We start from the raw sequence: 49,879 nt of genomic DNA, 5'->3' as shown, positions 1-49,879 counted from the left end.
GGGCCGGCTGCTGCTCGCCCGGGAGTACCGCGCGGCACAGCAGGCGGGCGCCGACCCGGTGCTCGCCGTGATGCGGGCGACCGGACACGGCCGCCGCCGCTGCCTCGGCCTGATCGCCCGAGCCAGGGACGCGGGCCTGCTGACCCCGAGGCACGCCCGCCGATAGGCGGTCCGCCCGCGTCCGCTACGACCCCGCCGGGCGCTCCCCGGTCGCGAAGAACCGCGACAGATCGCGCTCGGCGGCCCGGCACCCGGCGTCCCGCTCCGGCGGCACCCCCAGTTCCCAGTCGAGCCCGTAGCGCTGGAACAGCTCGGCACGCAGCGCCGGGACGGGCATGGGCACGCCCGGGACCAGGGCCGCGTACACCGCGCCCATCAGCTGGGCCCGCAGCATCGGATAGTCGGCCGTCACATCCGCGGAGCCGTACCGGGCGACGGTGTCGCCGAGCAGCTCCGACAGCCGCCGCTGCTCCGGGCACGCCACGAAGCCCTCGGCCTGGAGCAGCCCCGCCATGTGCTGGCGCATCAGCACCGGCCGGTCGCGGGCCAGCCCCAGGATCGCGTCGACGGCACGGGCCAGCCGCTCCCGGCCGTCCTCGCTGCGCGGCTCCCGCTCCAGCGCCTCCTCCAGCGTGCGGTGCATCAGCCGGTGCACGGCGGACTGCACGAGCTGCCGCTTGCCCGGGAAGTAGTACGACACCAGACCGCGGGCGGAACCGGCGCGGTCCGCGATGTCGCCGAGCGTCGTGGCCTCGAAGCCCCGCTCGTCCACCAGTTCCACGGCGGCCTGGAGCAGCCGCTCCCGGGAACGCCTTCGCAACTCTTCATTGACCGAGGCGCTGCGCGGGGACATGCTGGACTCCTGCGTTGACTGGCTGCCAGCCAACTATACTCAACGCAGCCGGAACCCACGGGTCCGGTTTCGAGCCGCCGGCTGCCGGGGTGACGCGGGGGATCACCCCGGCGGACGGTGCGCTCCCGTCGGACGCCGGGGAACCGGTCGGGGAACGGTCAGACCGGTTCCGAGGCGAGGCCCGGGACCGGGTCGAGAGCCGGCGGCAGCGCGTCGGGGATCGGCACCGAGCGCCGCGCAGGCGACCGGGAACAGCCGGGGGTCCGGCTTCTGCACCCCGTGCTCGTACGCCAGCGCATACGCGTCCACGAACGGGTCGGGGCCGTGCGCGCGAAAGACCGGACGCGGGTCCCAGCCGATGTCGCTGACCACCGCCACGCCGATCCCGCGCTCGCGCAGGGCGCGCAGCACCTGCCGGGCGTCCGGGCAGCGGCACCAGCCGGGACATGCCCGTGTACGCCGCCCGGCAGTCACGTAACGGACTCTATCCGGGCTGCTCGCAAGGGAGTTGAGCCTGCTCGGGGTCGGGCGGGCCGGGGTCAGCCCAGCGCCCGCAGCCCCGGCACCAGGGTCAGCAGGACCGGGAGCGCCGGGACCAGCGCGGCGACGGCCGTGAGTCGCAGCCGGTGCAGGGCGGGGAGTCGGCCGGGTGGGGTGAGCAGCCGGTCCACCCGCTGTGGCACATGCGCCCCGGGGGTCGGGCTGGGTCCGAACACGCCGCGTTCCTCGTTGAGTTCGACCAGGGCGAGCGCGGTCGTCAGCCGGCCGAAGCGCCGGGAGGCCGTGTCGTCGGCGGCCAGCTCCACCAGCCGGTGCATCTCGTCCCGGAACGCGGCGAACACCGGCACCTGGGGGAACCCGTCCGCGAGCGCGGCCGAGCAGTGCAGCAGCCAGTCGTGCCGCGCCCGCGCGTGCCCCTTCTCATGGGCCAGCAGCGCGTCCAGCTGACGCTCCTTCAGACGGCCCAACGCGGCGGTGGTGACGACCAGTCGGGGCGTCGCACCGGCCAGCCACCAGGCGTCGGGGCGCCTGTCCTCCAGCACCACCAGCCGCCCCGCTCCCGGCTCCTCACCGGGCAACAGCGGTGCGCGCAGGAGGAGTCCGGCCCGCTGCGCCCGCCGTCGCGCCCCGGATCGTACGACCTCCCGCACCAGCATGGCCGCGCTCCACAGCCCGGCGCAGGCCAGCAGTACGGCGGTGGTGGCCGCCCAGGGGCTCGCGGTGCCGAGGGCGTACGCGTCCACGACCGCGCGCGGCGCCCGCGCGAACACCTGCCCGCGCACCGGCGCCCAGGCCGCGGCGGCGCTCAGCGTCATCGACAGCGCGCAGCACAGCAGCACGGCCGCCACGACGCACTGCCACGCCCACAGCGCGACGACCGGTTCACGGTCCGGCCAGTCGGCGCGGGCCAGCAGCCGCGGACCGAGGACGGCGGTGAGAACGCCGAGCAGTAAAAGGGCCACCGGGACCATCATGGGCAGCACCCTATGAGCGCGGGGCCGCCCGGCGGTACGGTCCGTCACCCCGAAGTGACGCAGACAACGCGGCCCGGCCGCCCGTCCCGTCGTACCGCTGCGGCTATATCCGGTTGGCCGCCTGCTTGACGGTCCTGATCACCGGCGCCGACTCCAGATGGGTGATGGCCGGGAGCGCGGCGATGCGCGTGGTCAGGTACCGGTACAGCTCCCGTTGGTTCGCGCAGACCACGCTCGCGTACAAGTTGGTCGGGCCGGTCGTGGCCGCGGCGAACGCGATCTCCGGGTGTCCGGCCAGCGCCCGACCTGCCTCCTCCAGATGGGCGGGGGCGACCGAGAGCCAGAGCAAGGTCCGGGCGTTCCAGCCGAACACCCGCCAGTCGACGTCGAGGTCCAGATAGAGCACGCCGCGCTCGCGCAGCTCCGTCATCCGGCGCCGGACCGTCGTCGGTGACCAGCCGGTCGCCGCGGCCAGCCGCTCGAACCCGGCCCGGCCGTCGGTGGCGAGCAGGGCGAGGAGCTTGCGGTCACCGTCGTCCAGCCGTACCGGTCCCGGTCGGTGCGGCACCGGCGGCGGGCGCAGTCGCTCGACCGCCGCCGCGTCCAGCCACCCGAGTTTTCCGACCAGGTTGTCCGGGCCGCCGTAGAAGGCGTGCAGCACGGAGTGCGCGGTCACGCCCTCCACGCGCGGGGTGCGGGGGAGTTTGGCCAGCAGCAGTGCCTCGCTGTCCGCCTCGCTCTCGGTCCGGACCACGCAAGTGATCTCGGTGCCACCGGAGTTGAGGCTCACCCAGGAGGTGTCGGGGCGTCCGGCCAGCGCCTCGGCGACCGGCAGCGACGCGGCGGGCGCACAGCGCACCCGCAGGAACCACAGGACGGCGCCCAGCGCGGTGGGGTCGAACCCGCCGAGCACCCGTACCGCTCCGGCCGACCGTAATCGGGCGTAGCGGCGGGCGACGGTGCGATCCGAGACGCCGAGCACCTCGGCGATCGCGCTGAACGGCGCACGGCCGTCGATCTGCAGGGCGTGCACGAGCCGACGGTCCAGCTCGTCGTAGTCGGATTCCACCGGTTCAAGGCTAGCCGGTGTCGGACATCGGCGTGATCGGTCCGGTTCCTGGTCCGGGCTCCTCGACCGGCGCAGCGTTGCCCCTGTCCCGCTCGCCACTGACGGGACCGACACAGACGAAGGAGAGCCCGTGGACACCGATGTGCTCATCGTCGGCGCCGGACCGACCGGCATGACACTGGCCAACGAGCTGCTGCTGGCCGGGGTTTCGACCGTGCTGGTCGACCGGCTCGCGCGGCGCAGCGAGCTGTCCAGGGCGGGCGGCGTGCAGTCCCGCACCCTGGAGGCGCTCGACCAGCGAGGGCTGTTAGAGCCCCTGCTGGCCACCGGAGAACACCCCGTCACCACCGGCCACTTCGCCGGTATCCCGCTCCCGCTCCAGGCCGAACGGCACTGTCTGCCCTGGCGGTCCGTGCCGCAGGTGGTGATCGAGGAGTTCTTCGAGCGGCATCTCGCCGCGCACGGACTGCGCGCCCGCAGGGGCCGTGAACTGGTCGGCCTCGCCCAGGACGACGACGGGGTCACCGCCGCCTTCGCCGACGGCACCGCCCTGCGCTCCCGCTACCTCGTCGCGGCCGACGGCGCCCACAGCACCGTACGGTCGCTGCTGCGGGCCGAATTCCCCGGTGAGCCCGGTACGTTGACGATCGTCGCCGCCGATGTGCGGCTGGGCGGCGCCGAGACGGCCGCCTCGCACACCTGGAGCGAGGACGGGCACTGGGTGGCACTGTTCCCGCTCGGCACCGATCCGCAGGGCAGGCGGCTGCGGCGGCTGGTCCTCGGCGGGCCGGGCCGGTCGCTGCCGAGGGAGGTCCCGGTCACCGAGGACGAGATTCGCGACGGTCTGCGCACCGTGTTCGGAACGCGGGTCGAGCTGCTCGAACTGCGCTACGCCCGTCGTATCACCAATGCCTCGCGGCAGGTCGAGCAGTACCGGCACGGGCGGGTGTTCCTGGCGGGCGACGCCGCCCATGTCCATCTCCCGCTCGGCGCGCAGGGCATGAACACCGGGATGCAGGACGCCTTCAACCTCGGCTGGAAGCTCGGCGCCGCCGTGCACGGCTGGGCGCCGGGGGGCCTGCTCGACACGTACCACGCGGAACGGCATCCGGCCGGGGCCGCCGTATTGCGCAACGTCCGGGCGCAGAGCCTGCTGATGGACTGGGCCGGCACCCGCGATCCGGAGGTGCTGGCCGCCCGGGAGATCTTCACGGCCATGGCTCGACTCCCCGAGGCCCAGGGCTATCTCGGCGATCTGATGTCGGGGATGGCCGTCCGCTACCCGATGCCCGGCACCGCGTCCCATCCGCTCGTCGGCCGTCCCGCACCGGACCTGGACCTGGGTCCGGCCCGGGTGCACGAACTGCTGCGGGCCGGGCGCGGTGTCCTGCTGGACCCGGACGACGGCTTCGCCGAGGTCGCCGGCCCCTGGTCGGACCGGGTGGACCGGGCGGGCAAGGGCGCAGGCGTCGAGCCGATGCTCGTCCGGCCGGACGGCTATGTGTGCTGGGCGGGCGCGGACGACCCGGGAGCGGCGCTCCGCCACTGGTTCGGCGCGCCCCGCTGAGCGGTCCGGCGCCCTCCGCGGACGCCGAGGCGACGCCCCGCCCCCGCTCCGGCGGGCGGCGGGGTGTCGCCGCTCCGCCTACGGGCAGCTCTCGCCGAACTTGACCGCGGTGAACGTGACCGGCTGTCCGCGCAGCGCGCTGCCCGCGGCGGGTGTCTGCGCGCACACCTGCCAGTTGCTCTCCACCAGGACCCAACGGCCGTCGGTGGAAGCGTCCTTGACCGTGAGCGACGTGCCCGAGGCCAGGGCCGCGCGTGCCGCCTTCACGGACTTGCCCCTGAAGTCGGGCATCTTGCCGCCCCGGACGGACGGCGCCTTCCGGTCCGTCCCGGGGCAGGACTCCGCGAGCTTCACCGCGCCGAAGTCCAGCGTCGTGCGCGGCGGCACCGACCTGCCCGCGGCCACGTTCTGGGAGCACACCTTCCAGTTCCGGTCGAGGGCCTGCATACGGTCACGGCCGAGCGCGTCATGCGACGTGAGCGAGAAGAAGCCGTCGGCCTGCGCGGCGTCCTGCGCGGACTGGAGGCCCATCCCGACGAAGTTCCGCACGGCCCTCGGCGCCGCGTTCGCCGACGTGCCGCCCTTGGTGGCGGAACCACCGGGCGCCGTCGAGGAGTTGCCGCCACCGGACCGGTTGCCGGTCGGCTGGCAGGCGGTCAGCCCGACCGCGGCACAGAGCAGGGCGGCGCTGATGATGCGGGTCCGCACGAATCCCCCCCGGGTGAAACGGATACCGGCCGGACACGTCAGACCATGCGTGAAGAAGACGTGAATGCCCGGCACGCGTCACATCGTCATCAGCATCGCCACCATCCCGATCGCCATCGACAGCCGGCACGCGCGGGCCAGTTCCGGGCGGTCGCCCCAGCGGGCGGGCGGCGGGGGCCCGCCGACGGCGACGGCGGCCGGGACCAGGCGGGCGCCGGACAGCAGTACGTAGCCCGTGAAGTAGAGGAGCAGGACGCCGGTCACCGCGGGGACCCCGGTGCCGCCGTGCATGCCCTCCATGGACATGCCCGCCATGGAGTGGGCGGCGGGCGGGGCCACGGCCATCGCGGCCGCCATGTAGGCCATCGCCCCGGCGCCCACCAGGTGGTGCAGATGATGCCGGTCGCGGCGCGCGGCCCACAGGGCGCGCAGCGCGGCCAGGCCGAAGACGGCCGCGTACCCCGGCCAGGCCCAGCCCGGCGGGGTGAACGCCGCCGCGGGCACCGCCATCGCGGCCATCCCGAAGCCCATCAGCGCCTCACCACCGGCGGACCTGCGCTGCTCCTCGACGGCGCTGCGCATCCGCAGCAGACAGTAGGCCCCGGTCGCCGCGCACAGCGCGACCAGCGACCAGGCGGCCGACACGGGTCCGTGCACGGGTACCTCCCCCGCTCGACGGTCGGTCGAGGGATGCGATGCCCAGTCGGGGCGGGGCGCATGCGGGCGCAGGGGGGTGCACGGGAGCGCCGACGGGGGCACGGCGGGCGGGCACGGGAGAGCGTCGCGCCCGGCACGGGGGTGTGACGGGACAGTCACCACGGCATATGTTTTACAGATAAAACACATGCTAAATTCGATGAATGAGCAGCGCGACCCGTCACCGCCTTCCCCTCGCCGGAACACTCCGCCTGGGCCGCCCCTCGGACATCTGGTTCAAGCCCGCCCTGAGCGTGGTCGCCGCGGTCACCCCGCCCAACCTGATCCTGCTGGGGCTCGGCCGCCTCGACCTGGCCATGTACACGATGGCCGGATCGCTGTGCGCCCTCTACGGCCACAACCGGCCCTACGCCGCACGGGCGCGGGCCCTGGCCTGGGTGGTGCTCGGCATGGTCGCCGGTGTCGCCGTCGCCCTGGTCACGGCCTCGCTCACCTCCGACGCCGTGATCCTCGTGACCGTCGGCGCCGTGCTCGCGGCGATCCAGAAGGGCGTCTGCGACGCCACCCGGATCGGCCCGCCGGCCAATGTGATCTTCACCTTCATCAGCTCCGCCTCCCTGTTCGCACCCCAGACCCTCGGCCAGGTGCCGGGCCACCTCGGGCTCGCCCTCGCGGCCGGTGCCTGGTCCTGGCTGGTCGGCATGGCCCCCGGACTGGTCCGCCCGCACGGCCCCGAGCGCCGGGCCACCGCCGGGGCCCTGAACGCCACCGCCGCCTACGCCGACACCCGCGGCACCGGCGAGGGACACGCCCCCGCCCGCGCCGCGAGCGCCGCCGCCATCCACGCCGCCTGGCAGTCGCTGCTCGCCGTCGGCGACCGCACCGACGCCACCCGGCGCGCCCTGGAACGCCTGCTCGTCCGGGCCGAGGTCGCCCTCGCCGCCCCCGCCCCCGCCGACACCGACCCGGCACGGCTGCGCGCCTGGGCCCGCGAGCTGCGCGGCCCGCGCCGCGCCCTCAGCCTCGACATCCCCGGCGAGCACGCCGACGACCTGCTCGGCCTGGACATCGAGCTGGCCCTGCCGCGCCCCTCGCTGCGCCACCGCCTCGCGCCGCTCGCCCCCCTCGCCGCCCGCACCGCGATCGGCTGCGCCCTCGCCGGGTACGCCTCCCTGGCCCTCGGCGTCGGCCGCCCCTACTGGGCCCTGGTCACCGCGGCCTCCCTCTACCAGGCCAACGTCACCCTCACCTGGCACCGGGGCGTCCAGCGCGTCGTCGGCAACGTCCTCGGCGTCCTCGCCTTCGCCGCCCTCGCCCCGCTCGCCCATCTCGACGCGGTGGCCCTGGTGCTGTGCTGCGTCGCCCTGAACTTCGGCGCGGAAGCGCTGATGGGCCGCAACTACTGGCTCGGCAGCATCTGCGTCACCCCGATGGCCCTGCTCATCACCGAGTTCGCCCGCAGCCAGGACTCCACCGCGCTGATGACCGACCGGGTCGTGGACACCCTCGTCGGCGCGCTGGTCGGCTTCGTCGCGGCCGTCGCCGTCACCAACCGGCGCGCAGGAGACCGCCTGGAACACGCGCTGACCGAGGCGGAACGCGCCCGCGAGAACGCCGCCCGGCTGCTCGCCGAGGCGCACCCGCAACCCCGTGCCCTGGACGGCGCCCGCCGCGGGCTCGCCACCGCCCTGGTGGACCTGCGCGCCACCGCCGACGCGGCGGCCGGCGAATGGTGGCAGCGCGCCCTGCCCGAGGACCGGGTCGTGCTCGCCGAACAGGCCGGACACCGTACGCTCGCGGCGACGGTACGACGCCAGGGGCTCGCGCCGCGCCAGCACGACCCGGGTACGACGACGGAGGACATACGGCCATGACGGCGACGAACGGCACACCGGCAGCCGGGGACGCGAGCGGCACGTCAGCGCGGCGCGAGGCGTCCACGGCCGACACGGTCGCCGCGGTCGTACGGCAGTGGCGGGCCGTCCATCCCGAGCTGGACACCGGGCCGATGGAGGTCATCGGGCGCATCAACAGGTGCGCGGCGCTGCTCCAGCAGGCCGAGGACGCGCCGCTGCGCCGGGCCGGGCTCAGCCGCCCCGAGTTCGACCTGCTCGGCGCGCTGCGCCGCACCGGGCACGAGCTGACGCCGGGCGAGCTGGCCAGAGAGACGTTCTCCTCCGGGGCCGCGGTCACCAAGCGGATCAAGCAGCTGACCGAGCGGGGGCTGGTCGAACGCCGCGGCGACACCCGGGACCGCAGGGTGGCCCATGTCCGTCTCACCGACGCCGGGCGCGATCTGGTCGACGGGGTCCTGCCCGACCAGCTCGCGTACGAGACCGCGGTGCTCTCGGTGCTGGCGCCGACCGGGCGCGACGATCTGGCCGGTCTGCTGGCGGAGCTGCTCAGCCGCCTGGAGGGCCGGATGGGCGCGCTGCGGGCCGGGGGATGAGACCGCGGGGGCGGGCCCCCGCGATCCCGACAGGACCCGGAAGAGAAGCCCTGGAAAGCCCTGGAAAGCCCTAGACCCCCGCCCGATACCGCAGCGGATGGTCCCCCGGCACCTCCACCAGGACGATCCGGGTGCCGTCCGGATCCGCGAGCCACATCTCGATCAGCCCCCACGGCTCCTTCACCGGCGGCCGGGTGATCTCGACGCCCTTCGCCCGGAGTTCGTCGTACGCCGCCGTCACGTCCTCGACCTGCATCCACAGCGCCACGGCGGGCGAGGGCGGCTCCGTGGCGCGGCCCGAGACCTCCAGGAAGCCGCCGCCGAGGAAGTACACCGTCCCCCGCTCGGGGCCCGTACCGAACTCGCGGTAGACGGGCAGGCCCAGCCGTTCGCCGTAGAAGGCGCGGCTGCGCTCGGGGTCGGTGGGTCGCAGAAGTGTCCGGCTGCTGAGCACATGCACCATGCCCGCGCAGCCTAGTGGCACAGTTACCCTCGTCCCAGGCCCAGCCACGCCCGAGATTCGGAGAACCGCCCCCATGCACAGCGCCGCCACCCCCGGTCTCACCTTCCGAGACGCGACCGACGCCGATGTCGACGCGCTGGTCGTGCTGATCGAGTCGGCGTACCGCGGCGATGCCAGCCGGGCCGGGTGGACCACGGAGGCGGACATCCTGGAGGGGCAGCGCACCGACCCCGAGGGCGTCCGCGCGGTGATCAAGTCGGCGGACAGCCGGCTGCTCACGGTCGAGCGCGACGGCCTCGTCGTCGCCTGCTGCCAGCTCGAACACCGCGGCGACCACGCCTACTTCGGCATGTTCGCGGTCAGCCCCACCCTCCAGGGCGAGGGCCTCGGCAAGACCGTGATCGCCGAGGCCGAGCGGCAGGCCCGTGCGGCATGGGGCATCAGCGAGATGCACATGACCGTGATCTCCGTACGCGAGGACCTGATCGCCTGGTACGAGCGCCGCGGCTACCGCCGTACGGGACAGATGTCCCCGTTCCCGTACGGCGACGAGCGCTTCGGCATCCCGCAGCGCGCCGACCTCCAGTTCGAGCTGCTGGTCAAGAAGCTCGGCTGAAGCGGCCGAGGCAACGGCGGCGGCCGAAGGGGCGGGGCGTCCCGCGCGGCCTACGCCGTGAACCGTCCCGTGCGCTTGATCTCCGGGAAGTCCGTGGTCGCGCCGTCGAGTTCGAGCGCGCGGACCAGCCGCAGCTGCTCCTGTGTGTTGACCGTCCAGCCGATGATCCGCAACCCGGCCGCGCGCGCGTGCTCCACGGTCTCCAGGGTGATCCGGCGGATGTCCAGGCACAGGGTCGGCGCGCCCACCGCGACCGCGCGCTCGACCACCTCGGGGCCGTAGCGCCCGGCGATCAGCGCGGTGCGCACCCCGGGCACCAGCCGGGCGATCTCGGCGACCGCCTCGTCGTGGAACGAGGACACCTCCACCCGCGCGACCAGATCCCGCTCCAGCATCACCCGCGCCAGCTCCCGGGCCGCCGCCACGTCCTTGATCTCGGCCTGGAGCGGCGTGCCCACCGCGTCCAGGACCTCCTCGAACACCGGCACCCGCTCCCCGCGCCCCGCGTCCAGCGCGCGCAGCTCGGAGAGGGTCTTCTCGGCGATCGGTCCCGACCCGTCGGTCGTGCGGTCCACCTCGGCGTCGTGCATGACGACCAGGGCGCCGTCCTTGCTGAGGTGCAGATCCAGTTCGATCAGGTCGAGGCCGGCCCGCTGCGCGGCGACGAAGGAGCGAAGGGTGTTCTCGGGCTCCACACCCATGACCCCGCGGTGACCGATGGTAAGGAAGTTCAAGGTTCGACTCGCTTCCGTCGACGGCGGCTCGGCACGCGCGGCGACGGGCGGACGCCGTCGTCCGTGCGGGCAGGTCGCAGCCTAACGGCCCCGACCCGGGATGAACCCGCATGCGCGCGGACGATCTGGACGCGCCCCGGGCGGTGACTGGCTGCCACCCCGTTGCGGCATCACCCACGCGTGGGCGAGTCCCCGCGCGCTTGACAGGCCGGATCCCGCCCCTCGCGGCCCCTCGGACCGACGGTCGAAAGTGAGCATCATCACGCCTACGGCAGGAAAAATGTCGGTGACCATGTCTCTGAACAGAAAAATCTCCTGCGCTGACTCTTGATGGGGGGAACAGGGTATGCATACGGTGTCCATACGCGAGGTTCTCCCGTGGAGGATGGAAAATGACGGAAATTCTTGTGCAGTCGGGTCCGGAGGGACAGGTTTCTTCGCAGGCCAGGGTGGTTGAGCACCCCGCCTGGCCCGCGCTCAAGGATGCCGTGGAGCAGATTCGGCCATGGCAGTCGGCGGACGGCTCGATCGACTTCGACGCCGAGGGCGCGCCCGCCAAGGCCGACGCGGAGGCCGCCGTACGCCGTGTCGCCGAAGCCGTCGAGCAGCTCTCGCCGCTCCTGCCGTACGACGCCGCCTACCACGAGGCCGTGGTGAAGGATCTGCGCCGCTGGGCCGAGGGCGGCTTCGAGGTGCCGGACTTCCTGGACTCCCTGCTGGTCTTCCACCCCGCGGCACAGCGCGCGGACGGCCTCCAGCACCTCGTCGTCTTCCCGATGTACACGCAGAACGGCAACCTGGACCGCAATCTGGAGGCGGTCGTGCTGCGCATGGTCTGGCCCGAGTGGCTGGCCGAGCTGGAGCGCACCCGGTACGACAACCCGCTGTTCTGCGGCATCACGTTCGAGGACTTCACCTCGGGCTACGACACCAACTCGGCCGTCCTCTTCCCGGAGACCATCGCCGTCCGCGAGGCGCCGGAACGTTTCTCCTGGGGTGGCATCTTCTGCGACCGCGAGGCCGCGCGCTTCCGCCGGGTCACCGACGCCGCCGTCGGCATCCTGGGCCTTGAGCTGCCCGAGGACATCGCCGCGATGGTCCACGACCAGAAGCGCTGCGAAGAGGCGTTCGTGCTCTGGGACATGGTCCACGACCGCACCCACAGCCACGGCGACCTGCCGTTCGACCCGTTCATGATCAAGCAGCGCCAGCCGTTCTGGATGTACGGCCTGGAGGAGCTGCGCTGTGACCTCACCGCCTTCAAGGAGGCCGTGAAGCTCGAGGCGGACGGCGTCCCGCAGGCCCGTGACGTGCAGTACGCGGTGCTCTTCGACCGCATGTTCCGCTTCCCCGTCACCGGCGACCGGGTGCGCAACTACGACGGCCTCGGCGGCCAGCTGCTCTTCGCCTACCTGCACAAGCACGACGTCGTGCGCTGGACGGACAACAAGCTGTCCATCGACTGGGAGCGCGCCCCAAAGGTCACCAACCAGCTGTGCGCCGACATAGAGCAGCTGTACCGGGACGGCATCGACCGCCCCAAGCTCGTGCACTGGTTCGCCGGATACCAGCTGGTGTCCGAGTACCTGGCCCCGCACCCCGGCTCCAAGTGGGCCAAGGGCCCGGACGCCCTCGACCTGACGCTGCCGCCGCGCAAGCTGGTCGACGACGTGCTCCCGGACGAGTTTCCGCTGAGCATGTTCTTTGAAGCCCTGTCCAAGAAGCTGAAGAATGTGATCGCCTCCACCAAGGGCATCACGGCGGACGACGCCGAGCGGCTCGCCGCGTGACGGACGGCGCACCGTCCACACACATCACTGCTGCAGAGGGGAAGATCATGGGGAACGGGTCGAACGGGGCGCTCAGCGGTGCGGTGATCGCGGTGGCCGGCGCGGGCGGACCCGCCGGCCAGGCGACGCTGCTGCGCCTGGCCGAGGCCGGGGCGACCGTCGTCGGAGCGGACAACGACCCGCAGCGGCTGTCGGAGGCCGTGGACGCGGCCCGCTACGCCTCCGGCGGTGCCACCGTCACGGGGGACACCGTGGACCTCCTCGACCTCCAGTCCACCCGGGAGTGGGCCGAGCACATCGAGAAGGACTTCGGGCGCGTCGACGGCCTGGTGCACCTGGTCGGCGGCTGGCGCGGCAGCGAGACCTTCACCAAGACCAGCCTCGACGACTGGGACTTCCTGGAGCTGCTGCTGGTGCGCACCGTGCAGCACACCTCGCTCGCCTTCCACGAGGCCCTCCAGCGCAGCGACCGCGGCCGCTACGTGCTGATCAGCGCGTCCGGCGCGACCAAGCCCACCGCGGGCAACGCCGCCTACTCCGCGGCCAAGGCCGCCGCCGAGGCGTGGACGCTGGCCATGGGGGACTACTTCCGCAAGGCGGGCAAGGCGGCGGGCGCCGAGGGCCCGACCTCCGCGGCTACCATCCTGGTGGTCAAGGCGCTGGTGCACGACGCGATGCGCGCCGAACGCCCCAACGCGAAGTTCGCGGGCTTCACGGACGTCAAGGACCTGGCCGAGGCCATCGAGGGCGTCTGGAGCAAGTCCGCCGCCGAGTTGAACGGAAACCGTCTGTGGCTGACCGAGAAGCCGTGAACCCTCCCAGGACCGACGCGCGTCGCCATCACGACCCGGAGGTCCGCGGTTTCGCCAGTGACAACTACGCCGGGGCGCACCCCGAGGTGATGGCCGCCCTGGCCCTGGCCAACGGCGGCCACCAGGTCGCCTACGGCGAGGACCAGTACACCGAGAACCTCCAGCGGATCATCCGCAGCCACTTCGGCGCCACCGCGGAGGCCTTCCCGGTCTTCAACGGAACCGGCGCGAACGTGGTCGCGCTCCAGGCGGTCACCGACCGCTGGGGCGCGGTGATCTGCGCCGAGAGCGCGCACATCAACGTGGACGAGGGCGGGGCGCCCGAGCGGATGGGCGGGCTCAAGCTGCTCACCGTGGCCACGCCGGACGGCAAGCTCACCCCCGAGCTGATCGACCGGCAGGCCTGGGGCTTCGAGGACGAGCACCGGGCGATGCCGCAGGTCGTCTCGATCACCCAGTCCACCGAGCTGGGCACGCTCTACACGCCCGAGGAGATCCGCGCGATCTGCGAGCACGCCCACGCGCACGGCATGAGGGTGCACCTGGACGGCTCCCGGATAGCCAACGCGGCCGCCTCCCTGGACGTGCCGATGCGCACGTTCACCAGCGCGGTCGGCGTCGACATCCTCTCGCTCGGCGGGACCAAGAACGGCGCCGTGTTCGGCGAGGCGGTCGTGGTCCTCAACCAGGACGCGGTGCGCCGGATGAAGCATCTGCGCAAGCTGTCCATGCAGCTCGCCTCCAAGATGCGCTTCGTCTCGGTGCAGTTGGAGGCCCTGCTGGCCAAGGACCTGTGGCTGCGCAACGCCCGGCACGCCAACGAGATGGCCCAGCGGCTCGCCGAGGGCGTGCGCGCGGTGCACGGGGTGGAGATCCTCTACCCCGTGCAGGCCAACGGCGTCTTCGCCCAGCTCCCGCACGACGTGAGCGAGCGGCTGCAGAAGCGCTTCCGCTTCTACTTCTGGGACGAGGCCGCGGGCACGGTGCGCTGGATGTGCTCCTTCGACACCACGGAGGAGGACGTCGACACCTTCGTGGCGGCGGTCAAGGAGGAGATGGCGCGCTGAACCAGGCGCCATGGAGCGCCCTGTAATCTCCCCGGCATGACGCACGGGGGAGCAGCAGCACAAGAGGCCGACGGCGTCCGCCGGACCGCCGGGGCGGGGCATGCGACGGGACGGTTCTCCTGGCCGCGCGGGCACCCTTGGCTCGCCTCCGCCCTGGCCCTGGCCGTCGTCGCGGGTGGCGTCGCCGTGCCGCTGGCACTCGCCGGCGGGGGCTCCCCCTGCGAACAACTCCCCGCCGCCACAAGGGCGTTGGCGGGCAACCCGGCGGCGGCGACCAAGGCTCTCGACCCCCGGGACGACATGTCCCGCTTCCCCGCGCTGCGTTCGCTGCTGCCGACCGGGAGGCTGTGCGGAGACGGTGGCCGGGTGCTCGGGACGGTGGTGGCCGAGGCCACGGGAACGGCCGACGCGGGGACCACCGCCACCGGCAGGGACCACACCCCGGCCCAGGCGCGCGCCGTCTGGGCGGTCGTGGTCGTCTACGGCGGGGCCGAGGTGCCGCCCGGCGCCGAGCCCGGACTGGCCCGGATGCTCGCCGGTTACATAGCCGACACGACGCGAGCCTCCGGCGTCAGCCTCGACGCCGACGCCCCCGCCGTCCCGGCCCGTTCGGCCGCGGCGACGGACGAGACGGGCCGGTCCCGCTTCGGCGCCTTCCTCTCGCCCGGCGACGCGCACCCGGACTTCGCCTTCAACCAGGCCCACGCGGTGAGCGTGCCCCTGGGCCCCCTCTTCGACGGACTCGCCAGGGACCCGCGGGCGTTCGCGATCCTCTACGGCGCCGAACGGGCCTACCTCGCCCACTACCTGGAACGCCTCACCGACAAGGGCACCGACCCCGGCCACCACCCCGGGAAGGCGGCGAAGGGGCGGAAGAACCCCGAGACCAGGGGAGTCGACAGCGACCTGGACGACATCGCCCGCCGCGTCGGCGGCCTGCTGCGCACCCGGTCCAGCGCCGCCCGGGCCGGGCACATCGACCTCGCCGCCTACGACCGGTCCGTACGACGGCACACCCGGGGCGCCTACCGGGCGGCGCCGACGCGGCTGACCACCCGGCCCCCGATGGGCGGCATCGCGGGCCGCCCGGTGAGCGGGCCCGTGCGCGGCGATCTCATGGACGGGCGCGAGCAGTTGTCCCGGACACTGGACGCCTGGGCGAAGGCCCGCACCGTCCCGGCGGCACGGGCGGCGGCCATGCGGGGGATCCTCGACGACGGCTATGTCTGGGCCTTCCGCGACGGCTCGACCTGACGGGCGCGGGCGGCCCGGCCCAGCGCCGGGTCCTTGTGACGAGCCTGCCCGCCCGCCGTGCTCAGCCGGTCAGCCGCAGCCCCGAGCAGCCGTGCCGCTCGACCTGGTCCTCGGCGAAGGACCGCAGCAGCACCCGCCGCCGGGCGTCACCGATCGACTTCGACGCCCGGATCGCGAAGTTGGCGGCCTCGCCGTCGCAGCGGGCGGTCGCGGTCAGCGGCATGCGCACCCCGCCGTCGGTGACCAGGCGCTCGCTCCAGTCGCCGTACCACGCGGCGAGGCTCAACCCCGCCGGTCCCGCAGGGCCGTTGTCCAGCGTCAGATCGCAACGGCCCCCGGGCGAGGCGTCGTTCAGCAGCGGCTGCACCTGCCAGTTCCCGCTCAGGGGGAGCCTGGCGCGGGCCGCCCAGCCGCAGCCGGTGCCGGCCGCCCCGGACACCGGGACGCCGCGCGGCGGGTGCTCGGAGTCCGGCAGCGCGCTCCCGGTGTCCTTCGGCACCGTCAGCGGCTTCGCACCGCAACCCAGGTGCCGCGAGGCCGAGTTGACGAGCGGGACGACGGTCTCGTAGACGGCGCGCGGCGCGCGGGTGGTGTCCTTGCCGACAGTCGCGACCACCAGCATCCGGCGCGGCCGGCCCGCCGTGTCCTTGCCGAGGGCCGGGCAGCGCACCAGGAACTGGAGCTCGCCGAGGTCGTCGACGACGCCGGGCAGGCCGCCCGCCAGTGGATAGACGGGGGAGAAGCCGTCCTGGGGGAAGGCGAGCAGGAACTCGGCGTCCCGGTCGTCGCGCCGGGTGTACGCGGAGATCTGCACCACCCACGTGGCGTCGCCGTGCCCGGCGAGGCGCAGGCCGCACCCGTAATCACCGAGCCCCGTGTGCTCCGTGGCGTCCGCGCCGGTGAAGTGGCCGCCGTCCGCCGCGAGTTGCCGTACCGGACCCGAAGGCAGCGCGCCGTCGCACGCGGTGTGCAGCAGCCACCGGTCCTTCACATACGGCGCGCACAGCCACCCGGCCAGCGCCAGCACGGCCGCCGCCGCGCACCACACCTTCCACCAACGCCGCATCGCCCGGCCCCCGTACAGCGATCGGTACCCGAGAGCCGACCGGCCCTCCCGTCCTGAGCGGGCACCTTATCGGGCGGGGCGCGGCGGCACCGGTCCGGGTGTCAGTGCACCTGGGCGGTGGTCCGCAGCGCCTCGGCCGTCGGCGCCGTACCACCGAGGTGGGCCGGCAGCCACCAGGAGTCCTCGGGGCCCTTCGGGCGGCCCGGGTAGGCGCGCTGGGCGGCCTCCAGCAGTTCCTGCACCCGCTCGCGCAGCCGACGGGTGATGGCCCCGGCGTACTGGTCGCGCGGCGCCTCCACGGCCTCGCCCACGCGGATGGTGATGGGCAGGTGGCTGCGCTTGAAGTCGCGCGGGTGCCCCTTGGTCCACAGCCGCTGCGTGCCCCACAGCGCCATCGGGATCAGCGGCACCCCGGCCTCCTGGGCGAGCCTGGCCGCACCCGACTTGAAGCTCTTCAGGGTGAAGGACTGCGAGATGGTGGCCTCGGGGAAGACACCGATGACCTCACCGGAGCGCAGCGAGTCCAGCGCGTGCGCGTACGCGGCCTCGCCCTGCCCCCGGTCCACCGGGATGTGCTTCATACCGCGCATCAGCGGGCCCGAGATCTTGTGCCGGAAGACGGAGTCCTTCGCCATGAACCGCACCAGGCGCTTCTGCGGCAGCGCGGCCAGGCCGTCGAAGATGAAGTCCAGATAGCTGATGTGATTGCTCACCAGCACGGCGCCGCCGGAGCGCGGGATGTTCGAGGACCCCTGGCAGTCGATCTTCAGGTCCCAGACCTTGAACAGCGTCTTGGCGAATCCGATGACGGGACGGTAGACCAGCTCTGCCATGGGCGGGGTGAACCCTTTCTGCTCTGCTCGGGAAAGGGGCTCCCGGCGGACAAGTTACGCAGCCGTAGGTTTACGGCGTCTCGCAGATCGTGCCCCAAGAACGTGCGGGGAGCCAGCTCTGGTGCCCGGCCGGGGCGAGATCCTCGTCACGTCCGCACAGGATTCACCCAGGCGCCGGGAATCTTTACGGCGCCCCGATTGTTTGCCCCCCGACGCCCGCAGAAGCGGGCGCCCCTGAAGTGCCGCACCGGCGGCGGAACGGGAGGGCGAGGGTGAGCGGGCGCGACGACGCCGAAGCGGGCGGGAGCGGAACCGGACCGGGCGCGGCCGAACTCGGCGGCGCCCTCGGCGAACGGGCCACCCTGGTGCAGTTCTCCAGCGCCTTCTGCGCGCCCTGCCGCGCCACCCGGCGGGTCCTCGACGAGGTCGCCGCGATGGTGCCGGGCGTCGCCCACATCGAGATCGACGCCGAGGCCCGCCTCGACCTCGTACGCGCCCTCGGGATCCTCAAGACCCCCACCGTCCTCGTCCTGGACGCGCACGGCAGGGAAGTGCGCCGCGCCGCCGGGCAGCCCCGCAGAGCCGATGTCATCGCGGCGCTGGGGGCGGCGGTGTGAGGGGGCCTCAGCACCAGGTGAGAGAGATCCCAGTTCCCGGACCGCACTTGACTGCGCGCGCCACCTATCGTCAGCCTGACCGTATGCCGACCGAACTCCTTCTCCACGGGCGGGCCCACGTCGACCTCGCGCGCACCGCGAGCGCCTGCTGTCCGGATCGCTGAGCAGCCACGGACCCGCTCGCCCTCCCGAACAGAAGGACAACTCCATGACGGCCCTGCCCGGACTCGGCACTCCCCAGCTCGCCTCTCCCGATCTGCTGCGCTCCACCTTCCGCCGGCATGCCGCCGGTGTCGCGGTGATCACCGCGCGCGGCGCCGCCGGACCGGTCGGCTTCACCGCCACCTCCCTCACCTCGGTCTCCGCCGAGCCCCCGATGATCTCCTTCGGGGTCGGCACCGGCGCCTCCAGCTGGCCCGCGATAGCCGAGGCCGACCACATCGGCGTGCACATACTCGGCGAGCACCAGGGCGAGCTGGCCGCCACCTTCGCCCGCAGCGGCGCCGACCGCTTCGGCGCGCCCACCGTCTGGCGCGACGGCCCCGAGGGGGTGCCCGTGCTCGACGACGTGCTCGCCTGGCTGGTCTGCCGGATCGTCGCCCGGGTCCCCGCCGGGGACCACCGGATCGTGCTCGCCGAGGTCGTCCTCGGCGATCCCACCGGCGGCGGCCGCCCCCTCCTCTACCACCAGGGCCGCTTCACCGCGCTGCGCGACTGATTGCGGTGTGGATCACGTTCCGTTCCCCTGCACGGCCGTCGAGTTCCGGTTACGCTGCGTTGCGAAGGTCACAGTTCAAAGCGCTTGCTTAGCGGGAACGAACTGGGTGTACTGACGAGTAATATTCCGGTCGGAGCGCGCTGACGCCCCGACCGGGATCGGCCGCTTCAGGCGCCTATGCTGCCTGCAAGAGGCAGCCAGGAAATCACGATGCAGTAGGAGAGCCGGCGTGAGCTTGAGGATCGTTGTCACTGTGAAGTACGTGCCCGACGCCACTGGCGACCGGCACTTCGCCGATGACCTGACCGTCGACCGCGACGACGTGGACGGTCTGCTCTCCGAGCTGGACGAGTACGCGGTCGAGCAGGCGCTCCAGATCGCGGACGAGGCGGACGACGCCGAGGTCACCGTGCTGACGGTGGGCCCCGAGGACGCCAAGGACGCGCTCCGCAAGGCCCTGTCCATGGGCGCCGACAAGGCCATCCACGTCGAGGACGAGGACCTGCACGGCACCGACGCCATCGGCACCTCCCTGGTGCTGGCCAAGGCCATCGAGAAGGCCGGCTTCGACCTGGTCGTCTCCGGCATGGCCTCCACCGACGGCACCATGGGCGTCGTCCCGGCGCTGGTCGCCGAGCGCCTCGGTGTCCCGCAGGTCACCCTGCTGTCCGAGGTCTCGGTCGAGGACGGCACCGTCAAGGGCCGCCGTGACGGCGACGCCGCCTCCGAGCAGCTGGAGGCGCAGCTGCCGGCCCTGGTCTCCGTGACCGACCAGTCCGGCGAGGCCCGCTACCCGTCCTTCAAGGGCATCATGGCGGCCAAGAAGAAGCCGGTGGAGTCCTGGGACCTGTCGGACCTCGACATCGAGGCGGAAGAGGTCGGCCTGGAGGGCGCGTTCACCAAGGTCGAGACCGCTGACGCGCGTCCGGCCCGCACGGCCGGCACCATCGTCAAGGACGAGGGCGAGGGCGGCAAGCAGCTCGCTGAGTTCCTCGCGGGCCAGAAGTTCATCTAAGGGTTCGCGCCCGCCGACCGCCCCTCATTCTCGTTACGCAGGAGAGCATTCCCATGGCTGAAGTCCTCGTCTACGTCGACCACGTCGACGGTGCCGTCCGCAAGCCCACCCTTGAACTGCTGACCCTGGCCCGCCGCCTCGGTGAGCCCGTCGCCGTCGCGCTGGGCAACGGTGCCGCCGACACCGCCGCCACCCTCGCCGAGCACGGCGCGGTGAAGGTCCTCACCCACGACGCGTCCGAGTACGCCGACTACCTGGTCGTACCGAAGGTGGACGCCCTCCAGGCCGCCCACGAGGCCGTCTCCCCGGCCGCCGTGCTGGTCCCGTCCTCCGCCGAGGGCAAGGAGATCGCCGCCCGCCTGGCGCTGCGCATCGGCGCCGGCATCATCACCGACGCCGTCGACCTGGAGGCCGGCGACGAGGGCCCGGTCGCCACCCAGTCGGTGTTCGCCGCGTCCTTCACCACCAAGTCGCGTGTCATCAAGGGCACCCCGGTCATCACGGTCAAGCCGAACTCGGCCGCCGTGGAGGCCGCCCCGGCCGCGGGCGCGGTCGAGGCCCTCGCCGTGATCTTCTCCGACCAGGCCACCGGCACCAAGGTCACCGCCCGCACCCCGCGCGAGTCCACGGGCCGCCCGGAGCTGACCGAGGCCGCGATCGTGGTCTCCGGCGGCCGCGGTGTCAACGGCTCCGAGAACTTCGCGATCATCGAGGCCCTCGCCGACCAGCTCGGCGCGGCCGTCGGCGCCTCGCGTGCCGCCGTGGACGCCGGCTGGTACCCGCACACCAACCAGGTCGGCCAGACCGGCAAGTCGGTCTCGCCGCAGCTGTACATCGCCAACGGCATCTCCGGCGCCATCCAGCACCGCGCCGGCATGCAGACCTCGAAGACCATCGTGGCCGTCAACAAGGACGCCGAGGCCCCGATCTTCGAGCTGGTCGACTACGGCGTCGTCGGCGACCTGTTCGACGTGGTGCCGCAGCTGACCGAGGAGATCAAGACCCGCAAGGGCTGATCGCCGACCGGCTGTCCGAGGCCCCCGTGACCCGCGCGGTCATGGGGGCCTCGGTGCATCCTGAAGGCGGCGTGGGCCCTCGGCCGAGGTGTGGACCGGGGTGTTGACCAGCCGGAACCCCGCCGGATAACTTCATTCTACGGATTGTTGATTCCGCACAGCGGAATTGCGGTGGATATTGGAGGGTGTGGGATGGGTCAGCAGGAGAAGGTGGCGACCAGCCTCGCCGGCGCCGTCGGCGAGGAGATCAGCGCCTCGCTCGCCCCGGTCGACGCGGAACTGGCCCGCCGCTACCCCGGGGACCCCGGCACCCGGCAGCCCGTCCACACCGTCTACGTCCCCGGGGACGCCTTCACCGCCGACACCGTCCGCTCCTGGGGCGACCAGGCCCTCGCGGCGCTGGACGAACACGCCCCGGACGCCGCCTCCTTCGCCGCCGTCCTCGGCCTCGCCGACGAACTCGCCGAGCCCGTGCACTCCCGCGTCCGCGCCAAGCTGGAGCGCGAGCCGATAGAAGATCTGCGGGTCGACTTCGAGGACGGCTACGGCCCCCGCCCCGACGCCGAGGAGGACGCGACCGCGGCCCGCGCGGCCCGGCTGATCGCCGAGGCGTACGAGAAGGGGACCGCGGCGCCGTACATGGGCATCCGCATGAAGTGCATGGAGGCCCCGGTGCGGGCGCGGGGCATCCGCACCCTCGACGTCTTCCTCACCGGCCTGATGGCGGCGGGCGGACTGCCCGAGGGGCTGGTGCTCACCCTGCCGAAGGTGACCTACCCCGAGCAGGTGACCGCCTTCGCACGGCTCCTGGACGCCTTCGAGAAGGCGCACGGCCTGGACGCGGGGCGGCTCGGCTTCGAGATACAGATCGAGACCAGCCAGGCCGTCCTGGCGAGCGACGGCACCGCGACCGTCGCCCGTATGATCCAGGCCGCCGAGGGCCGCGCCACCGGGCTGCACTACGGCACCTTCGACTACAGCGCCTGCCTGGGCGTCTCCGCGGCCTACCAGGCGAGTGACCACCCGGCCGCCGACCACGCCAAGGCGGTCATGCAGGTCGCCGCCGCGGGCACCGGCGTACGCGTGTCGGACGGCTCCACCAACGTCCTCCCGGTCGGCCCCACCGAGCAGGTGCACGCCGCCTGGCGGCTGCACTACGGCCTCACCCGGCGCGCCCTCGCCCGCGCCTACTACCAGGGCTGGGACATGCACCCGGGCCACATCCCGACCCGCTACGCGGCCGTCTTCGCCTTCTACCGCGAGGGCTTCGAGCAGGCCGCGGCCCGCCTCGCCCGCTACGCCGGCCGCACCGCGGGCGACGTCATGGACGAGCCCGCCACCGCCAAGGCCCTCAGCGGCTATCTGCTGCGCGGCCTGGACTGCGGCGCCCTCGACCTCGCGGAGGTCACCGAGCGCACCGGGCTGACCCGCGCGGGCCTGGAGGGCTTCGCCGGGCCGAGGCGCGGCGATCTCACGGCCTCCGCGCAGTAGCCGGAACTCGCGAACTACGCCGGGCTCGTGGGGGATTGCGGGTCACGGGGCGTCGCGGGTGACGGGACGACGTACGGTCCGGGCCCCGGGCCCCTCACCCGCGGGCGCCCGGCCCCGGCCCCTCCGGCGTGGCCATCGGCGTCTCAGCCCGCCGGGGGCAGCTCGCCCGAGCCGCGGGTGATCAGCCGGGTCGGCAGCTCGATCCGCTCCGGTGCGACGAGGCCGCCGTCCAGTTGGCGGAAGAGCCGTTCCGCCGCCGTACGGCCGAGGGCGGCCGAGTCCTGGGCGACCACCGTGACGCCCGGCCGCAGCAGATCGGCCAGCTCGAAGTCGTCGAACCCGACGAGCGCCACCTGCCGGGACTGCTCGGCGAGGACCCGGACCACGGTGACCGTCACCCGGTTGTTGCCCGCGAACACCGCGGTGACGGGCTCGGGTTCGGACAGCATCTCCCGCGCGGCCCGGCGCACCCGCTCCGGGCTCGTCACCCCGAGCGACATCCAGCGGTCCTCGACCGGTATCCCCGCGTCCTCCATCGCCGCCCGGTAGCCGCGCAGCCGCTCGGCCGCCGTGTGGATGCGGGGCATGTCCCCGATGAACCCGATCCTGCGGTGGCCGTGCGCGATCAGATGGGCCACGCCGTCGCGGGCCCCGCCGAAGTTGTCGGACAGCACCACATCGGCGTCGATCCGCCCGGCCGGGCGGTCCACGAACACGGTCGCCACGCCCGCCCGGATCTCCGGCTCCAGATAGCGGTGGTCGTCCCCGGCCGGGATCACCACCAGGCCGTCCACCCGGCGCGCGCACAGCGCGAGCGCCAACTCCCGCTCCCGCTCCGGGTCCTCGGCGCTGGAGCCGTTGATCAGCAGGGCGCCGTGCGAGCGGGCGACCTCCTCCACCGCGCGGCTCAGCGGGCCGTAGAAGGGGTCCGCGAGGTCCTCCAGGACCAGGCCGATGCTCGCGGTGCGGCCCTTGCGCAGCACCCGTGCGCTGTCGTTGCGGCGGAAGCCCAGCGCGTCGATCGCCTCCTGCACCCGGCGCTCGGTGTCCGGGGTGACTCCCGGCTCTCCGTTGACCACCCGGGACACCGTCTTCAGCCCGACCCCGGCCCGCGCCGCCACGTCCTTCATCGTCGGCCGGTTGCCGTAGCGGCTTCCGGGGTGGCGATCCGCGAGGCGGGAGGTTTTGGGCACGATGCGCTGTCCTGTCCTGTTGTTCGCGGCCCATGGGGTGTGATGCGGGCCGCCCATGGGCTTGTATGAGGATGTGGCGTCGAGCATAGAGCCTGGACAACGTTGTCAGGTGCGCGAGAGACTGTCGACCGCTCTGCGCGGGACCGTGCCCCCACCACCCGGCCGACCCGCCCTGGCCCATGGTTTTCGATCGTTCGACGGGGAGATCACACACTGATGCGCACCGACCTCGTGGCAGCGCTGGACATCGGCGGCACCAAGATCGCCGGCGGTCTGGTGGACGGCCGCGGACTGATCCTGGAGCGGGCCCAGCGCGCCACGCCCGCCCGGCAGGACGGCGAGACGGTCATGCGGGCCGTCGAGGAGGTGCTCGGCGAACTCGCCGCCTCGTCCCGGTGGGTGGACGTCCGCTCCGTCGGCATCGGCAGCGCGGGCCCGGTGGACGCCTCCGCGGGCACCGTCAGTCCCGTGAACGTGCCGGGCTGGCGGGACTTCCCGCTGGTCGAGCGGGTCCGGGCGGCGACCGGGGGACTGCCCGTCGAGCTGATCGGCGACGGCGTCGCGATCACCGCCGCCGAGCACTGGCAGGGCGCCGCCCGGGGCCACGACAACGCGCTGTGCATGGTGGTCTCGACGGGCGTCGGCGGCGGCCTGGTCCTGGGCGGACGGCTGCACCCCGGCCCGACCGGCAACGCCGGGCACATCGGGCACATCAGCGTCGACCTCGACGGCGACCCCTGCCCGTGCGGCTCGCGCGGCTGTGTGGAGCGGATCGCCAGCGGCCCGAACATCGCCGGCCGCGCCCTGGAAGGGGGCTGGCGGCCGGGCCCGGACGGCGATGCCTCGGCCGCCGCGGTGGCGGCGGCGGCACGGGGTGGCGGCGGCGGCACGGGCGGGCGACCCGGTCGCCGTGGCCTCCTTCCGGCGGGCCGCGCGGGCCCTCGCCGCCGGGATCGCGGCCACCGCGACACTGGTCGAGATCGACATCGCGGTGATCGGCGGCGGGGTCGGCAACGCGGGCGACGTCCTCTTCACCCCGCTGCGCGAGGCGCTCGCGGACTACGCCACGCTGTCGTTCGTACGGCGGCTGACGGTGGTGCCCGCGCAGATGGGCACGGACGCGGGGCTGGTGGGGGCCGCGGCGGCGGCGCTGATCAGGGGGCCGGGGCTGGTGCGGCTCTAGACGGGTACCGGTCAGTCCGTGTCGGCCCGGACGCGCAGCAGGACCGTGCCGTGCGCCGGGACGGTCGCCGTGATGGTCCCGTCGGAGTGCTCGTCGGTGTGCCGCCACAGGTCCCGCAGGGTGTAGGACCCGGCGTCGGGCAGGCCCACGGCGCTCGCGGTGGTGGTGATCCGCTGGGCGGCGCCGGACTCGTTGAACAGGGCGACCGCGCGGCTGCCGTCGGCCATCTCCTTGGCGATGACCCAGCGCCCGTCCGTGTCGGCGACGACCGTGCCCTGCTTGCCGAGCGGGTCCTGGTCGACGGCGATGACCTCCGTGTCGCCCAGGATGTCGAAGGTCGCGGGCGACGCCTTGCGCAGGTCGGTGCCGATGAGCAGCGGGGCGGCCATCACCGACCAGAGGGAGAAGTGGGAGCGGTACTCGGTGTCCGTCATCCCGCCGTTGCCCACCTCCAGCATGTCGGGGTCGTTCCAGTGGCCCGGACCGGCGTACGGGGCGAGCGGGAGGTTCTGCTTGACGATCGACAGCATGGAGGACCAGCTGTCGCTGATGTCACCGGTGGTGCGCCACAGGTTGCCCACGTCCGGGGCCCACTCCCAGGGCTTGTTCTCGCCCCATTCGCAGATGCTGTAGACGATCGGCCGCCCGGTCGCCCTCAGCGCGTCCCGCATGGTGGTGTAGCGCGATACGGCGTCGACGCCGAGGTTGTCGCAGTTGTCGTACTTCACGTAGTCGACGCCCCAGTCGGCGAACTGCCGTGCGTCGCCGTACTCGTGGCCCAGGGCGCCCGGCATGCCGATGAAGTCACAGGTACGCAGTCCCGCGCTGGTGTAGATGCCGAGCTTGAGCCCCTTGGCGTGCACATAGTCGGCGACCGCCTTGATCCCGTGCGGGAAGCGGACCGGGTCCGGGACGAGCTTGCCGGTCAGGCTCCGGAGCGGGAAGGCCCAGCAGTCGTCCAGGTTGACGTACCGGTAGCCCGCGTCCTTCAGGCCCTTCGCGACGATGAGGTCCGCGATGTCTTCGACCATGGCCTCGTCGAAGCCGGGCCCGCACTGGGTGGAGTTCCAGTTGTTGAAGCCCATCGGCGGGGTGCGGGCGAGGCCGTTGTCGAGGCCGGGCGCGGCGGCGGCGGTCGGGGCCATGACGAGGCCCGCGGCGCAGAGCAGTCCGGCGAGCAGAACTCCGGCCGCTCTGCGGGGGGTTGTGCGGGTCGAGGATGTGCGCATGGTCGACGTTCCTCCAACTCGCTCGGGATCGGCGGGCGTTCACGGTAGAACGTGTCCGAGTGTGTTGGAAGGGGTACGGCCGGTGCGCCCGTCGCCGTGCGGACGTGTGCGCTTCGGCGGCCTACCCGTCGTCGCCGACGCGGCCCCAGCCGGGCAGCGGGGGCCGGGGCCAGGGGAGCGGGGCGGGGAGGGCAGAAGAGGCGCGGAGCCCGTCGGCCGGGAGCCGTCCGGCGAGCCGGCCGAGCAGGCGATGCCCCTCCCCGCTCACCCGCGGCCCCTCGGCCGAGACCGTCCAGCGCCGCCCCAGATCGACGGCCGTCACGGCGGCGAGCGGGAAGCGCAGGGCGCCGAGGGTGGTGAGGGTGTCGTCCAGGGCCCAGCGCACATACCGGTCCGGCCAGCGCTCGGTGCCGTACCCGACGCGGAGGTCGAAGTGGTGGGTCTCCAGCTCCCGCAGGCAGCGCAGTAGCAGGTACCAGGCGGGATGGCGCCAGCCGGCCAGCGCCGGGACCAGCCGCTCCCAGGCGGGCGCGGGCAACGCGCGTGCCCCGTCCGCGAACCGTTCGAGGCTCGCCCGCAGCCGCTCGGCCAGCGGCCCGGCGGGCAGTACGGCGTCCCGCGCCACCCGCGCCGGATCCGGGCGCGGACCGGGTTCCCGGCCGGTGCGCGCGAGGTCGAGCATCCAGGTGTACGCGTCGGCGCTGTAGGCGACATGGGCGAGCACCTGCCCCCGCGTCCAGTCCGGCAGCCCCGAGGGCGCCCGCACCGCGGCCTCGGACAGCCCGGCCGCGGCACGGGCGAGCCGGTCGGCCGACCCGGCGACGTCCTCGATCACATCGCCGGGTTCGGCGCCGACCGTGTGGGACGGGAAGGCAGGGGACACGCGTACTCCTCGCCGTGCGGGTGCCGGGGCTCACCGAAAGGTGTGCACGACCTCGATCGGTCCGACGATATGCGCGTTGAACTCGTCCAACTCCTCGGCGGGCACCCACAGTTCCAGGATGGTCCGGCCGCCGGCCCGGCGCACCGGACAGCGGGAGAGGAAGGCGGTGTCGACCTCGAAGCGGGTCACGAACCCGGCGCCGTCATGCCGTACGTTCCAGTCCCGGGCGATCCGGATCGCGTAGTCCTCGTCGAGCACCGGGTAGAAGATCGGCTGCTCCGGGAGCCGGGGCGGCCAGGCCCGCCAGTGCGAGGCGCGCACCAGATCCAGCTCCGCGGGGCCGGTGGGGCGCCAGAGCGTGGTGGTCGCGGTGGTGGGGCGGGTGCGGGACATGCTGTCGGTCCTCCGGTGTCGTCGCCCCGGACGCTATCGGCCCCGGCGGCGCCCCGGCCAGGGGATTTCGGCGTTCCGGCGGTATCCGCGTGACCCCGGGCCCCCTCGGGGAGTTGATCCGCGCATGAAGAAGCGCAGCATGCTCGCCCTCGCCTCCCTGGCCACCGGTTTCGTCGTGGCCGCCGTCACCCCGTCGCACGCCGCGGACAAGGGGCCGCTGGACGGTCTCAACGTCTCCGACACCCTGCACTCGGCCGGTGATCTGGTCAGCCACGACAGCCTGGCCCCCGCCGACTCCCCGGCCACCGGGCACACCACCGGACACGCCCCCGGGCTGGTCGCCGGACAGGACTAGGCCACCGGCGTATGCGCGCCGGTGCCCCGCCGCGAGGGCACCGGCAGCGCGCTTTACCGCACCCTCACCGCGGCGGGGTTTCCGTGGCAGGGTGGAGCGGGCAAGCCTCAGGGGGCCAACAGAAGAGGGGGAAGTCCGTGACCGTCGTCTGGATCAACGGCGCGTTCGGTGCGGGAAAGACCACGACCGCACGGGAGCTGATCGAACTGATCCCGCACAGCACGCTCTTCGACCCCGAGGTCATCGGCGGGTCGCTCGCGCACCTGCTGCCGCCCAAGCGCCTCGCCGAGGTCGGCGACTTCCAGGATCTGCCGATCTGGCGCCGGCTCGTGGTCGATACGGCCGCCGCGATGCTCGCCGAACTCGGCGGCACCCTCGTCGTGCCGATGACCCTGCTGCGCCAGGAGCACCGCGACGAGATCTTCGGCGGCCTCGCCGCCCGCAGGATTCCCGTCCAGCATCTGGTCCTCGCCCCGGCCGAAACGATCCTGCGTGCGCGCATAGCCGGGCGCGAGGTGCCGCCCGACCTGCCCGACGGGGAGATACGGGTACGCCAGTGGTCGTACGACCACATCGAGACGTACCACGCGGCCCTCGCCTCCTGGCTCGCCGCCGACGCCCATCTGGTCGACACCAGCGCGCTGACCCCGTACGAGACCGCCGTGCGGATCGCGGAGTCGGTCGGCAGGGGTGACTTCGCCCCCTGCGACATCGTGCAGACGCCCGAGCCCACCGCCGAGACCCTCGCCGCCGGGGTGCTCCTCTTCGACGAGCGGGACCGGGTGCTGCTCGTGGACCCCACCTACAAGCCCGGCTGGGAGTTCCCCGGCGGTGTGGTGGAGCGCGGCGAGGCCCCGGCCCGCGCGGGGATGCGCGAGGTCGCCGAGGAGACCGGGATACGGCTGCGGGAGGTGCCCCGGCTGCTGGTGGTGGACTGGGAACGGCCCGTGCCACCCGGTTACGGCGGGCTACGGCTGCTCTTCGACGGCGGTCGGCTGCCCTCCGGTGAGGCGGCCCAAGTGGTGCTTCCGGGGCCGGAGTTGCGCGGCTGGCGGTTCGCCACTGAGCAGGAGGCCGCCGGGATGCTGCCCCCGGTCCGCTACGAGCGGCTGCGCTGGGCCCTGCGTGCCCGCGAGCGCGGGAAGGCCCTGTATCTGGAGGCCGGGGTGCCGCTCGGCTGACCTCACATCGCGGCGGCCCTGCGCAGTTCGGCGGTGGCGCCCCGCAGCACCGGGTCCCCGTGGCCGAAGCACGCCACCTCGGCGCCGAGACCGGCCAACCGCCGTACGGAATCGAGGAGTCGGGGCCGGTCGAGGTTGAACACGCCCGGGATCACCGTGTGTTCCACCGGGCCCGTCGGCACCGGCTCCCCGGGGGACAGCACCCCCTCGGCGGGCAGCGACGCCACGGTGTCCCCGGTGAACAGCACGCCCTCGGCGGGCAGATGGAGCGCGATGCTGCCGTCCGTGTGCCCGGGGATGTGCACCACCTGGGCCCCACCGCCGAAGCCGAGCACCTCGCCGTCCGTCACCTCCGTGAGGCACGGCGGCGGCAGCGGGGTGCCCGCGGGCAGATGCCGGGCGACCTCCGCCCGGATCGGCAGCTCCCACTCCGCGAGCCGCGGCGCGGGGCCCGGCGCCTCACCTCGTACGAACGGCGCGTCCAGGTGATGGGCCAGCACCTCGGCGCCGCTCAGTACGGCGAACTCGCCCGCCCCGCCCGCATGGTCCTCGTGGAAGTGGGTCAGCACGATGCGCCGTACGTCCTCGGGTGCGCGGCCCAGGGTCCTGATCGCCTCGGCGATCAACGGCCCCGCCCCGATCGTCCCCGCGTCGATCAGCGTCAACTCCTCGCCGTCCCGCCAGAGATACGCCTGGCCGACCGGGAAGCGCAGCAGATGCAACCGGGGGAGAAGCTCGATCACGTCCATGCCCCGACCGTAGGCCGGGGCGGGAGCGGCGAGGAGGTCTCTACGCCTTGGGCGGACGGGTGTCCGCCCAAGGCGGAACCGCGCGGCCGGGGGCCGCCCCGAAAGGGCGCGGCCCCGGGCCTGTCGCGTCCTAGCCCGCGTAGTTCCGCAGGAACAGCGCCTCCGCCACCGACAGGCGCTCCAGTTCCTGGGGCGAGACGCTCTCGTTGAGGGCGTGGATCTGGGCCTCCGGCTCGCTGAGGCCGATCAGCAGGATCTCGGCGTCCGGGTAGAGACCGGCGAGGGTGTTGCACAGCGGGATGGAGCCGCCCTGCCCGGCGTACTGCATGGTCTCGCCCGGGTAGGCGACCGCCATCGCGTCGGCCATCGCCTGGTAGGCGGGGCTGGAGACATCGGCGCGGAACGGCTGGCCCTGGCCGACCTGTTCCACGGTGACCCGGGCGCCCCACGGGGTGTGCGTCTCCAGGTGGGCCTGGAGCAGCTTGCTCGCCTCCGTCGCGTCCACGCCCGGCGGCACCCGCAGGCTGACCAGGGCGCGGGCACCGGCGTGCACCGAGGGGGTGGCGCCGACGACCGGCGGGCAGTCGATGCCGAGCACGGTGACCGCAGGGCGGGCCCACAGCCGGTCGGCGACCGAGCCGGAGCCGGTCAGACCCACGCCGTCCAGCACCTTGGCGTCCGAGCGGAACTGCTCCTCCGTGTACTCCAGACCGTCCCACGCGGCCGACGCGTCCAGGCCGTCCACCGTGGTGGAGCCGTCCGCCGCGCGCAGCGAGTCCAGCACCCGGATCAGCGCGGCCAGCGCGTCCGGCGCCGCGCCGCCGAACTGGCCGGAGTGCAGATTGCTCGCGAGGGTCTCGACACCCACCCGGACCAGCGTCATGCCGCGCAGGATCGTGGTCACCGTCGGCAGGCCCACCCGGAAGTTGCCCGCGTCACCGATGACGATGGTGTCGGCGCTCAGCACCTCCGGGTGCTGCTCGGCGTACCGCTCCAGGCCGCCCGTGCCCTGCTCCTCGGAGCCCTCTACGATGATCTTGACGTGCACCGGGACGCCGCCGTTCGCCTTCAGCGCGCGCAGGGCGAGCAGGTGCATGATCACACCGCCCTTGCAGTCGGCGCTGCCCCGGCCGTACCAGCGCCCGTCGCGCTCGGTCAGCTCGAACGGCGGAGTGGTCCAGCCGGCCTCGTCCAGCGGGGGCTGCACGTCGTAGTGGGCGTACAGCAGAACCGTTTTGGCACCTTCCGGGCCCGGCAGGTAGCCGTACACCGACTGGGTGCCGTCGGGGGTGTCGAGCAGGGCGATGTCGACGAATCCCTCGGCGCGCAGCGCGTCGGCGATCCAGTTCGCGGCGGCCTCGCTCTCGCTCTTCGGAAACTGCTCGAAGTCCGCCACGGACCGGAAGGCGACGAGCTCGGCCAGCTCCGCCTTGGCCCGGGGCATCAGAGAGGCGACGGTCTCGGCGACCGGATTCGACGACATGGGCACGCTCCTCGTAGGTGCGACGTTGTACCGCTGGGTGGATCGATCCTCCCACAGCGGCGCACTCCGCTCGCGGCCGTAGGATGCGAGTACATCGGGTAACCCCCTGCTCGCGGCATGTCGCGGGTACGGGGAGCGGCAGCGGCTTGATCGGAGCAGTAGACCATCGTGAGCGGCGAGAACTCTTCGGCGGACGACGTGCAGCGAGTGTGGGACGTCGTCGTGGTGGGCGCGGGACCCGCGGGGGCCTCGGCCGCCTATGCGGCGGCGGTCGCGGGGCGCCGCGTCCTGTTGCTGGAGAAAGCCGAGTTGCCCCGGTACAAAACCTGCGGCGGCGGCATCATCGGCCCTTCGCGTGACTCCCTGCCGCCGGGCTTCGAACTGCCCCTGCGGGACCGGGTGCACGCGGTCACCTTCTCCAACAACGGGCGCTTCACCCGCACCCGCCGGTCCCGGCAGATGCTGTTCGGGCTGATCAACCGGCCCGAGTTCGACCAGCAGCTGGTCGAGCACGCCCAGAAGGCGGGCGCCGAACTGCGTACGGGCGTCACCGTGCAGCGCGTCGAGCAGCACGGCTCGGCGGTCCCCGACCGGCGCACGGTCGCCGTCGTCCTCCAGGGCGGCGAGACGGTCCTGGCCCGCGCGGTCGTCGGCGCGGACGGCAGCGCCAGCCGGATAGGCGCCCATGTGGGCGTGAAGATGGCCCAGGTGGACCTCGGTCTCGAAGCGGAGATCCCGGTGCCCGAGTCGGTCGCCGAGGACTGGAAGGGGAGGGTGCTCATCGACTGGGGCCCCATGCCCGGCAGTTACGGCTGGGTGTTCCCCAAGGGCGACACACTGACGGTCGGGGTGATCTCCGCCCGCGGCCAGGGCGCGGCGACCAAGCGCTACCTGGAGGACTTCGTGGCCCGGCTGGGCCTCGCCGGGTTCGAACCGGCCGTCTCCTCCGGGCATCTGACCCGCTGCCGTGCCGACGACTCGCCGCTCTCCCGCGGCCGGGTCCTGGTCTGCGGCGACGCGGCCGGACTCCTGGAGCCCTGGACCCGTGAGGGCATCTCCTTCGCGCTGCGCTCGGGCCGGCTGGCCGGTGAGTGGGCGGTGCGCATAGCGGAGGCGCACGACGCCGTCGACACCCGTCGCCAGGCCCTGAACTACGCCTTCGCCGTCAAGGCGGGGCTCGGCGTCGAGATGGGCGTCGGACGGCGTCTGCTCGCGGCGTTCGAGCGGCGGCCCGGCCTCTTCCACGCCGCCCTCACCGGCTTCCGCCCGGCGTGGAACGCGTTCCGCAACATCACCCGGGGCGCCACCTCGCTCGGCGAGCTGGTCCGCTCCCACCCGCTCGCCCAGCGCGCCCTGACCATGCTGGACCCGGGTCCGGCGCAGGCGGCGGACGCCGAGGAGTCCACCGAGCCGGAGGAGGAGCCCGTCACTTCGTGACGGTGATCCGGAAGACGGGGTGGTCGCCGGCGCAGGCGGCGATCTCCTCGTCGGTGGAGGCGGCGGTCACCCCGGCGAAGTACTGGTTGACCTCCCAGCCCCACTTCTCCAGATAGGTCCGCAGGACGGGGAGCTTCTCGGCGTCGGGAAGCTCCACCGCGGTGAACATGCGGACCTTGCGCCCGACGCGCAGCTCACCGCCGTTCGCGGCACGCATATTGCGCACCCACTGCGAGTGGCCGCGCGCCGAGACCAGGTACTGCCCGCCCTCGTAGGTGTGCGGATTGACCGGGACGCGCTGCATCGCGCCGCTCTTGCGGCCCCTCACGGACAGCTCGGCGGTGCCCGCGAGGCTGATCCCGCGCCGGGCGAGCCAGCCGATCACGCTGTTCAGCCGCACATTCAGCGGGCTGCCCTTGAGGTAGTACGGCGTGGACGACGACATGGTGGACTCCCATGGTTCTGGTTCGGGAGAGCGGTGCTCTCGGTTGACACCAGCATGCGGGAGACAGGTGCTCCAAAGCAAGAGCAGTGCTCTTTTTTGTGTGCACCGCTCTCTGGCATGGCAGAATGGCGGGCATGACCACCGCACAGGGAGCCCGCGAACGGGCCAGGAACGAGGTAACCGCGGCCATCAAGGAAGAGGCCCGCAGGCAACTGGCGGCCGAGGGCGCGGCCAAGCTCTCCCTGCGGGCCGTAGCCCGCGAGCTGGGCATGGTCTCCTCCGCCCTCTACCGCTACTTCCCCAGCCGCGACGAGCTGTTGACGGCCCTGATCATCGACGCGTACGACGCGCTGGGCGCGGCCGCGGAGAAGGCCCGGGACGCCGCGGGCGAGGCCGCGCCCGTGGACTGCTTCACCGCGGTGTGCGAGGCGGTACGGACCTGGGCGCTCACCCATCCGCACGAGTACGCGCTGATCTACGGCTCGCCCGTGCCCGGCTACGCCGCCCCCGAGACCACCATCGCTTCCGCCGCCCGCACCGGCATGGTGCTCATCGGCATCTTCCGCGACGCCCGGCGGGGCCCCGGTCTCGACGAGCTGCCGCTGGCCGCCGAACTGCGCCCCGAGGCCGCGCGGTTGGCCGCCGAGATCGCCCCCGACCTGCCTCCCGAGGTGGCCGCCGCCATGGTCGCGGCCTGGGCGCAGCTGTTCGGGCTGGTGAGCTTCGAGCTGTTCGGCCAGTTCAACAACGTGATCGAGGACCGGGATCGGTTCTTCCGGCACGCGGTGACGGGGCTGGCGCGCGGGGCCGGCCTGCGGTAGCCGCCCGGGGTGCCCGACGCCGACTTTCTTTACCCGCCCATGGGGCTGCTACGGTGCGTCGATGACGTCGACGACGGACGAGCGGGCACTCGTGGCGCAGTGGCGGGGCATCCTGTCCCTGCATGCCCGCACCCAGTGCGAACTGGACCGGACCCTGGGCGCCCACGGCCTGTGCGCCAGCGACTTCGAGGTCCTGGACCTGCTGGCCGAGCGCCGGGGCCCGCACGGCTGCGCCTACCGCGTCCAGGAGATCTCCGAGCGCGTCCACCTCACCCAGAGCGCGCTCTCCCGGCTCATCGGCCGCCTGGAGAAGGAGGGTCTGGTCGAGCGGGGCGCCTGCGCGGAGGACCGCCGGGGCGTCCGGGTGGCCCTCACCCCGAAGGGCCGCGCGCTGCACACCGAGGTGCGGCCGGAGCAACGCGCCGTGCTGGCCCGGATGTTGGCCGAAGAGAGCGACTGACCTCTTCTGCCTGACGAGTCGTCAGGTCAGGAAAATTCGGCATCCGCGTCCCCGGTGGCCTGACGCGACGTCACCGGCGGTCCGTCCGGGCCGAGTCGTACGGTCCACACCGTGTCCGGCCCCGCGTCCCTCGCCCGTATCCGCGGCGCCTCCGGCTCCGTCGTACGCGCCCGGCTCCTGGACCGCGCGTGGAAGCCGCACGGCAAATCGTCGATGCCGTCCGCCGAGAGGTCCGCGGCGATCGGGGAGGGCGCACCGCCCCGGGCGGCCTCGGCGTCGTACCGGCACATGGTCGTCTCGTGCGCCTGCCGCCGCGTCCAGAACTCCTCGCCGAGCGGCCGGGGCCCGGTGTGCCCTCGGCGAGGAAGCCCGCGGCCCACCGGTGGACCGTCCCGATGTGCCGCGGCAGGTCCCGCACCTGCCACTCGGGACAGGTACGGGACCTTGACGTCGGTGCCGGTCCGCCCGCCGCGCCGCACCGGGATTCAGTAGTCGCTGTTCATCGCGGCACGCACCTCGGCGAGGGTGGCGTCGGCCACGGCGTTCGCCCGCTCGTTGCCCGCGCGCAGGACGCGGCGCAGCTCACCGCGGTCCCGGGCGTACTCGGCGCGGCGCGCCCGGATCGGGGCCAGGTACTCGTTGACCGCCTCGGTCACGGTCTTCTTCAGCGCCGCCGCGCCCGCGGAGCCGATGTCGGCGGCGATCTCCTCGGGACTCCGGCCCTGGCACAGCGCGGCCAGCAGAAGCAGCGAGGAGACCTCGGGGCGGGTGGCGGGGTCGTAGGTGATGTGCCGCTCGGAGTCGGTCTTCGCGCCCTTGAGCAGCCGCGCGGTCTCGTCGGCGGTGGCGGCCAGGACGACGGAGTTGCCCCGGCTCTTGCTCATCTTGGTGCCGTCGGTGCCCAGCAGCAGCGGCACCTCCGACAGCAGGGCCTCGGGCCGGGGGAAGACGGGGGTGCCATGGCCGTAGCGGTCGTTGAAGCGGCGGGCGATGGTCCGGGTGATCTCCAGGTGCGGCAGCTGGTCCTGGCCGACCGGGACCAGGTTGGCCTTGCAGAAGAGGATGTCGGCGGCCTGGTGCACGGGATAGGTGAACATCAGCCCGCTGACGGCGGACTGGCGGGAGTGCGCGATCTCGTCCTTGACGGTGGGATTGCGGTTCAGCTCGGCGACGGAGACCAGGCTGAGGAAGGGCAGCATCAGCTGGTTGAGGGCGGGGACGGCGCTGTGCGTGAAGATCGTGCTGCGCTCCGGGTCCACGCCGATGGCGAGGTGGTCGAGGACCAGCTCGTCGACGTAGGACTGGAGGTCGTCCGCGACGTCGCGGTCGGTCAGCACCTGGTAGTCCGCGATGATCACGAACAGTTGCACGCCGAGGTTCTGGAGCCGGACCCGGTTGTGGAGGGTGCCGAAGTAGTGGCCGAGGTGCAGTCTTCCGGTGGGCCGGTCGCCGGTCAGGATCCGGAACTTTCCCGGGTCCTCGGCGATCAGCTTCTCCAGCTCCGCGCTGCGGGCCCGCGCGGCGGAGGTGCCGAGCGCGTCGGGGGCGTCAGGCGTGTCGGCGGCGGACGGGGCCTCGGACGGCGCGGCCTGTGGGTGGGGATTCATCTCGGTCTCCTGGTGATGGGTCGGGCGGGCCGTCGGGACGCCCCGCCCCCTGGTTCCAGGGACATAGGAAAAGGGCCGTCCATGCGAACGGCCCGCTTCATGCCTGTGTGGCGGCCGCTCCTACGAGGAGCGCCACCAGCACAGACACGATGAAAGATGCATGGTGCAATGATAGCGGGGGCGCGCGGTGGACGGCCAGCGCGGATCCGGCCGCAGCCGGTGCCGGCCCCTCCGGAAGGCGTCAGCCGTTCAGGGCCCGGCGCGTCGCCACCCCGATCAGGGCGGCCACGGCGGCCAGCGCGGCCACGCTGGTGAGCGCGGTGGGCAGGGAGAACCAGTCGGCCATGAACCCGATCATGGGCGGTCCGAGGAGCATGCCGCCGTACCCGAGGGTGGAGGCGACCGCGACGCCGGACGCCCCGGCCAGCGCGCCCGCCCGCTCGATGGCGACCGGAAAGATGTTGGCGAGCCCGAGCCCGGTGATCGCGAAGCCGGCCAGCGCCACCCCGACCGACGGCGCGAGCGAGCCGAGCAGCATGCCCACCGCCGCGACCGCGCCTCCGGCGATCACCGTGCGGGCCCGGCCGAGGCGTCCCAGCAGTGCCGTGCCCGAGAGCCGCCCGGCGGTCATGGCGAGCGCGAAGCAGGCGTACCCGGCGGCGGCCGTTCCCGCGGAGGCCGTCAGGTCCTGCTTGAGATGCAGCGCGCCCCAGTCGGCCATGGCGCCCTCGCCGTACGCGTCGCACAGCGCGACCAGCCCGAATCCCACGACGAGCCAGCGCCCGGCGACGCGGGACGCCCGGCCGGTACCGGCCGCCGCAGGCTCCCGGTCGTCCGCGGGCGGCACCGGGGGCTCGTGCCGCAGCAGGCTCCGCCCGGCGACGGCCGTCACGAGCAGCCCGAGCACGGTGATCCCGAGCAGATGGCGGGTGGGGGAGAGGAACCCGGCGACCAGCCCGCCGACACCCGCGCCGACCATGCCGCCGAGGCTGAACGCGGCGTGGAAACTGGGCATGATCGGGCGTCGTACGGCGGCGACGAGATCGACGGCGGCGGCGTTAAATGCGACATTTACGCCCCCGTATGCGGCGCCGAAGGCGAGGAGTACGGCCCCGAGTGCGAGCGCGGAGTGGGTGAGCGGGGGGAGGGCGACGCTGAGGGCGAGGACGACCATCCAGGCGACGGTCACCGGATGGCTGCCGTAGCGGCGGCACAGGTGGCCGGTCAGCATCATGGTCAGCACGGCCCCGGCGGACACACCGAGCAGCGCGAGCCCGAGGGCCCCGGCGGAGGCATGGGTCTGGTGCTTGATGTCCGGGATCCGCACCACCCAGCCGGAGAATATGAACCCGTCCAGCGCGAAGAACGCGGTGATCGCGACCCGCAGCCCGACGAGTTCCCGGCCCGGCACGACGCTGTGCGTTCGGGTTTTGTTTATTAGCGGCACAAACTCAGCGTAGGGGGCGGCCGAGGCGCGGAGCAAGGGGATTGTCCCGCAGGGCCCTACCCTCGGGTCCCATGAGCACAGCCGTGGGCACGACCGCCGTGCCGAACTTGATCGCCAGATATGCCGAGTTGGTGGACGGCGGTGACTTCGCCGGGGCCGGGGAGCTGTTCGCCGACGCGGTGTTCATCGGGAGCGGGGAACCCGTGGGGGGTGCCGAAGCCGTGGAGAGGATGCTCCGGGACACCGTGATCCTCTACGAGGACGGCACGCCCCGCACCCACCACGCCACGTCGAACCTCGCCGTCGAGGTGGACGAGGAGTCGGGCGTCGCGACCGCGCGTTCCTACGTCACGGTGTTCCAGGCCCTGCCCGGGCTGCCGTTGCAGGCCGTCGCCGCGGGGCGCTACCGGGACCGGTTCGAGCGCAGGGGAGGGCGGTGGGGGTTCGTGGAGAGGAGGGTGCGGATTCATCTGGTGGGGGATGTGAGGGGGCACTTGCGGGGGTAGGGGCGCGGTTCACGGCATCGCGGTCCCTCGGCCTCGACCCGCAACGCCGCCGGTACTGAACATCGAGCCCCCGCCGCACCCCTGCGGCGGGGGCTCTTCGGCATGCCCGCGGGCGGGCGGTCGGGCATCGACGTCGCCGCGTACAGCCGCATCGAGCAGGGCCACGCCTCACCGCGGCTGGACACCCTTGTCCGTATTGCTGATGCGATCGGCGTGCCTCGTGCCGACCTGGTCCGCTGAAAAAACCCGGCTGGCCAACGCACCGGGCGCGCCATCGCTACCGTGCTGGCCACCACGTGCGAGAAGGCGAGTCAGGGATGACGGAACAGCAGGGTGCGTTTGCGCGGAACGGGCGGCCGGTGTGCGGGGTGTGTCCGTCCTTGCGGCTGCCGGGAGGGGCGTTCGACGTGGCCGTGCGGCCTTCCCGGGACTGCCCGTTCGACCCTGCGACCGGCCTTCGGTTCACCGCGGCCGGCGTACCGGTGTGCGTGCACCCCGACCGCGTCGGGCTCCCGGCTGCGCCGTATGCCACCGACCGCCTGCCTCTGCCGTGGGAGACCCCGCCGCCCGTCGAGGCCGACGAGGTCCCCGCGTGGGTGCGCACGGCGCTGGACGCAGCACCGCCGGACGCGTGCGCCGACCTGATCCGGCAGGCGACCGAACTCCTGCTCGCCTCGGACCCGGACACGGACGTCACCGCGGTGCTGCGCGCCGCGCTCGGCTAGACCGCGGCCGCCGCGAAGTCCAGCGTGTGGTCCCGCCCGGAGCGGCCCATACCGATGCTCGCGTACAGAGCTGCGAGCACACCACGGCGCCGGACGACCTCCTCATGGTCGAGCCAGTACCGGGCCGGCGGCTCGCCCCACGCCGCGCGGTAGCAGTCGTGGGTGTACCCGCCGCTGCGGTAGTCGGTGTGCTCCTGGTCGGTCTGGTGGATGATGCCGACCCCGCAGCGCGCCGCGATCCGCGCGGACAACTGCGCCTGGGCGAGCATCGCGTGCGTCATCTCATCGACCGGGACGGCGATCGCGATCTCCGACGCCTGGTCGTCACCGGTGGCCTCGAACACCGCCGCCTTGAGCGCGAGGGCGCGCAGGCCCTCCTCGAACAGCGGCGCAGCGTCGGCCTCCAGGCTCCAGCGTGCGATGACCGGGAACCCGGTGAAGCACTGCCAGTCCTCGCTGTACTCCAGGCTCGCGGCTCGGAACGCCCCGAACTCCAGGTCCTGCTCGATCCTGTCCAGGATCGCCTTTGCGGCGTCGGCGACGCCGTCCACGGCGGGCATCTTGATCTCGGGCATGCTGGCTTCCTTCCACTCGACTGGGATGGTGCTTGGTGCCTGCCCGACGGCCGGGGCTCGATTGCGTCTACCTGGCCCCCGGGCAGGGGTCTGTGAGCCGCTCTCAGGCGGCGTAGCCCTACAAGGCCAGCAGCGCCCCGCAGCTGACCACCGGCCTTCTACAGCAGCCGGGCCATGTCCTTCGCCAGGAACAGGTCGCGGGCCCGATGCTCCGCCCAGGCATCTGCGCAGTCCGGCAGTTCGGCGTACTTGGGGCACATGGGGCAGTCGTCGCCGTGCGGCGCAGCACCTCGTCCGGGTGCTCCGCGGTGAGGTGCCGCGCGAGGTCGACCTGCTCGGCGAAGCAGCCGGCGTCCACCGTGACCTTCTTGGCCAGGGGGACCAGCAGCTGCCAGCACCCGTTGCAGGTGGACATGAACGGCGCAGGCGGCGGGAGGTTACCCTCGGCGTTCATCAGTCCCGGGCCCCCTCATCCATTGCCGCACCATCGGTGGACGCATGCGCTGGCACGACCCGCAAGGCGCCCTTCGGGCATCTCGGGACGTGCATGTAGCTGTGATGCGCGGAGCCGCAGCCGATCCGGCTCAGAGGCACGACGGAGGGGTTGGAGACGTCGTCTTCCTGCACCGTGCAGCACATCAGGGTGACGAGCGGGCTGCCGGTCGCCGACTTGACCGCCGCGGCGTGAGCGTCGGCGAGTGGCATGGCAGCGGGACACCGGCCGACGAGCTGACAGGCGTCGCAGTCTGCGATGTGCTCGGCCCACGTACAAAACGTCTTCACCTTCGCGGCCCGCGCCTCGATGCACGGGGGGCAGGCACGCAGGGGCCACACGGGCAGCATCCCATTCCGAGGGCGTAACTCGGCCTGGTCGCCAGCCCCGCACCACATGCACTTCGTCCCGGCGTTCTGCTCCTCGCTCATCTCGCCGGGCAGCGGCACCTCGTGAAGCAGGACGAGCCGACTGATCCAAGCCTTCTCCTCGGCCGGATCAAGGCCCGACTCCGACTCCGGCGGTTGGGGCTCCGGCTGTACGGGTTCCATCGTTCTCCTTCGTGGCGCTCACGCCGCCCGGGTCTTCCGGGTCCCGGGCGGCGTGGCGGTCCCGCCGCGCTCGTGGCGGAAGGCGCGCAACTGCCTTGCAGCGGCGGGGCTGTGGGTGCGGCCCTGACCCGAGACGGCCGCCATCGGGGTGCGTCAGTGCGAGGCCCTCGTGAGCACCAGGACGAGGGCAGGAGTTGTTACGGGGCCGCGTTGCCCTCGAAGTGGTCGAGGAGCGGCCGAAGGACACGTGCCAGGCGCCGGGCGTACTCCACCTCCCCGTCGGCGCGAGGCGCCGGACGTGCCTGGAGCTTGCCACGGGCCTCGCCGACGCAGGCGCTCGCGCAGTACCGGGCGGTGCCCTCCTTCGGCAGCCGGGCCAGCCTCTGCTCCACCTCGGGAATGAGCAGCTCCAGGTGGCCGCGCAGTTGGCCGATGAGGAGGTCGAGGTTTTCGGGCGCCGGGGGCGGCGCGCCGGTCTCGTCTTCGGGCCCGAGCGCCCGGGCGACGGTCTCGCGCATGGTGGTGGTGTCCACGGGCGCCGTGCCGGTGGTCTGCTTCGCGGGGGCGCTCATCGGGTCACCGGCAGCACGACGCGGTGGAGCGGACACTGGCACGGCGGGTAGGAGTCGGGCTGGGGCAGCGGCGGCAGCTTGCCGTCGATGGCCACGGTGATCGTGCCGCGGTCCTGGGTGACCGTGCCGTAGCGGTCCACGGTGTACACCCGCATCGTCATCCGGCCACCCCGTGCGTTCACCGGGGGTTGGGCGGTAACGTTTGTCATGTCGACGCTCCCTCTCGGGTTTGAGCGTTGGCCGTCCCCGGGGCCGTTCGCGCGGTCGCCGGGGTCCTTCATCGGGTCAGCCTGGTGTGCGCGTTGATCCCCGAGCGATCCCCCACCGGTAATCTCACGGTGAGATAACTTCCAATCCCATTCGGGGAATCGGAGCAGCGATGGCGACCGCGCTCGATCCAATCGAACTACCGAACTGGGCCTGGGAGCGTGCCGAGGTACGGCAGGCCCTCCGCGCCCGGGACATAGGTGCGGTGTTCCGGCATGCACAGCAGTACGCCGGCGCGAGCCAGGCCCGTATTGCCACGGCGACCGGCATGACGCAGGCTCGGGTGAACGAAATCATCAACGGACGGCGGGAGGTCTCTCGCCTTGATGTGTACGAGCGAATCGCGGACGGCCTCCACATGCCTGATGACGCTCGGCACTTGCTCGGCCTGGCCGCGAGCAGGGAACGACTCTCGGGCGGGGCTGCCTTCGACCTGGCGGCCTTCCCGGAAGTGGTCCGGGTGTACGCGGCGCAGAGGTCTGCGGCCGAGGAGATCCAGCAGCAGGCCCGCGAGGCTTCCGAACTGGACGTGTTGGCTGTCCGCGGCCTCGGTCTCATTGGCTTGAACGACAGCCTCCTGCGTGCCTGCCTGCCGCGCGAGCAGGGCGGTAAGGGGCTTCGGGTCAGGATCGCCTTGCTCGATCCAGACAGTGACGCCCTGGCCCGCCGCGCAGCCGAAATCGGAGAGTCCGCCGAGTCACTCGCGAGCGGCGTGCGGCTCGCTGAAGCGCGGCTGCGGGAACTCGCCGGGACCTGCAACATCAGCGCCTGGAAATACCGCATGCTTCCCACTTGGCGGCTCATCCGTACGGACTCCACGATGTTCGTCGGCGCCTTCGACGCCGGGTGGGAAGGGCACGAATCCGCCACGTACAAGGTCATGGAGACGCCGCACGGTCCCCTGTTCCGGGGGTTCCGGCGCATGTTTGAAGCGCTCATCGATGGAGCTGAGCGCACGGTCTGAGAGGAAGGAGCAGGTTCTTGATCGAGGCGGAGTTGAAGGCGCGGGTGCATGCGCCAGAAGCGGTGATGCGGCAGCTGGACGCGCGCGCCACAGCCCGGGCCGAGGTGTACCGGGATACGTACTACGACCGTCCCGACGGCTCGTTGGACATGGGCGACCAGGAGCTACGCGTCCGAACGGTCCACGGCGTAGACAGCACGCGTACACTGCTGACCTTCAAGGACGCGACGGTCGATGAGGTGTCCGGGTCCAAGCCGGAGTACGAGACCGTCGTGGCGGACGGGGAAGCAGCTCACGCTGTCCTTCGCGGCCTGGGGTATATCCCGGTCATCGCCTTCGAGAAGCGGTGTCGGAACTACGAGTTCGAGGCGCGCGGCCGGCAACTCCTCGCCACGCTGGTGCGGGTGCCGGAGATTGACGGCACGTTCCTGGAGATCGAGACGCATGTCGAGGAGGCCGAGCTGTCTGCGGCCTTGGACGACATCCGCGCGGTGCTCGCCGACCTGGGCATCGGATCTCAGGACCTGACCAAAGAGACGTACACCGGGGCGGTCGCCGATCGGCGACGGTGATGCCGTGTGCCCGCCTCCGGCCCGTTCTGCGCGTCGGGGGCGGGCAGTGGGCGCGGCCATCCGATCGACCGCGAGACTCCAACACAGGGCTCCTGCGGCGCACACCGGCGCTGTGCAGTCGCCCTCTGCGCTAATCGGCGCACCCAGAAGGGGTCTTACGGTCAGCTGACCGCAAGACCCCTTCTTGCGTCGATCACGGTTCACCAGAACGCCGCCTGCGGTAACCGGCTCTCTCTGGCCCAAGAATTCGAACACGTGATTCAATCCGAACGTGCGATCGATCCGCAGAGCTGAGGCTCGACTACGAGGCGCCGGTCTTCATCAGTGCCGCCATGTCCTTCTTGAGGGCTTCGGCGATACGGAGCAGGTCACTGTAGCGGGGGTCGCCGTCGCCTGACTCGATGCGCTGAAGGGTCCGCCGGGGGATGCCGGTGGCCTCGGTGAAGGACTCCTGGGCGTGGTGAGCTGCGGCCCGCAGGTCGCTGATGCGTTCGCCTAGCGTGCGACGCCGTTCCATGATCCATTCCGGTTCGCCGCGGTGGCGGCTCGATCCATGACGCCCAGGACGCCGTCCAGACCGCGTGGCTGCGCGCGGCAGCAGCGCGGGGCTCACAGCAGATCGAGAATCCGGCCGGGTGGCTGACCACCGTCACCGCCCGGGTCTGTCTCGACGAGCTGCGTTCCCGCCGCCGACGCGGCGAAGCACCGCTGCTCGCGGACGCGATCCCGGCCGAGCAGCTGTCCGCCGACGAAGCGGTCCTCCGGGCCGAGAACGTCTCGCGCGCCCTGCTGGTCCTGCTGGAGCGACTGACCCCGCCCCAGCGCGTCGCCTACGTGCTGCACGACCTGTTCGCCGTGCCGTTCGACCGGATCGCCCAGGTTCTCGACGGGACGGTGCCCGGCGCCAAGAAGCACGCCAGCCGAGCCCGGCGGCGCCTGCACTCCCCGGCACCCGTCGCGGAGCGTCGGCAGACACCGGACCGCGAGATCGTCGAGGCGTTCCTGGCCGCGGCCCGTACCGGTGACACCCGCGCGATGATCCGGCTCCTGGCCCCCGACAGCGTGCGCGACGCCGACGCGGCGCTCCTTCCGCCCGGAGCCCGTACGGTCGTCACCGGCGCGACCGCCATCGCCACCGAGACCGTGCGCTTCGCCGACCGGATCCGGGCGACATGTCCGCTCACCGTCAACGGCGGTCCCGCGTATCTCATCGCCCCCGGCGGCCATCCGCTCGCCGTCCTCCACGTCGCCATCGAAGGCGGTCAGGTCACCCGGATCACATTGCGGCCGGTACGGCCCGCGGATGTCCTCACGATGCCTGTGTAGCGCCATGAACCGGCGAAAAGGGGCCCGGACGTGGGGGTTTGGCCGGATGGCGGGCCGAACCGGCAGGCCGGTCGCTTGCGTTGTGTTCGTACGCGTGTATGGGCGTGGCAACCCGGTCCGGACACAGGTCGGTTAATGCTTGCTCACGCGCTGGTTGCAACGGGGTGAGCGCGTCATGATGGGCCCATGACGTTGGCCTCGCGCGCATACGCGCAACTGGCGACCTGGCCGGACCTGAGACAGGCCGTGCCGAGCTGCGGTCAGGGACAGGCGGTGGTCTCCGCCAAGGGTGAGATCGTCCATTTCCACTCGGACCGCGATGTCGATCTGCGGCTGACCGACCGGGCCATCCGGCGGTTCGCCAGGGATCTCAAACGCTCCGGCGTGATCAGGATCGTGCCCGGCTCGCCGTGGGTGACCCTGCGCCTCGACGCCGCGAGCGATGTCGATCTGCTGCTGACCCTGGTCAGCGTGGCCCTCCAGGCACAGCAGTCCCCGCCCGACACGGTCGACCGCCCCCTGATGGGCTGCAACGACCAGCGCGGCGCGGGGTTCGTGAAGGTGGATCGCGGCGCCTTCTGGTAGCCGGACGGCCCCCGCGTCATACGGCGACGACGCGGATCCCGGCCTCCTCGAAGCGGTGGACCGCCTCCGGGTCCACCGCCGTGTCCGTCACCAGGGTGTCCACCAGGCGCGCGGGGCAGATCCGGGCGAACGCCCGCTGGCCCAGCTTGCTGGAGTCCGCGGCGACCACGACCCGTTCGGCGCGCTCGCACAGCAGCCGGTTGATCGCCGCCTCCGCCTCGTCGTGCGCCGCCGCGCCGTGCACCACGTCGAAGGCGACCACCCCGAGCACCGCCACATCCAGCCTGATCTGCCCGAGCACCCCGTCAGCGAGCGGCCCGATCAACTCGTACGACTGCGGACGGGCCACCCCGCCGGTGACCACGATCTTGAACTGGGGCCGCACCGCCAGCTCATTGGCGATGTTCAGCGCGTTGGTGACCACGGTCAACGCCGGGGAGCCGGTGGCCAGATCACCGCGCACGGCGAGGGCTCGGGCCACCTCCGTGGTCGTCGTACCCCCGGTCAGCCCCACCGCCTCGCCCGGCGCCACGAGATCGGCCACCGCCGCCGCGATCCGCTGCTTCTCGGAGGCGCGGCGTGCCGTCTTGTAGCGCAGCGGGAGTTCGTACGACACCCCGTGCACCACGGCGCCGCCCCGGGTGCGGACCAGCATCTGCTGCTCGGCGAGCTGATCGAAGTCCCGGCGGATCGTCGCCGCCGACACCGCCAGCTCGGTGGCCGCCTCCTCGACGTCCAGCCGGCCGCGCTCCACGAGCAGTTCCAGCAGCGCCTTCCACCGGGCGTCCCGGGACATCCGCGGCCTCCGTTCTCCATGCGTTCCCCGATCGGTGACCCTAGCGCACCCCCGTCGTGCGCCCCGGGTCCCCTAGGAATGCTTGATTGTGCTCGAAAGCTCGCTATATCTTGCAGGAACAATCAGCCAGGCCAGGGGAGGGGATGGGCATGACCCATGTCGAGGACGAGCTGAACAGCCAGCCCGCGTGCTGGACGCGGGCCGCCGAGGAGGCGGGACGGCACCGGGACGCGCTGCCGGCGGCGGGCGAGCGGGTCGCGGTCGTGGGCTGCGGGACCTCGTACTTCATGGCGCAGGCGGTGGCCGCCCTGCGCGAGGGCGCCGGGCAGGGCGAGACCGACGCCTTCGCCGCCTCGGAGTTCCCGTACGGGCGGTCGTACGACCGGGTGATCGCCCTCACCCGCTCCGGCACCACCACCGAAGTGCTCGAACTGCTGGGCCGGGCGCGGGGTACGGCGACCCGCACCACCGCCGTCACCGCCGACCCCGCGACGCCCGTGATGAGCGCCGCCGACGATCTCGTGGTGCTGGACTTCGCCGACGAACGCTCCGTCGTCCAGACCCGGTTCGCCACCACCGCCCTCACCCTGCTGCGCGCCCATCTCGGCCTGCACACGGACTCCGTCGTCGCCGACTGCCGTACCGCGCTCACCACCCGGCTGCCCCAAGGCCTGCTCGAATGCGGCCAGTTCACCTTCCTGGGGCGCGGCTGGACGGTCGGACTCGCGAACGAGGCCGGGCTGAAGATGCGCGAGGCGTCCCTGTCCTGGACCGAGGCGTACCCGGCGATGGAGTACCGGCACGGCCCGATCAGCATCACCACGAAGGGCACCGCCACCTGGATGTTCGGCGAGGCGCCCGAGGGGCTCGCCGAACAGGTCCGGGGCACCGGCGGGTTGTGGATCGCGGGCGGCCTCGACCCGCTCGCCGAACTCGTCCGCGCCCAGCGGCTCGCGGTCGCCGTCGCCGCCGCGCGCGGCCTCGACCCGGACCGGCCGCGCCACCTCACCCGCTCGGTGATCCTCACGGCGGATGCGGCGGATGCGGCGGATGCGGCGGATGCGGCACGTGCGGCAGGTGTGGCACGTGTGGCAGGTGTGGCCGACATGGCTGATTCGGCCGGTGCGGCCGGGGCCCTTGACCCCACCGGGTCCCCCGAGATCCCCGGGCCGCGCGATCCCCGTGACGCTCCCGGCGCCCCTGACGCCCCTGACGCCCCCGAGGCCGCCGCCTTCGCCGACCCCTCCGACCCCGCCTGACCCGACCCGCCGTACCGCGCCCCGGAAGGACGCCCGAAGTGCCCCTCGCGCCCACCGGCGAGCTGGTCGCCCGCGCCGTCGAAGACCGCTCGGCCGTCGCCGCGTTCAATGTCATCACGCTGGAACACATCGAGGCCGTGATCGCCGGCGCCGAAGCGGCCGGCGCCCCCGTCGTCCTGCAAGTCAGCGAGAACGCGGTCAAGTTCCGCTACGGACGGCTGCTGCCGCTCGCCCGCGCGGCCGGCGCCGCCGCCGAACAAGCCGCCGTACCCGTCGCGTTGCACCTGGACCATGTGCAGAGCGATGACCTGCTGCGCCAGGCGCCCGGCGCCGGGTTCAGCTCGGTGATGTACGACGCGGCCCGGCTGCCGTACCCCGACAATCTCGCCGCGACCCGGGCGGCCGCCGACTGGGCACACTCCCAAGGTCTGTACATCGAGGCCGAGTTGGGCGAGGTCGGCGGCAAGGACGGGCGGCCCCCGCTGGACGCGCACGCGCCCGGCGCCCGTACCGACCCCGCGCAGGCCCGGGACTTCGTCGGCGGCACCGGGGTCGACGCCCTGGCCGTCGCCGTCGGCAGTGTGCACGCCATGACCACGCGCACCGCCGCCCTCGACCACGCCCTGCTCAAACGGCTGTCCGCCGCGCTGCCCGTCCCCCTGGTGCTGCACGGCTCCTCCGGCGTACCGGACGCGGGCCTGGTCGAGGCGGTCGCGGGTGGCATCGCCAAGGTCAATGTCGGCACCGCGCTGAACATCGCCATGACCGGGGCGATCCGGGAGTTCCTCGCCGCGCACCCGGAGGCGGTGGACTCCCGCAAGTACCTCAGCGTCGGCCGAGAGGCGATGGCACGGGAGGTGCGGCGCCTCATCGAGGTCGTGACCGGCGCCGCCGGGGCCGCTATGCCTTCTTGACCGCCTTCAGGATCACGAACTTCGGGTCGCTGGCGACGAGTTCGCAGTTGCCGAACACCCGCTTCAGGGTGATGTGGTAGCCCAGGTGCCGGTTGCCGATCACCCACAGCTCGCCGCCCGTCCGCAGGGCGCGCCGCGCGCCGGTGAACATCCGCCGCGCGGTCGCGTCCGTCGTCGCCTGGTGGGAGTGGAACGGCGGGTTGTTCAGGACGAGGTCCACGCTGTCGGGGGCCACCCCGGCGAGCCCGTCGCCGACCCGGAACTCGGCATGCCCGGGTACCCCGTTGGCCTTGTAGGTGGCCTCCGCGGCGGCGACCGCCTGGAACGACTCGTCCACGAACAGCACTTCGGCCGCCGGGTCGGCCAGCGCCACCGCCGTACCGACCACGCCGTTGCCGCAGCCGAGGTCCACCACCCGGGCCGGGCCGGGACCCGGCAGGTGCTGGAGCAGGAAGCGGGTGCCGATGTCCAGCCGGTCGGCGCAGAAGACGCCCGCGTGGTTGACGACCGGGCGGCCGGAGATCGCGCCGACGCCGGCCGGGAGGTCGTAGCGGTACGGCCACGGGTTCGCGGGCCGTTCCCGCGCCGGGTCGGGGGTGCAGAAGATCAGCCGGGCCTTCTGCCGGGCCAGCGAGGTCCGGGTCGGGCCGAGGATCCGCTCGAAGAGCTGAAGCGTGGAGGTGTGGATCTCCTTCACCATGCCGGTGCCGATCACCACCGTGCCCGGGTGCACGGCGGGCGCCAGCCGCAGCAGTTGGTCCTCCAGCAGCGCCAGGCTCTTCGGCACTCGCACCAGCAGGACGTCGATCCGCTCGGGCGGCTCGTCCTGGGTGGTCAGCAGCTGTACCGCGCCCGGTTCGACACCGGCCCGCGCCAGGTTGGCACGGCTCGCCTCCTGGCCGAGGAAGGAGTCGGTGAGCTGGGTCGGCCGGTGTTCCGAAAGCGCCGTCACCAGGGCGCCCCAGCGGTCCCCGAGCACCACCACCTCGCCGGTCAGCGGCACGTTCTCCGCGGCCAGATGGCACAGCAGATACGCGTCGGAGGCGTCCCAGGCACGCAGCCGGTCGCGGGGATCCTCGGGGAAGCGGGACAGCTCGACCTCGCCCCACGGTGTCGTCATACGGTCGCTCATCGCGCTCCAGGCTAGCGGAACCGCAGATCAGGGCCCGTACGGGCGGGGCTCCATGGGGGCTTCTCGGACAAGGGGCGACCGCTGAGAACGACTGCTTGTCGGCTTGTGTTCTTCTCATACCGATAGCGCTCGTGGCGGTAGCGGCTCATGCCGGATATCGCCTCGTACCGGTACCGGTACCGGCCACGGCCTTCGGCGGGGCGCCGATCCGGACCGTCAGCCCGAACCGCCGACCAGCGCCTCGCCGAGCGGGGTGCGCCGGTAGAGCACCGACCGTCCGGAGCGCGCGCGGACCAGCAGCCCCGCGGCGCGCAGGATGGCGAGATGGTCGCCCACCGCGCCCGGCGCCATGGCGAGGCTCTGGGCGAGCTGGCTGGTGCTGGCCGGGGCGTCCAGCGCCACCAGCAGCCGGGCCCGGGCCCGGCCGACCAGGGCGGTCAGCGCGTCCGGCCCAGGTGCGGCCCGCGGCGCGTCCCACAGAGCGGCGGTGCCCCGGGCGGGATAGACCAGGGTCCTGGGCCAGGGGTCTTCCAGATGGGCGGCGACGGACGGCCCGACGCAGACCGAGGGGATCAGCAGCAGCCCGTCCCCGACCAGGCGGACCGTGCCGCCCCGGGGGAAGAAACCCAGCTCGATACCGCCGGCGTGCCAGGCGATGCCCGGGTGCAGGCTCTCGATGGCCGCGGCCCAGCCCTGCTCGCCGATCACCCCCACCCGGTGCACGACATCGCGCTCGCAGATCGCGCGCAGCTGCGGCCAGTCTCCGGCGAGCAGCTCCCGCCAGGCCCGGTCCATCGCCTCGGCGATCCGGGGGACCGCGTCCGCGGACTCCAGCACCGCGCGCACCCGGGGATCACGGCCGGGCGGCCGGGCCGCGGCGGCGGCGAGTTCACGGCGGGCCGCGGCCGGAGGAGTGGCCCGGATCGCGGCGAGGTCGGCGGCCCAGGTCTGGCCGAGGCCGCGCGGCGGCGGGGCGACGAAGTCCGCGCCGGAGCGCGCGGTGTGCAGGGCGAGGAAGGCGTCCAGTTCGGTCTCGCGGCGCAGCCGTTCGAAGACCGGCCGGAGCCGGGACGCCCAGGCGCGCGGCAGCGGCCGGTTCCGGCCGGCGAGCGAGCGCAGCAGCGCGGAGAGTTCCATCGCGGGCGACAGCGCGAACCTGCTGCGCAGCAGGTCCTCGACGGAGACTTCGAAGCGGAGCACCCCGTCACGCTATCGCCGGGCGCCCGCTTCGATTCGTCCAGGGACGAATCATTGGAGGGCGGAGGGTGCGGGCACCGAGGCTGTCCGCTGTGACCACAACCGCCGGACCCGTCCAGGGCGACCACCGAGCCACCTACCGGGAAGTGCTGGCAGAGCCGCGCTTCCGGCTGCTCTTCACGACCCGTACCGTCGCGATCACCGCGGACTCGCTGCGGATCACCACGTTCTCGGTCCTCGTCTTCACCGCCACCGGCTCCGCGCTGTTCAGCGCGCTGGCCTTCGGCATCAGCTTCCTCCCGCAGCTGT

The 49,879-nt window shown here is 72.8% G+C and carries 54 protein-coding genes and 4 pseudogenes (1 of these 58 cut by a window edge); 30 read left to right on the top strand and 28 right to left on the bottom strand.

Annotated features, from left to right (window positions below; genetic code table 11):
- The coding region (locus tag ACLF5H_RS30140) for a DUF6214 family protein (protein WP_421679163.1) at positions 1 to 166 on the top strand (166 nt) is incomplete at its 5' end.
- Between the two features lie 18 nt (positions 167 to 184).
- On the opposite strand, the gene ACLF5H_RS30135 is transcribed toward ACLF5H_RS30140, so the two are convergent.
- From ACLF5H_RS30135 to ACLF5H_RS30120, 4 genes and pseudogenes are all read right to left on the bottom strand, one after another.
- Positions 185 to 853: a TetR/AcrR family transcriptional regulator gene (locus ACLF5H_RS30135; RefSeq protein WP_421679142.1), complete on the bottom strand. Its 669-nt coding sequence runs from the start codon at positions 851 to 853 to the stop codon at positions 185 to 187.
- A 210-nt stretch (positions 854 to 1,063) separates the two neighbouring features.
- A pseudogene (locus ACLF5H_RS30130) lies at positions 1,064 to 1,285 on the bottom strand (HAD family hydrolase); the annotation flags it as partial.
- A 107-nt stretch (positions 1,286 to 1,392) separates the two neighbouring features.
- Positions 1,393 to 2,328 (bottom strand): M56 family metallopeptidase, encoded by a 936-nt coding sequence (locus ACLF5H_RS30125; RefSeq protein ID WP_421679141.1) that lies wholly within the window; start codon positions 2,326 to 2,328, stop codon positions 1,393 to 1,395.
- Between the two features lie 103 nt (positions 2,329 to 2,431).
- Positions 2,432 to 3,397 (bottom strand): Lrp/AsnC family transcriptional regulator, encoded by a 966-nt coding sequence (locus ACLF5H_RS30120; protein WP_421679140.1) that lies wholly within the window; start codon positions 3,395 to 3,397, stop codon positions 2,432 to 2,434.
- 130 nt (positions 3,398 to 3,527) lie between these two features.
- Here ACLF5H_RS30120 and ACLF5H_RS30115 point away from each other — a divergent pair, with 130 nt between their 5' ends.
- Positions 3,528 to 4,964: an FAD-dependent monooxygenase gene (locus ACLF5H_RS30115; RefSeq protein ID WP_421679139.1), complete on the top strand. Its 1,437-nt coding sequence runs from the start codon at positions 3,528 to 3,530 to the stop codon at positions 4,962 to 4,964.
- Between the two features lie 78 nt (positions 4,965 to 5,042).
- Here the strand turns inward: ACLF5H_RS30115 and ACLF5H_RS30110 are convergent, their stop codons facing one another.
- Both ACLF5H_RS30110 and ACLF5H_RS30105 read right to left on the bottom strand, forming a co-directional pair.
- Positions 5,043 to 5,672, bottom strand: coding sequence for a PASTA domain-containing protein (locus tag ACLF5H_RS30110; protein WP_421679138.1), 630 nt, complete (start codon positions 5,670 to 5,672; stop codon positions 5,043 to 5,045).
- Between the two features lie 78 nt (positions 5,673 to 5,750).
- On the bottom strand, positions 5,751 to 6,329 hold the full coding sequence (locus ACLF5H_RS30105; RefSeq protein WP_421679137.1) for a DUF5134 domain-containing protein: 579 nt from the start codon (positions 6,327 to 6,329) through the stop codon (positions 5,751 to 5,753).
- A 203-nt stretch (positions 6,330 to 6,532) separates the two neighbouring features.
- Between ACLF5H_RS30105 and ACLF5H_RS30100 the strand changes: the two genes are divergently transcribed.
- Together ACLF5H_RS30100 and ACLF5H_RS30095 are read left to right on the top strand one after the other, a co-directional pair.
- A complete protein-coding gene (locus tag ACLF5H_RS30100) occupies positions 6,533 to 8,203 on the top strand; it encodes an FUSC family protein (protein WP_421679136.1) in 1,671 nt (556 codons plus the stop codon).
- On the top strand, positions 8,200 to 8,778 hold the full coding sequence (locus tag ACLF5H_RS30095; protein WP_421679135.1) for a MarR family winged helix-turn-helix transcriptional regulator: 579 nt from the start codon (positions 8,200 to 8,202) through the stop codon (positions 8,776 to 8,778). Before ACLF5H_RS30100 ends, ACLF5H_RS30095 begins: the two co-directional genes overlap by 4 nt.
- Positions 8,779 to 8,848: 70 nt before the next feature.
- On the opposite strand, the gene ACLF5H_RS30090 is transcribed toward ACLF5H_RS30095, so the two are convergent.
- Entirely contained in the window at positions 8,849 to 9,241 is a 393-nt protein-coding gene (locus tag ACLF5H_RS30090) for a VOC family protein (RefSeq protein WP_421679134.1), read from the bottom strand.
- Positions 9,242 to 9,314: 73 nt separating this feature from the next.
- Here ACLF5H_RS30090 and ACLF5H_RS30085 point away from each other — a divergent pair, with 73 nt between their 5' ends.
- The gene (locus ACLF5H_RS30085; RefSeq protein WP_421679133.1) at positions 9,315 to 9,857 is read left to right on the top strand and encodes a GNAT family N-acetyltransferase; all 543 of its coding nucleotides are present in this window, start codon (positions 9,315 to 9,317) and stop codon (positions 9,855 to 9,857) included.
- A 50-nt stretch (positions 9,858 to 9,907) separates the two neighbouring features.
- On the opposite strand, the gene ACLF5H_RS30080 is transcribed toward ACLF5H_RS30085, so the two are convergent.
- Positions 9,908 to 10,591 carry a glycerophosphodiester phosphodiesterase gene (locus tag ACLF5H_RS30080; protein ID WP_085562929.1) on the bottom strand — a complete coding sequence of 228 codons (684 nt, stop codon included), beginning with the start codon at positions 10,589 to 10,591 and terminating at the stop codon, positions 9,908 to 9,910.
- A 392-nt stretch (positions 10,592 to 10,983) separates the two neighbouring features.
- Here ACLF5H_RS30080 and ACLF5H_RS30075 point away from each other — a divergent pair, with 392 nt between their 5' ends.
- From ACLF5H_RS30075 to ACLF5H_RS30060, 4 genes are read left to right on the top strand one after another with little or no spacing between them, the layout of a single operon-like run.
- Positions 10,984 to 12,381: a DUF6421 family protein gene (locus ACLF5H_RS30075; protein WP_421679132.1), complete on the top strand. Its 1,398-nt coding sequence runs from the start codon at positions 10,984 to 10,986 to the stop codon at positions 12,379 to 12,381.
- 47 nt (positions 12,382 to 12,428) lie between these two features.
- Positions 12,429 to 13,193, top strand: a complete 765-nt coding sequence (locus ACLF5H_RS30070; protein ID WP_421679131.1) for an SDR family NAD(P)-dependent oxidoreductase — start codon at positions 12,429 to 12,431, stop codon at positions 13,191 to 13,193.
- Positions 13,190 to 14,260, top strand: a complete 1,071-nt coding sequence (locus tag ACLF5H_RS30065) for a threonine aldolase family protein (protein WP_421679130.1) — start codon at positions 13,190 to 13,192, stop codon at positions 14,258 to 14,260. The genes ACLF5H_RS30070 and ACLF5H_RS30065 overlap by 4 nt, the downstream gene beginning before the upstream one ends.
- A 36-nt stretch (positions 14,261 to 14,296) precedes the next feature.
- Positions 14,297 to 15,514 carry a hypothetical protein gene (locus ACLF5H_RS30060; RefSeq protein ID WP_421679129.1) on the top strand — a complete coding sequence of 406 codons (1,218 nt, stop codon included), beginning with the start codon at positions 14,297 to 14,299 and terminating at the stop codon, positions 15,512 to 15,514.
- 61 nt (positions 15,515 to 15,575) lie between these two features.
- Here the strand turns inward: ACLF5H_RS30060 and ACLF5H_RS30055 are convergent, their stop codons facing one another.
- Entirely contained in the window at positions 15,576 to 16,580 is a 1,005-nt protein-coding gene (locus ACLF5H_RS30055; protein WP_421679128.1) for a hypothetical protein, read from the bottom strand.
- Positions 16,581 to 16,681: 101 nt separating this feature from the next.
- Positions 16,682 to 17,413: a lysophospholipid acyltransferase family protein gene (locus tag ACLF5H_RS30050; protein WP_421679127.1), complete on the bottom strand. Its 732-nt coding sequence runs from the start codon at positions 17,411 to 17,413 to the stop codon at positions 16,682 to 16,684.
- A 197-nt stretch (positions 17,414 to 17,610) separates the two neighbouring features.
- On the opposite strand from ACLF5H_RS30050, the gene ACLF5H_RS30045 reads away from it, so the two are divergent.
- The 5 genes from ACLF5H_RS30045 to ACLF5H_RS30025 all read left to right on the top strand — a co-directional run bounded on the left by ACLF5H_RS30045 (position 17,611) and on the right by ACLF5H_RS30025 (position 22,270).
- On the top strand, positions 17,611 to 18,030 hold the full coding sequence (locus ACLF5H_RS30045; protein ID WP_421679162.1) for a TlpA family protein disulfide reductase: 420 nt from the start codon (positions 17,611 to 17,613) through the stop codon (positions 18,028 to 18,030).
- Positions 18,031 to 18,238: 208 nt separating this feature from the next.
- Positions 18,239 to 18,748 carry a flavin reductase family protein gene (locus ACLF5H_RS30040; protein ID WP_421679126.1) on the top strand — a complete coding sequence of 170 codons (510 nt, stop codon included), beginning with the start codon at positions 18,239 to 18,241 and terminating at the stop codon, positions 18,746 to 18,748.
- A 229-nt stretch (positions 18,749 to 18,977) separates the two neighbouring features.
- Entirely contained in the window at positions 18,978 to 19,763 is a 786-nt protein-coding gene (locus ACLF5H_RS30035) for an electron transfer flavoprotein subunit beta/FixA family protein (RefSeq protein WP_421679125.1), read from the top strand.
- A gap of 53 nt (positions 19,764 to 19,816) precedes the next feature.
- The gene (locus tag ACLF5H_RS30030; RefSeq protein WP_421679124.1) at positions 19,817 to 20,779 is read left to right on the top strand and encodes an electron transfer flavoprotein subunit alpha/FixB family protein; all 963 of its coding nucleotides are present in this window, start codon (positions 19,817 to 19,819) and stop codon (positions 20,777 to 20,779) included.
- 192 nt (positions 20,780 to 20,971) lie between these two features.
- Complete coding sequence (locus ACLF5H_RS30025; protein ID WP_421679123.1) at positions 20,972 to 22,270, top strand: DUF6986 family protein; 1,299 nt, start codon at positions 20,972 to 20,974, stop codon at positions 22,268 to 22,270.
- Between the two features lie 143 nt (positions 22,271 to 22,413).
- Here ACLF5H_RS30025 and ACLF5H_RS30020 read toward each other — a convergent pair whose 3' ends face one another.
- Positions 22,414 to 23,463, bottom strand: coding sequence for a LacI family DNA-binding transcriptional regulator (locus ACLF5H_RS30020; RefSeq protein WP_421679122.1), 1,050 nt, complete (start codon positions 23,461 to 23,463; stop codon positions 22,414 to 22,416).
- A gap of 216 nt (positions 23,464 to 23,679) precedes the next feature.
- On the opposite strand from ACLF5H_RS30020, the pseudogene ACLF5H_RS30015 reads away from it, so the two are divergent.
- Positions 23,680 to 24,646, top strand: a pseudogene (locus ACLF5H_RS30015) (ROK family protein).
- A 20-nt stretch (positions 24,647 to 24,666) separates the two neighbouring features.
- On the opposite strand, the pseudogene ACLF5H_RS30010 reads toward ACLF5H_RS30015, so the two are convergent.
- The 3 genes and pseudogenes from ACLF5H_RS30010 to ACLF5H_RS30000 form a co-directional block, all read right to left on the bottom strand.
- Positions 24,667 to 25,875 (bottom strand): annotated as a pseudogene (locus ACLF5H_RS30010) (glycoside hydrolase family 27 protein); the annotation flags it as partial.
- A 121-nt stretch (positions 25,876 to 25,996) separates the two neighbouring features.
- The gene (locus ACLF5H_RS30005; RefSeq protein WP_421679121.1) at positions 25,997 to 26,758 is read right to left on the bottom strand and encodes a maleylpyruvate isomerase family mycothiol-dependent enzyme; all 762 of its coding nucleotides are present in this window, start codon (positions 26,756 to 26,758) and stop codon (positions 25,997 to 25,999) included.
- 30 nt (positions 26,759 to 26,788) lie between these two features.
- The gene (locus tag ACLF5H_RS30000; protein ID WP_421679120.1) at positions 26,789 to 27,151 is read right to left on the bottom strand and encodes a hypothetical protein; all 363 of its coding nucleotides are present in this window, start codon (positions 27,149 to 27,151) and stop codon (positions 26,789 to 26,791) included.
- A 124-nt stretch (positions 27,152 to 27,275) separates the two neighbouring features.
- Between ACLF5H_RS30000 and ACLF5H_RS29995 the strand changes: the two genes are divergently transcribed.
- Both ACLF5H_RS29995 and ACLF5H_RS29990 read left to right on the top strand, forming a co-directional pair.
- Positions 27,276 to 27,506 (top strand): hypothetical protein, encoded by a 231-nt coding sequence (locus ACLF5H_RS29995; RefSeq protein ID WP_421679119.1) that lies wholly within the window; start codon positions 27,276 to 27,278, stop codon positions 27,504 to 27,506.
- A gap of 137 nt (positions 27,507 to 27,643) precedes the next feature.
- Positions 27,644 to 28,687, top strand: a complete 1,044-nt coding sequence (locus ACLF5H_RS29990) for an NUDIX hydrolase (RefSeq protein ID WP_421679118.1) — start codon at positions 27,644 to 27,646, stop codon at positions 28,685 to 28,687.
- Between the two features lie 2 nt (positions 28,688 to 28,689).
- On the opposite strand, the gene ACLF5H_RS29985 is transcribed toward ACLF5H_RS29990, so the two are convergent.
- Together ACLF5H_RS29985 and ACLF5H_RS29980 are read right to left on the bottom strand one after the other, a co-directional pair.
- Complete coding sequence (locus tag ACLF5H_RS29985; RefSeq protein ID WP_421679117.1) at positions 28,690 to 29,436, bottom strand: MBL fold metallo-hydrolase; 747 nt, start codon at positions 29,434 to 29,436, stop codon at positions 28,690 to 28,692.
- A 130-nt stretch (positions 29,437 to 29,566) separates the two neighbouring features.
- Entirely contained in the window at positions 29,567 to 30,919 is a 1,353-nt protein-coding gene (locus ACLF5H_RS29980) for a dipeptidase (RefSeq protein ID WP_421679116.1), read from the bottom strand.
- A gap of 168 nt (positions 30,920 to 31,087) precedes the next feature.
- Here ACLF5H_RS29980 and ACLF5H_RS29975 point away from each other — a divergent pair, with 168 nt between their 5' ends.
- Entirely contained in the window at positions 31,088 to 32,356 is a 1,269-nt protein-coding gene (locus ACLF5H_RS29975; RefSeq protein WP_421679115.1) for a geranylgeranyl reductase family protein, read from the top strand.
- On the opposite strand, the gene ACLF5H_RS29970 is transcribed toward ACLF5H_RS29975, so the two are convergent.
- Complete coding sequence (locus ACLF5H_RS29970) at positions 32,346 to 32,801, bottom strand: nitroreductase family deazaflavin-dependent oxidoreductase (protein WP_421679114.1); 456 nt, start codon at positions 32,799 to 32,801, stop codon at positions 32,346 to 32,348. The two genes, ACLF5H_RS29975 and ACLF5H_RS29970, sit on opposite strands and share 11 nt — an antisense overlap.
- Positions 32,802 to 32,935: 134 nt before the next feature.
- Here ACLF5H_RS29970 and ACLF5H_RS29965 point away from each other — a divergent pair, with 134 nt between their 5' ends.
- Entirely contained in the window at positions 32,936 to 33,622 is a 687-nt protein-coding gene (locus ACLF5H_RS29965) for a TetR/AcrR family transcriptional regulator (protein ID WP_421679113.1), read from the top strand.
- 61 nt (positions 33,623 to 33,683) lie between these two features.
- Positions 33,684 to 34,082, top strand: a complete 399-nt coding sequence (locus ACLF5H_RS29960; protein WP_421679112.1) for a MarR family winged helix-turn-helix transcriptional regulator — start codon at positions 33,684 to 33,686, stop codon at positions 34,080 to 34,082.
- 70 nt (positions 34,083 to 34,152) lie between these two features.
- Here ACLF5H_RS29960 and ACLF5H_RS29955 read toward each other — a convergent pair whose 3' ends face one another.
- From ACLF5H_RS29955 to ACLF5H_RS29945, 3 genes are all read right to left on the bottom strand, one after another.
- A complete protein-coding gene (locus tag ACLF5H_RS29955; RefSeq protein ID WP_421679111.1) occupies positions 34,153 to 34,500 on the bottom strand; it encodes a hypothetical protein in 348 nt (115 codons plus the stop codon).
- A 67-nt stretch (positions 34,501 to 34,567) separates the two neighbouring features.
- Positions 34,568 to 35,689: a tryptophan--tRNA ligase gene (trpS, locus tag ACLF5H_RS29950; RefSeq protein WP_421679110.1), complete on the bottom strand. Its 1,122-nt coding sequence runs from the start codon at positions 35,687 to 35,689 to the stop codon at positions 34,568 to 34,570.
- Positions 35,690 to 35,930: 241 nt separating this feature from the next.
- Positions 35,931 to 37,100 (bottom strand): MFS transporter, encoded by a 1,170-nt coding sequence (locus ACLF5H_RS29945; RefSeq protein ID WP_421679109.1) that lies wholly within the window; start codon positions 37,098 to 37,100, stop codon positions 35,931 to 35,933.
- A 107-nt stretch (positions 37,101 to 37,207) separates the two neighbouring features.
- On the opposite strand from ACLF5H_RS29945, the gene ACLF5H_RS29940 reads away from it, so the two are divergent.
- The 3 genes from ACLF5H_RS29940 to ACLF5H_RS29930 all read left to right on the top strand — a co-directional run bounded on the left by ACLF5H_RS29940 (position 37,208) and on the right by ACLF5H_RS29930 (position 38,367).
- Positions 37,208 to 37,642 (top strand): nuclear transport factor 2 family protein, encoded by a 435-nt coding sequence (locus ACLF5H_RS29940; protein WP_421679108.1) that lies wholly within the window; start codon positions 37,208 to 37,210, stop codon positions 37,640 to 37,642.
- A gap of 102 nt (positions 37,643 to 37,744) precedes the next feature.
- Complete coding sequence (locus ACLF5H_RS29935; protein WP_421679107.1) at positions 37,745 to 37,882, top strand: helix-turn-helix domain-containing protein; 138 nt, start codon at positions 37,745 to 37,747, stop codon at positions 37,880 to 37,882.
- 167 nt (positions 37,883 to 38,049) lie between these two features.
- Complete coding sequence (locus ACLF5H_RS29930) at positions 38,050 to 38,367, top strand: hypothetical protein (protein WP_421679106.1); 318 nt, start codon at positions 38,050 to 38,052, stop codon at positions 38,365 to 38,367.
- Here the strand turns inward: ACLF5H_RS29930 and ACLF5H_RS29925 are convergent.
- The 4 genes from ACLF5H_RS29925 to ACLF5H_RS29910 all read right to left on the bottom strand — a co-directional run bounded on the left by ACLF5H_RS29925 (position 38,364) and on the right by ACLF5H_RS29910 (position 40,767).
- Positions 38,364 to 38,942 carry a hypothetical protein gene (locus tag ACLF5H_RS29925; RefSeq protein ID WP_421679105.1) on the bottom strand — a complete coding sequence of 193 codons (579 nt, stop codon included), beginning with the start codon at positions 38,940 to 38,942 and terminating at the stop codon, positions 38,364 to 38,366. The two genes, ACLF5H_RS29930 and ACLF5H_RS29925, sit on opposite strands and share 4 nt — an antisense overlap.
- Before the next feature lie 453 nt (positions 38,943 to 39,395).
- Positions 39,396 to 39,986 (bottom strand): hypothetical protein, encoded by a 591-nt coding sequence (locus tag ACLF5H_RS29920; RefSeq protein WP_421679104.1) that lies wholly within the window; start codon positions 39,984 to 39,986, stop codon positions 39,396 to 39,398.
- Positions 39,987 to 40,183: 197 nt separating this feature from the next.
- Positions 40,184 to 40,558, bottom strand: coding sequence for a DUF6415 family natural product biosynthesis protein (locus ACLF5H_RS29915; RefSeq protein WP_421679103.1), 375 nt, complete (start codon positions 40,556 to 40,558; stop codon positions 40,184 to 40,186).
- Positions 40,555 to 40,767: a hypothetical protein gene (locus tag ACLF5H_RS29910; protein WP_421679102.1), complete on the bottom strand. Its 213-nt coding sequence runs from the start codon at positions 40,765 to 40,767 to the stop codon at positions 40,555 to 40,557. The genes ACLF5H_RS29915 and ACLF5H_RS29910 overlap by 4 nt, the downstream gene beginning before the upstream one ends.
- A gap of 170 nt (positions 40,768 to 40,937) precedes the next feature.
- Between ACLF5H_RS29910 and ACLF5H_RS29905 the strand changes: the two genes are divergently transcribed.
- Positions 40,938 to 41,789, top strand: a complete 852-nt coding sequence (locus ACLF5H_RS29905; RefSeq protein ID WP_421679101.1) for a helix-turn-helix domain-containing protein — start codon at positions 40,938 to 40,940, stop codon at positions 41,787 to 41,789.
- Between the two features lie 17 nt (positions 41,790 to 41,806).
- The gene (cyaB, locus tag ACLF5H_RS29900) at positions 41,807 to 42,361 is read left to right on the top strand and encodes a class IV adenylate cyclase (RefSeq protein ID WP_421679100.1); all 555 of its coding nucleotides are present in this window, start codon (positions 41,807 to 41,809) and stop codon (positions 42,359 to 42,361) included.
- Between the two features lie 301 nt (positions 42,362 to 42,662).
- Here cyaB and ACLF5H_RS29895 read toward each other — a convergent pair whose 3' ends face one another.
- Positions 42,663 to 42,878 carry a helix-turn-helix domain-containing protein gene (locus ACLF5H_RS29895; protein ID WP_421679099.1) on the bottom strand — a complete coding sequence of 72 codons (216 nt, stop codon included), beginning with the start codon at positions 42,876 to 42,878 and terminating at the stop codon, positions 42,663 to 42,665.
- A 5-nt stretch (positions 42,879 to 42,883) separates the two neighbouring features.
- On the opposite strand from ACLF5H_RS29895, the gene ACLF5H_RS29890 reads away from it, so the two are divergent.
- Together ACLF5H_RS29890 and ACLF5H_RS29885 are read left to right on the top strand one after the other, a co-directional pair.
- Entirely contained in the window at positions 42,884 to 43,687 is an 804-nt protein-coding gene (locus ACLF5H_RS29890; RefSeq protein ID WP_421679161.1) for a sigma factor-like helix-turn-helix DNA-binding protein, read from the top strand.
- 186 nt (positions 43,688 to 43,873) lie between these two features.
- Positions 43,874 to 44,272 carry a luciferase family protein gene (locus ACLF5H_RS29885; RefSeq protein ID WP_421679098.1) on the top strand — a complete coding sequence of 133 codons (399 nt, stop codon included), beginning with the start codon at positions 43,874 to 43,876 and terminating at the stop codon, positions 44,270 to 44,272.
- A gap of 16 nt (positions 44,273 to 44,288) precedes the next feature.
- Here ACLF5H_RS29885 and ACLF5H_RS29880 read toward each other — a convergent pair whose 3' ends face one another.
- Positions 44,289 to 45,068 (bottom strand): DeoR/GlpR family DNA-binding transcription regulator, encoded by a 780-nt coding sequence (locus ACLF5H_RS29880; protein ID WP_421679097.1) that lies wholly within the window; start codon positions 45,066 to 45,068, stop codon positions 44,289 to 44,291.
- Positions 45,069 to 45,217: 149 nt separating this feature from the next.
- Between ACLF5H_RS29880 and ACLF5H_RS29875 the strand changes: the two are divergent.
- Both ACLF5H_RS29875 and ACLF5H_RS29870 read left to right on the top strand, forming a co-directional pair.
- Positions 45,218 to 46,093, top strand: a pseudogene (locus tag ACLF5H_RS29875) (SIS domain-containing protein); the annotation flags it as partial.
- Positions 46,094 to 46,365: 272 nt separating this feature from the next.
- Positions 46,366 to 47,241, top strand: coding sequence for a class II fructose-bisphosphate aldolase (locus ACLF5H_RS29870; RefSeq protein WP_421679096.1), 876 nt, complete (start codon positions 46,366 to 46,368; stop codon positions 47,239 to 47,241).
- On the opposite strand, the gene ACLF5H_RS29865 is transcribed toward ACLF5H_RS29870, so the two are convergent.
- Together ACLF5H_RS29865 and ACLF5H_RS29860 are read right to left on the bottom strand one after the other, a co-directional pair.
- Complete coding sequence (locus tag ACLF5H_RS29865; protein ID WP_421679160.1) at positions 47,228 to 48,361, bottom strand: methyltransferase; 1,134 nt, start codon at positions 48,359 to 48,361, stop codon at positions 47,228 to 47,230. The two genes, ACLF5H_RS29870 and ACLF5H_RS29865, sit on opposite strands and share 14 nt — an antisense overlap.
- A 228-nt stretch (positions 48,362 to 48,589) precedes the next feature.
- Positions 48,590 to 49,573 (bottom strand): ArsR/SmtB family transcription factor, encoded by a 984-nt coding sequence (locus tag ACLF5H_RS29860; RefSeq protein ID WP_421679095.1) that lies wholly within the window; start codon positions 49,571 to 49,573, stop codon positions 48,590 to 48,592.
- A gap of 89 nt (positions 49,574 to 49,662) precedes the next feature.
- Here ACLF5H_RS29860 and ACLF5H_RS29855 point away from each other — a divergent pair, with 89 nt between their 5' ends.
- On the top strand, positions 49,663 to 49,879 hold the start of the coding sequence (locus ACLF5H_RS29855) for an MFS transporter (protein ID WP_421679094.1). Its footprint extends 1,103 nt past the window's final position; the window shows 217 of its 1,320 coding nt (coding positions 1-217); it begins with the start codon at positions 49,663 to 49,665; the stop codon falls past the right edge of the window.

It is taken from the genome of Streptomyces sp. LaBMicrA B280 (assembly GCF_049222185.1).
In the GTDB taxonomy this organism is placed as follows: Bacteria; Actinomycetota; Actinomycetes; order Streptomycetales; family Streptomycetaceae; genus Streptomyces; species Streptomyces murinus.
Note: the sequence above shows the minus strand (reverse complement) of the source record. Positions and strands in the feature narration are given on the sequence as shown.

What these genes read in the sequence shown, in the direction of transcription:
- ACLF5H_RS29865 (WP_421679160.1), bottom strand. Translation starts at nt 48,361, where the DNA reads ATGACGACACCGTGGGGCGAGGTCGAGCTGTCCCGCTTCCCCGAGGAT.
- ACLF5H_RS29965 (WP_421679113.1), top strand. Translation starts at nt 32,936, where the DNA reads ATGACCACCGCACAGGGAGCCCGCGAACGGGCCAGGAACGAGGTAACC.
- ACLF5H_RS29915 (WP_421679103.1), bottom strand. Translation starts at nt 40,558, where the DNA reads ATGAGCGCCCCCGCGAAGCAGACCACCGGCACGGCGCCCGTGGACACC.
- ACLF5H_RS29905 (WP_421679101.1), top strand. Translation starts at nt 40,938, where the DNA reads ATGGCGACCGCGCTCGATCCAATCGAACTACCGAACTGGGCCTGGGAG.
- ACLF5H_RS30090 (WP_421679134.1), bottom strand. Translation starts at nt 9,241, where the DNA reads ATGGTGCATGTGCTCAGCAGCCGGACACTTCTGCGACCCACCGACCCC.
- ACLF5H_RS29970 (WP_421679114.1), bottom strand. Translation starts at nt 32,801, where the DNA reads ATGTCGTCGTCCACGCCGTACTACCTCAAGGGCAGCCCGCTGAATGTG.
- ACLF5H_RS29980 (WP_421679116.1), bottom strand. Translation starts at nt 30,919, where the DNA reads ATGTCGTCGAATCCGGTCGCCGAGACCGTCGCCTCTCTGATGCCCCGG.
- ACLF5H_RS30040 (WP_421679126.1), top strand. Translation starts at nt 18,239, where the DNA reads ATGACGGCCCTGCCCGGACTCGGCACTCCCCAGCTCGCCTCTCCCGAT.
- ACLF5H_RS29935 (WP_421679107.1), top strand. Translation starts at nt 37,745, where the DNA reads ATGCCCGCGGGCGGGCGGTCGGGCATCGACGTCGCCGCGTACAGCCGC.
- ACLF5H_RS29885 (WP_421679098.1), top strand. Translation starts at nt 43,874, where the DNA reads ATGACGTTGGCCTCGCGCGCATACGCGCAACTGGCGACCTGGCCGGAC.
- ACLF5H_RS30060 (WP_421679129.1), top strand. Translation starts at nt 14,297, where the DNA reads ATGACGCACGGGGGAGCAGCAGCACAAGAGGCCGACGGCGTCCGCCGG.
- ACLF5H_RS29895 (WP_421679099.1), bottom strand. Translation starts at nt 42,878, where the DNA reads ATGGAACGGCGTCGCACGCTAGGCGAACGCATCAGCGACCTGCGGGCC.
- ACLF5H_RS30055 (WP_421679128.1), bottom strand. Translation starts at nt 16,580, where the DNA reads ATGCGGCGTTGGTGGAAGGTGTGGTGCGCGGCGGCGGCCGTGCTGGCG.
- ACLF5H_RS30000 (WP_421679120.1), bottom strand. Translation starts at nt 27,151, where the DNA reads ATGTCCCGCACCCGCCCCACCACCGCGACCACCACGCTCTGGCGCCCC.
- ACLF5H_RS30095 (WP_421679135.1), top strand. Translation starts at nt 8,200, where the DNA reads ATGACGGCGACGAACGGCACACCGGCAGCCGGGGACGCGAGCGGCACG.
- ACLF5H_RS29985 (WP_421679117.1), bottom strand. Translation starts at nt 29,436, where the DNA reads ATGGACGTGATCGAGCTTCTCCCCCGGTTGCATCTGCTGCGCTTCCCG.
- ACLF5H_RS29910 (WP_421679102.1), bottom strand. Translation starts at nt 40,767, where the DNA reads ATGACAAACGTTACCGCCCAACCCCCGGTGAACGCACGGGGTGGCCGG.
- ACLF5H_RS30125 (WP_421679141.1), bottom strand. Translation starts at nt 2,328, where the DNA reads ATGATGGTCCCGGTGGCCCTTTTACTGCTCGGCGTTCTCACCGCCGTC.
- ACLF5H_RS30070 (WP_421679131.1), top strand. Translation starts at nt 12,429, where the DNA reads ATGGGGAACGGGTCGAACGGGGCGCTCAGCGGTGCGGTGATCGCGGTG.
- ACLF5H_RS29940 (WP_421679108.1), top strand. Translation starts at nt 37,208, where the DNA reads ATGAGCACAGCCGTGGGCACGACCGCCGTGCCGAACTTGATCGCCAGA.
- ACLF5H_RS30135 (WP_421679142.1), bottom strand. Translation starts at nt 853, where the DNA reads ATGTCCCCGCGCAGCGCCTCGGTCAATGAAGAGTTGCGAAGGCGTTCC.
- ACLF5H_RS29960 (WP_421679112.1), top strand. Translation starts at nt 33,684, where the DNA reads ATGACGTCGACGACGGACGAGCGGGCACTCGTGGCGCAGTGGCGGGGC.
- ACLF5H_RS29995 (WP_421679119.1), top strand. Translation starts at nt 27,276, where the DNA reads ATGAAGAAGCGCAGCATGCTCGCCCTCGCCTCCCTGGCCACCGGTTTC.
- trpS (WP_421679110.1), bottom strand. Translation starts at nt 35,689, where the DNA reads ATGAATCCCCACCCACAGGCCGCGCCGTCCGAGGCCCCGTCCGCCGCC.
- ACLF5H_RS30025 (WP_421679123.1), top strand. Translation starts at nt 20,972, where the DNA reads ATGGGTCAGCAGGAGAAGGTGGCGACCAGCCTCGCCGGCGCCGTCGGC.
- ACLF5H_RS29880 (WP_421679097.1), bottom strand. Translation starts at nt 45,068, where the DNA reads ATGTCCCGGGACGCCCGGTGGAAGGCGCTGCTGGAACTGCTCGTGGAG.
- ACLF5H_RS30100 (WP_421679136.1), top strand. Translation starts at nt 6,533, where the DNA reads ATGAGCAGCGCGACCCGTCACCGCCTTCCCCTCGCCGGAACACTCCGC.
- ACLF5H_RS29920 (WP_421679104.1), bottom strand. Translation starts at nt 39,986, where the DNA reads ATGGAACCCGTACAGCCGGAGCCCCAACCGCCGGAGTCGGAGTCGGGC.
- ACLF5H_RS30085 (WP_421679133.1), top strand. Translation starts at nt 9,315, where the DNA reads ATGCACAGCGCCGCCACCCCCGGTCTCACCTTCCGAGACGCGACCGAC.
- ACLF5H_RS29925 (WP_421679105.1), bottom strand. Translation starts at nt 38,942, where the DNA reads ATGCCCGAGATCAAGATGCCCGCCGTGGACGGCGTCGCCGACGCCGCA.
- ACLF5H_RS30030 (WP_421679124.1), top strand. Translation starts at nt 19,817, where the DNA reads ATGGCTGAAGTCCTCGTCTACGTCGACCACGTCGACGGTGCCGTCCGC.
- ACLF5H_RS30050 (WP_421679127.1), bottom strand. Translation starts at nt 17,413, where the DNA reads ATGGCAGAGCTGGTCTACCGTCCCGTCATCGGATTCGCCAAGACGCTG.
- ACLF5H_RS30075 (WP_421679132.1), top strand. Translation starts at nt 10,984, where the DNA reads ATGACGGAAATTCTTGTGCAGTCGGGTCCGGAGGGACAGGTTTCTTCG.